Genomic DNA, 57,671 nt, shown 5'->3' with positions numbered 1-57,671 from the left:
GTCTTCCATTTAATTTGCCTAACGGAGCAATACCAGTTGTAATCCTTTGTCTCTGGATACACACGGGTAATGAATCCTCTATCAAAGGAGGCATTGTGCGCAACAATCGCATCTGCCTGATCAAATATTGTTAACAAACGGTCATGATCTAAATATTTTCCACTCACCATGTCGTTTGTAATGCCTGTTAGCTCTGTAATCATAGGGGGGATTTGATACATCGGATCCTGAAATTCACAGTATTCATCTATATAAGATGTCAGATGACCATCCTTAAATTCTGCCAACACAATTCCGAGCTCTAAAATCTCCGCTACGCCAGGACTCATCCCCGTCGTCTCTACATCCACAAACGCTATTTTCACATCTTCACCCCTCTATGCTGTCTGAAACTCTTATCTCTATTTACTTTCCTTTATACCCGCTATCATTCTAGTAAGATTTCGAATAGACATACCCAAAACAATAAGTAACAATAGTATTGCTACGAAAAATGCATCGTACGTTTCGCGATTAACGATAAAATAAATCATCCCTGCAAGCAGTAACGCAATTATAATAAGCTGCACGCTTACAAACATGCGCATTTTTGCTTTGTAGTTCACAACACGTCCCCCTTGATTGAGCAATTTTACTATTCATCTATTATAACGTTATCTAAAGTACATGCATATAGATGTGAGCCGCTTCTGGATAGGTAAAAGGCTGGTAAATTCGTCAATTAATTGTTTGCGACAAATTAGGCACCGTTTACGTCAGTTAACTCAACCTTTAGTAAAACGCTAATTCAACCAACTTCCATTAAAAAAACCGCGAAGAGAGAGTTACCTCCTTCGCGGTGATCATTATTAATTGCTGATTGTTACCTTTCTAGTTTGCGCGTCCCAGTCAACCGATGCACCGAATGCTTCCGCTACGACGCGGAGTGGTACAAGTGTATGCCCATTTACTAATTGAGCTGGTTCGTTTAGCTGGATGGATGACGCAGACGTATATGCCACCTCGTTACCGATAGTGAGACTAATTGTCATCTCACCTTGAGAACCTTTTACTGTTTTAGAAGCATTGTCGAAGTCTACATCTGCACCTAGTTCTTCAAAGATCGCTCGCATTGGTACTAACGTGCTACCGTTGTTTGTTAAAACCGCACTTTGATCGGTATTTAATGCTGATCCATTAATCGTAACGTCTACTTCTTCATAAGAAGCTGCTGCTACTTCCACCTCTTCTTGGATCACTCGCTTTGCACCAACATAGCGTGGAGCCCAATACGAGTTTCCTAGACTAGCGATTGAAACGCCTTGTGAAGATGAAGAGTGAATGAACTGATTGTTCCCAATGTAAATTCCGTTATGAGAAATGCCGCCAACTGTATTGAAGAATACGAGATCTCCTCGCTGGAGATTTGAGCGTGATACAGGTGTACCAACCTCGTATTGCTGCGCTGCTGTGCGCGGTAATGAAATACCTGCTTGATCAAACGCATAACGCGTAAATCCGGAGCAATCAAATCCGCTAGTTGTTGTCCCGCCGTAGCGATATGGTGTACCTAACTGTGCATTACCTGCACTGATAACTTGATCTGCGATTGACGAAGCGCGTACTTCATTATTTTCAAAAAATGGTACAAATGCAAATACAAAAGCGACTGCTGCGATTAACCACCGTTTCATAAATTAAATTCCCCCATGTAAATGATAGTTTTTCTTATGAATCGTCTTGTCCTGTCCACGAAATACATCGTATCATTCTTAAGAGGTTAATAGATTACAGTCGTATAACAAAACGATGATAAGTCATTAACATTCCGTTACAAGGGGTTTATCATTTCTAACATCGGGTAACATCTTTTCGGACTTTCATAATTAATGATCTATACGATGTACATAACGACAAAACCGAGCTCCTTCATATCAGAAGAGCTCGGGTCCTAGTTATGTCGAATGTTGGTTTACAGGGTAATTCATAGACTGGATCATTCTTTAACGTTTAACCGTTGCGTGCTATCTTGTAAATGTACATCGTAATCAATTTTAATTTGCTCTATCGTCTTATTTCCAGAACCAATTTGCTTCACTAGTAGCTTAGCTGCTTGAATGCCTAGATCCTGATACGAATAACTTACAGCAGAAAGTTGCACACGTGATGCATCAGCTACTACTGTTTTATCAAGCGCAATGATAGAAACATCTTCAGGAATGCGCATCCCATGGTCCAACAAACAATTTATCGCACCAATTGCTACTGCATCATTTATTGTAACAAGCGCGGTAAAAGGTTTTTTGAGTGCTAACAGCTTGTTCATTTGAATATAGCCTGATTCGATGGAAAAATCCCCGTGCTTCACCATCTTATCGTCAGGTGTCATACCCGCTTCCATGAATGCTTGAATGAATCCATCTTTTCGATGAGAGGAGTTTACTGAAGCGGATGGTCCACCAAAGAAGGCAAGCTGCCTATGATTCATGCCGAGTAATGCTTTCGTTGCATCATAGGCAAACTGCTTGTTCTGAAAGAAGACGCTTGAAATACCATTTTCCGTTGTATCCTGAAGCATCACAACAACAGGAATTGGAAGCTTCTCAATGATTTCTTGATGCTCCTTCTTAAAGGACCTTGTTGCAAAAATAATCCCCTCGACGCGTTTTGAACGCAATATCTCAAAATTACGTAGCTCACTGTCCAAATTTCCTCGCGTACTAGTCATAAGAACGTGGTAGCCTTGATCCTCTACGATTTGATTAACTCCATTAATTGCTCTCGGTAAGCCTTCACCAGTGAAATCATGCACAATTAAGCCAATGAGCTGCGTCTTTTTATTCGCAAGCTCACGAGCTAATTGATTTGGCGTGTATCCAGTCTCTTCGATAATCGATTCAATCTTACGTCTCGTCGACTCCTTTACAGGTCCACGATTATGGAAAACGCGTGAGACCGTCGCAATAGACACGCCGGCACGCTTTGCTACTTCTGTAATACTAATATCTTTAGTCATCTGTCGATCTCCTCTATTCATGACGAATGCTAAGAGTGATAACGATAAAAAGAGGCTTCGAGTTTAGCTTCGCCGCCCTCTGTAAAAAACACAATGCCATCACTTTTTTGATCAGGAAATATTCGTGCTGTAAAAACTTCTTCTCCGCCATTTAAAAACACTTCGATGGAAGATGTATCTACGAAGACACGTAAATCAATACTACTCCCTTTGAGAGAGCAAGATCGCGTCGTTCCGTAGTCTATTGCGAACGGTTTGCCAGCTGAAGAACGATCTAATGTAAATAAGTTGGTCTCAAGATCAAAGATTAGCTTGGTTTGTTCTCCGACACCCGTTCGCACTAGGATTCCCATTCTCTTAGCTGTTGTAGCTCGGAGATTGCAGTCTAACTCATAGCTTACTCCAGAAAACCCATCGTATGATTGTTGCTCATTCAATAGATCATCGGTCACATGCCGACTCGTCTGTCTTCGCTTTGTTATAGCCGTTACTGGCATTTGTTTTAGTTTACCACATTCTATACGAAGCTCTCGAGGGATCGTCATACAGTGCGCCCATCCACCTTGATCAGATGGATACTCTATTTCCGGTAGTCCCATCCAGCCGATTAAGACTTTATTTCCAAACTCATCTGTCGTTGTCTGAGGTGCGTAAAAATCAAACCCACGATCAAATTCATAAAACGTAGAAGAGTAAAGCGCAGGTTGATCGACATCTATTTGATCAATTAGCATATACCCTGATTGATAAAGGTTTTGGTAGTGCATACCATCGGCTTCAAGCCCTTGAGGACAAAACATAAACACATGCTCCCCATCAACCTTTAAATAATCCGGGCACTCCCACATAAAGCCAAACGACTTAAGCTCTTCTTGAACATTCACTTCACCAACGAAATCCCATGTTTGTAAATCAGAAGATTGATATAATAGCACACAGCCAGTCTGATTCGTTCGCTGCGCACCAATCAATGCATAAAACATGCCGCCTTCCTTCCACAGCTTGGGATCTCTAAAATGAGACGTGTAGCCTGGCGGAAGCTCCGAGATCACCGGGTGATCCGATTTTGTAATTTCTCCTGCCTCCATAACAGCGACCGCCTGATATGAGGTACGATTCCACTCCTGATCTCGCGTATTTCCGGTATACATCAAATAAAGTTTATTATCATGCTCCATCGCCGTTCCAGAAAATGCCCCATGGCTGTCGTAGTAATGAGTTGGAGCAATTCCTACTCCATTTTCTTCCCATTGCACTAGATCTGTAGAGGTAAGGTGATACCAGTGCTTGAGCCCATGCACGGGTCCTAGCGGGAACCACTGATAAAATAAATGATACTCGCCGTTATAATACGCAAAGCCATTTGGGTCGTTTAACAGGCCAATTGGCGGCTGGATATGATAGTGAAGTCTGTACGGACTATCGTCAACGCGCCGCTTTAATTCGATAAGCTCCTGCTCGTCGACATCATCTAATAATCGATATCTTTCTTCTCTCGTCCATTCCATCTTTACCTGTCCCCTTTGTTATCTAAGCTGCCTGTTGCTCCTCTTGATTCGCGATTTGATTCTTTTTTCGTTTAGAAAATAAATACGTCAGTATGACCGTGACAGTAAATGATATCGCCATTCCGATAATAAAATGGACAATGGACTCTGCTCGAATGGAGATGATCCCAGGTAATCCGGCAGCTCCAAGTGCAACGGACAGTGTCTGATTAAATGTAATATATGCAGACGCCACAGCTGAACCGATGATGGCAGCAACGAATGGATATTTCAGCTTTAAATTGACTCCAAACATTGCCGGTTCTGTAATGCCGAGTAAAGAAGATATCCCAGCAGCCGATGCGACGCTTTTCATTTTCTTATTACGAGTAATGAAGATGACCGCAATTGCTGCCGCTCCCTGTGCGATATTCGACATCGCCGCTATAGGGAATATAAAGGAACCTCCTGTTACCATCACGTTTGCTAAAAGCTGTGTTTCAACTGCAATAAAGCTATGGTGCATACCAGTAATAACAAATGGTGCGTATAAGACTCCCATTAATGCCCCACCGACAAATCCAGCTGTTTCATACAGCCACACGATTCCATTAGTTAGGACATCCCCCGCAGAGCGAGTGAACGGTCCAACCGCTACGAAGGTAATAAAGCTAGTCAGAATAATAGTTAACAAAGGTGTTAATAAGTTATCAAGCGCAGCCGGCATGATTTTTCTAATCCCAATTTCGATTTTTGCAAGTACAAATGATGCAACTAACACAGGTAGAACGGTTCCTTGATAGCCAACACGCTCAATTTCGAGCCCGAGAATATTCCATACAGGCACTTCGTTATTTACGATCGCTTCGCCGTATCCGTATCCGTTAAGTAAATCCGGGTGCACCATGATCATTCCGAGGGCAGCCCCTAAATACGCATTGCCTCCAAACCTCTTTGCTGCCGAAAATCCAATCAGGATAGGCAAAAACACGAATGCTGCGTTTGAAAAGGTGTTGATCATCGCTGCCGTGTCTTCGAGATGTGGATACACATCTATTAAGCTTGCATCATCGATGAATAATCCTGTAGCAGTAAAGACATTATGGATACCCATTAGTAACCCAGCCGCTACGATTGCTGGAATAATCGGTACAAAGATATCTGAGAGCATTTTTACAAATCTCTGTAGAGGATTCCCCTTTTTTGATCCAGCTTGCTTGACGTCATCCTTAGACATTTCCTCTATTCCTGTAATAGCTACAAGCTCTCTGTATACGTTGTTTACAATGCCCGTCCCCAAAATAATTTGGTACTGACCAGCAGTAGAAAACGTTCCCTTTACAATGTCCATGTCATCAAGGCGCTTTTGGTCAATGAGCTCCTCATCCTGTAAAACTAATCGTAATCTTGTTGCGCAATGTGTCATCGCTTGGATATTCTCTTGACCACCAATCGCTTCAAGTATGTTCTCTGCTTCGTTCCTGTAGTTCATCCTCGTCATCCTCCTTTTATGTAAAGCTTTACATTTTGATTTAAATAAAAAATTATTGCTAATTATGATTGCTGAATGCTTTTGTGTAAACCTTTACATTTATAATAGAGTTTCTCCCCTAAGTTGTCAACAACGGATTTTAGTAAACGTTGGAAGTGGGGATAACTACTTGCCATGTGAGGGTTATTTTATCGTATTTCTGAATTACTTTGCTTCTTTTCTGGATAACTTCTCTACATTTCCGGATAACCTTGCCTTGATACCGGATAATCTCGTCGCTTTTTCGGATAACCCCACTTAAAATGTGGATAACCCACTACCTTTCCGGATTATCATGTGTTAATTACGGATAACCTCCCTAAACAACATAAAAACATAGGTTAATAAAGTGCCAGTCAGCTTAAAATCTTTCATTCTCACAGAGTTATGTTCCGCATTTTTGAGTTATGTGCCTAATACACATGGTTGTGTTCCGTGTTTTGACTTTATGGTCTTTGTAGCATGCTTAAGGACATTTATGTTCCCGATTGAGGAGTTATGTTCCTAATCCAATGTTTATGTTCCCCATTTTGGATTTATGGACTTTGTAGCATGCTTTAAGGCATTTATGTTCCTGATTGAGGAGTTATGTTCCTAATCCAAGTTTTATGTTCCGCATTTTGGATTTATGGACTTGCGCGTACACAAAATCAAAGTAACGACATAATAAATGGCCCATGCACACGCATGGACCACTCGACATTCAATCTCCTATAACGCTCTTTTCCACAAGCATTAGCAACTCCCCTAATTCCTCTATCACGACGTCCGCCTGCGCGAGCTCGTCCTCTTGTGCAAAATCGAAGCGGCAGCCGATTGCAACAAGCCCATTATCCTTTGCAGCATTAATGTCTGAGAGGCGATCTCCTATCACAGCGCCACTTTTGATATCGTGGTCTTTGATAATTGTCGCAACTAAATCCGATTTGGACATGGAGTCAATTTGATCGATGCTATATACCCCTTGCACAAATTCGTCCAATCCATAGTAGTCGACAATCGCTTTTAAATACGGGATTAGTCCATTGCTAGCTATGTAGATTCGGTGAGTTTTTTGGAGCTCAGCCATCGTCTCTAATGTGCTTGGATATAGTGCGCCGTTACCCGCTTCTATATGCGCCACTAATCGCTCCAGAAAATACGCGTCGACCTGCTCTTTTACTTGCTGTGAATGGGCTGGTAATAAGGTAGCCCACACCTTTGGAAGGGGGACTCCCATAATGTTGCGGTATGTCTCAATAGGTGTTGCGCCCTCCCATTCACCCGTCTCTCGTAGTTGATTAAAGGTGTCTTCTAAGGTCATTTCTAAAATGAGATTCGTTTGAAATAACGTGCCGTCCATATCAAAAATAAGCGCGTTCATGTATCGTTCCTCCATAGTCATTTGTTTACTTGATCTAGTAGCCAATCCTGATTTTAATCTCAACTATAGTTTGGCAGGAGTGACAAGTGAGTAAAGGTCATATACTTTCTCATCATTTTGTCTGCCCCTCTCTTCTATTAGCTACGCGCTGTGTTGGCATTCGTTTCAAGAAAGAAGCGCTTTAAAATCTTACTCGCTAATAGTACGATAGCATGAGAACAATCGATATGGTAAAGGAGGGCTTGGTCATGAGTGCGACTATATTTTCTAAAGAAAGTAAAGAAGAGCTGTTAGGTACGCTCAAAAAACGCTTTGATAAGCATATGGGAAGGCATGAGGGCATTGCGTGGGAGGAAGTTGAGGCGAGACTTTTGGCGAATGAGGACAAGCTCCGTGTTGTTGCGGAGATGGAGCGGACCGAGGGAGAGCCGGACGTTGTTGGGACGACGGATAATGGCGAATTTGTTGTTGTCGACTGCTCGAAGGAAAGTCCAAAAGGACGTCGCAGCGTGTGCTATGATCAGGCAGCGCTTGAGGCTCGCAAAAAATTCCCACCTGAGACTAGTGCTGTTCAATTAGCAAAAGAGATCGGATTCGAGCTTTTGACAGAGGCTCAGTATAAAGAGCTTCAAACGCTAGGTGCATTTGATCTCAAGACATCAAGCTGGGTGCAAACCCCTGATGCGATTCGCGCAAAGGGTGGCGCACTATTTTGCGATAGACGCTATGATCACGTGTTTACGTATCATAACGGTGCAGATTCATACTATGCCGCGCGCGGGTTTCGAGGTCGGGTTGTTATATAAGTGTGGTGATGCGAGGACGGTTTACCAGGTGGTTGGTGAACCGTCTCTTATTATTTACTATTGCTTTGATTACTTTACGATTTCACTTCGTACTTGCTCGTCACTACTTGGTTCGTTCTCTTCACAACGTCAACCTTTCTCTTCACTTCTTCCACCCTTCACAGTTGTGATTGCCTCGCATTTACGTTAGTATATAATCAAATGATTATATAAGGAGCGATCACGATGCCTAAAATAGAAATTTTTGACCCTGCACTTTGCTGCTCGACTGGAGTATGTGGACCAGACGTAGACCCAGAATTAACGCGATTTGCTAAGCTTCACGTGGAGTTACAGCGCGCTGGCGTAGATGCTTCCAGATACAACTTATCTCAAGAGCCAGGTCCTTTTGTCGAAAATCCAGAGGTTGGTGCAATTATTAACGAAGACTTATCCCTTCTACCACTCACTGCTATTGATGGGAAGGTTGTAAAAAAAGGAGCGTATCCAACAGAAGCAGAGCTTATGGATTGGCTTCAGTTAGATGAAGGAGCACTTCGACCGAAGCAGCCTAAAAACGCGATTAACTTACTTTAAAGGAGTCCTTACGTTATGAAGAGATTTACACCTACACAGCTTGGACACACCCCATACCTATTTTTCACAGGGAAAGGTGGAGTCGGTAAAACGTCAACTGCCGCTGCAACCGCGATTGCACTAGCTGATGCTGGCAAGCGCGTGTTAATTGTGAGTACCGATCCTGCGTCTAACCTCCAGGATGTGTTTGGAGTGGAGCTATCGAACGCACCGGCACCTGTGCCAAACGTAGCGAATCTTGATGCTGCTAATCTTGATCCTGAAGAAGCGGCGCAAGCATATCGAGACCGCGTTATCGGTCCTTATCGCGATAAGCTCCCGAAGCCCGCTGTCGATCAGATGGAAGAGCAAATGTCTGGAGCATGTACGGTGGAGGTTGCGGCGTTTGATGAATTTACGCAACTGTTAACAGACAACACCCATACCGATCGCTATGATCATATCGTGTTTGACACCGCACCGACTGGTCACACTCTTCGCCTCCTCCAGCTACCTTCTGCGTGGAGTGATTTTTTAGATGAAAATGAGCATGGTGCCTCCTGTCTTGGCCCTGTTTCTGGCCTGAAGGCGAAAAAGGAAAGCTATGAGCAGGCGGTTAAAGCATTGGCGGACTCCTCGCAAACGACGCTCGTGCTCGTTGCGCGTCCAGATGAAGCAACAATTCAAGAAGCGAATCGTGCGAGTAAGGAGCTCGGTGATCTTGGGATTCTTAATCAACAGCTGATTATAAACGGGGTTTTTGAGCGTAATTCCGATGATCCAACAGCTATTGCTCTTGAGAATAAACAGCGCAAGGTACTAGACACGATTGATGACCAGGCTAGCTACATCCCACTAGTCGGCTATACGATCACAGGACTTGATGCCCTTCGTGCATTTGGCGAAAATACAGACGTGCCTCGTGCATTAGAAGCCGTTGATCTTCCTGCCATTCCTGGCGTGCAAGAGCTCGTTCATCACGTATCTCAAAAATCCGAAGGCGTTATTATGACAATGGGCAAGGGTGGCGTTGGTAAAACGACGATGGCCTGTGCAATTGCCGTCGGACTTGCGGAAAAAGGTCATCGCGTTCATTTAACGACGACGGACCCAACTGCACATGTTGGTAATCTCGTTCAAGATCACGAGTTCTTGCAAGTTAGTCGCATCGATCCAAAGGAAGAGGTCGAGGCCTATAAAGCGCGCGTGCTACAAACAGCAGGGGAATCTCTATCAGAGGATGAGCTCGCATTTATGAAAGAAGACCTCGATTCCCCTTGCACAGAGGAAATCGCCGTCTTCCAAGCCTTTGCTAAGGTTGTTGATGACGTACAGGATTCGTTTGTTGTCATTGACACAGCTCCAACAGGACACACGCTCCTATTATTAGATGCCGCTCAGTCCTACCATCGCGAAGTAGAGCGAGCAGCTGGCAACTTGGATCGCTCTGTAAAAGAGCTATTACCAAAACTCCGTGACCCAGCGTTTACAACGGTCGCACTTGTTACCTTACCGGAAGCTACACCAGTATTTGAAGCAAGCCGTCTTCAAGAGGATTTAAAACGAGCTTCCATCGTGCCATCTTGGTGGATCATTAACCAAAGCTTCGGCGCGACAGAAACGAGAGATCCACTCCTGCAAAATCGTGCTTTAGCAGAACAACAGTGGATAAAGCGCGTAGTGGAAAAGGAAGCAACGAACGCTGCAATCGTTCCATGGCAGGCTGATGCGATTGTTGGGATTGATCAGTTAAAGGTATTGCTGGAAGTGTAGGTTAGGTTAGTTTAATTAATGGGATTGCGCGATTCGGTGTTCGAGTCGCGCGATTTTTTTATGCTTACGCGATTGTGGCTTCAACCTACGCGGTTCTGCCCTCGAGTCGCGCGGTTAACGCTCTTTTTCGCGCAGTTTGCTATTCAACTTGCGCGGTTTTTTTACGCTTACGCATTTATGGCTCTAACTCACGCGGTTCATCCCTCGATTCGCGCGGTTACTGCCTTTTTTCGCGCAGTTCACCTTTCAACTTGCGCGATTTTTTTACGCTTACGCATTTATGGCTCTAACTCACGCGGTTCATCCCTCGATTCGCGCGGTTACTGCCTTTTTTCGCGCAATTCTCTATTCAACTTGCGCGATTTTTTTACGCTTACGCATTTGTGGCTTCAACTCACGCGGTTCACCCCTCGATTCGCGCGGTTACTGCCTTTTTTCGCGCAGTTCGCCTTTCAACTCACGCAATCACTCACCATAAAACACTCACACTCCCTAAACAAACTAAAAGGACTAGGCTATCCTCTGCCAAGTCCTTCTCCATGTTTCAAAAATGCCTTAAACTCTCATTTTCACCGCTCGCGTCGCCATAAACGTTTTAATATATGTATCAATCATTCGACTGCCACCGAAGTCATCCTCATAAAACCCTGTCATCACTAGCCCAGCTTGCAACTGACCTTTGATTTGTTGCTCCAATGTATGGGCATATTCGATCGTTTGCTTCGATTCCAAAAATTCGACGTGCTTTTCTGCAGGTAAATGGTCAAGCGTTGATGATGGAATAGGATGCTTTACATCTAACATTCCGCGCCTCTCACTCTCGTCATCAAATATCCATAGCAATGGGTTGGTGAATCCCGCAATTAATACGCCGTTACGCTTCAACACGCGAGCAATCCCATCCCACACTGCTTGCACATTTGCAACAAACAGATTCGATACTGGGTGGACAACCATATCAAAGCTCTCCGATTCCAAAAAGTCTAACTTTGTCATATCGGCTAAATAAGTCGTAAGCTCGAGTCCGTTCTCTCTTGCGACATACTCATCCTTCGCAATCTGAGCGGATGAGATATCAACTACGGTCACGCTCGCTCCCGCCGCCGCTAATACCGGAGCCTGTTGCCCACCTCCAGATCCAACGCAAAGCACATTCACCCCATCCATATTTAAAGGGAACCAGTTCCGAGGTACCGATTTTGTCGTTGTTACACCAATCTCCCAGTCGCCCCGCTTCCCTCTCTCAATCACTTCTCGAGACACAGCCTGCGTATACGTCGACCGCTCGGCAACCTTCTTATCCCACGCCACACTATTATGCTTACTCACATCCATGTCTTTCGCCAACCCCTCTTCGTTACAGAAAATACAGTAAAGCTGCTAATAAAATAAACAGAATACCTACCCCACCTGACACTGCTGCAACCTTTACTCGAACATCTCGTTTAGCAGGAGCCTCCGTTTTAAATGTTGCACGCTGTTGCGCTTGATACATAAAGCTATAGACAACAAACGAACAAATACCTAGACCGATTAAACCTATGATCAAAAATACTGTAACCACAAACATACCTCCTCTTTACGAACCCATACCCTATTTAGTTCCAAAAAAACGTTATCGATCCATTCTATTCAATGGACTTTAAGAGTTCTTCAACACACAACCATAAATGACCATTTAGAAAAAAATATCTTTACACCTTCAAAATAATGGATTATCCTCTTCTTACTGACATACAACTAACAAATCCTTACAAAAATAATATGTAAAAGGAGCCCCTCATGAGATCTATTATTTATGTCTTGCTTAGTTTAACTATCTGCTTATTAATAGGTTGTCAAGATACCGCTAATCAGCCTGCTCCCACCGAACCTAATGATAATAATCAGACTGCGGATGAGTTCTTATCTATTAGAGATTTTCAAGATTCGTTTCATGGAGACAATGTAAAAAATGATTTATTGGAGATTACGGAAGGAGAAGAGGAGCTTACTCTATCTATTGAAGTAGCAATAACGCAAGAACTCTTACACAAGCTCCAAAACACGACGAATGAATTTTATTATACGTTTGCCGATCTCGAGGGATCCAATGAAGTAAGTGAAGCTTTAGAAGAGCTACCTAGACCAATTGAAGGGCAGGCGTTAATTGATTCATTAAATGAAGAGAGCTCTCATTTTATCGTTCAGCAAGAGCTGCATATAAAAAATAATGTCACACAGGATCAACTAGACTACCTCACAAATCCCGCTAACTATGAATTACAAACACTAGATGAAGAAAGGCTTCCTGTGCATGCCATCATTGGATTAGATATAAGTACGTTTGATACTCTCTAATACTAAAAGTACCTCTATTATTGGGGTACTTCTTTTCGATAAGAAACACGAGCAACCATTGGTCGCCCGTGCTTCATCCTTCTCTATTCTTCCTTAAAGGTCTAGCTGCTTTTTTACATGCTGATAGTTTTTGTGCCCGCCAGAAATGTTGTACACTTTATCAAATCCAAGATTCTGTAAGATGTTTTGAGCTGCGTTCCCTGTTGTACCTTTATTGCAATAAACAACGGTCACAATAGAGGGATCCAATGTCGATGCCTTCTCTCGTAGTGCTCCTAAAGGAATGTTTACAGCGTGGTCAACGTGCGCCTTCTCATACTGTGAAGTAGCGCGTGTATCAATAACCTGTAACGCTTTTCCTTCTTTCATCCAAGCTAAAAGCTGCTGTGGTGTTAAGAGCGGCGATTTCTCTGTTAATGCATTATGGAGCGCCATACCTGTGTACATTACAGGGTCCTTCGTTGTCGCAAATGGTGGTGCATAAGCAAGGTCTAAGTGGAAAAGATCCTCCGCTTTTGCTCCAAAGGAGATAGCTGTAGCAAATACATCAATACGCTTATCTACACCTTGTGGTCCGACTATCTGCGCTCCTAATAAGCGACCGCTTTCCTTATCTGCTAAAGCTTTAATCACCATTTCCTTACCACCTAAATACTCCGGACGGTCAGGCTTAATGTTGTGTAACACAGCCGTTTCGTATCCGTGCTCTTCGGCTTCTTTTTCTGTCAAGCCAGTTTGAGCGACTGCTAGGTCAAAGATTTTAAAAATGCCTGTCCCTAAAATCCCACGATGCTCCGTCTGTTCACCTGTAATGACTTGGCCGGCAATGCGCCCCATTTTGTTCGCGGTGGATCCAAGAGGACGGTAGATCGGCTTGCCTGTGATCAATGAAAAGCTCTCTGCAACGTCTCCCACGGCATACACGTCCTGGACGTTCGTTTGCATCTGCTTATTGACCTTAACAGCGCCTGTTGCGCCAAGCTCGACGCCAATTTGCTTCGCAAGAGTCGTATTTGGACGTACTCCTACCGACATAATGACAAAGTCTGTGTCCACAACCTCGCCGCTCTCAAGCTCCACCTTCGTGCCTGCTTCCGCGTGGTGTAACTCTTTCACTGTCTCGCCTAGCTTCAGCTCTACCCCTTTATCCGCTAAATGAGCACTCACACGCGCTGCCATATCAGCGTCTAATGGAGGCATCACTTGATTCAATCGCTCGATCAACGTTACTTTAATCCCGCGCTCCGTAAGCTGCTCGGCCATTTCTAAACCAATAAATCCACCACCGACGACAACTGCCTGCTTCGGATCTTCGCGGTCGACGAACGAGCGAATGGCATCTGCATGACGAATATTTCGGACAGAAAATACGTTTGACGCATCAACGCCATTGATAGGAGGAATAAAGCTCGTTGCACCCGTCGCAAGCACAAGCGTGTCGTACGTGTCTGTTAATGTTTCACCTGTCGCAAGGTTTTTAATCGTGAGTGTTTTACTCTCGTGATCAACGTTCATGACCTCATGAGCTGTATGAATATCCATGCTATATCGCTTCTTAAACCATGCCGCATTCCGTGGAGTGAGATCATCTAGCGCCTCAACCGTACCACCTACATAGTAAGGAATTCCACAGCCTGAATAAGAAATATCTACATCTTTATCATAAACAGTGATCTCAAGCTCCTCACTGTTACGTCTCGCTTTAGCGCCGACAGAAGTCCCTGCCGCAACTGATCCAATAATGACTAATTTCATCGTTAAATCGCCCTCTCACACAAAATATAGTGGGGTCCTCTCAACTCGTATAACCCCTGACGACTTAACTATATAATAATATGCTTATATACTCCAGTATTCTCGTATATTTTTTCTGTAACAAATATGTGTAGGTTGTAAAGGGAGCTACTTACACCGCTTCCTTCTCACGTAGCTTTGTCTTCGCACGAAGCTCAGGGTGAACTCGTTTGATAACGCTCGCTCGACCTAAATACAAAACAGCTCCGACGAGCATACAAACAGATATTAGTAAAATTTGCTCGCTTGGGAAACGATCATATAAGTATCCATAAATGATCATACTTAGTGGAACTAATGCCATCGCGCACGTCTCCAGTACGGAAAAGACACGACCTTTAAACTCATCTTGAATAGTTTTTTGTAGCATAACTTGAAGAGGAGTATTAATAATCATAATCGTCGCACCCATGGCTAATTGAATGAGAATAAAGTAGACAATCATGAAGGTGTAGCTCATGGAGATAAATAATGGGAGTGATATACCCGCGATGATGAATCCAAGGGCAACGATTCCCCACTTAACAAAAAGGAGCGGAAACTGCACTTCCTGCCGTTTCACAAAATATATGGATAATACAAGCATGCCGAGTGAAAATGCTCCTTGCGTCACGCCAAAGTGGGTTGATTCAACTTGGAGTGTATCAATTAAAATATACGAATAGCCAATTTCAAACGCTCCGATGAAAAAATTAACGATTAGTGAAATAGAAATCATCGTCATCATGACAGATCGTTGTCCCACATAACGAATACCTGATTTAAAGCTTTCCCAAGCAGATTCTTTAGAAGGTGTTTCGTCAGTATTTTCTTTTGTAAAAAGAGTAAATTGCATCGTTGACTCTAAGAGTACAGCTATAGAGGACGCGACAATATACAAGAGAAGGATCGTTGGAATGGATACGGTACCGTAGAGTAGTCCGCCGACTGCGGGACTAGCAATAGCGGCGAATGAGATCGAGATTTGATTTAAAGAGGTTGCTTTTTGAATACGCTCCTGATCAATTAATCCTGTTATGGATGAAGTAAATGCGATTGAAGAAAAGGAGGAAGCAGTTGCTAAAATAGCTGTTGTCATATAGATTGCTGTTAATGAGAGTCCTTGTGTCAAGACAATAAGTAATAGGACTGCGATCGTTACCGTCATTAAAATTTGTGCCGTAATGACGATGCGTTTCTTTGGATATCGATCTGCGACGACTCCTGCAATCGGCCCTGCGATTGTTCGAGGGACAATGCTACAAACGAGATTCATCGCAAAGCTTGTGGCAGATCCTGTGACCTGCAAAATGTAAAAGCTCATTGCAAAAGCATACACTTGTGCTCCGAAGGATGAAATCATTTTACTGATCATAAACGTGTAAAGATGGTATGTAGCTTGTTTGAGTTTTTGAGCGTGGTCCATGTGAAACCTCCTTGATTTTGTAAAATTTAATTTAATTAAACAAATCATAGCATAGGTTTTTCTTTCCATCAAGACAAAAGTTTAATATAATTAAACTAATGAAACAAAAAAGGAGTCGACATCTATGCTAGGACAACGAATTCGCACATTACGCAAACAAAAAAAGCTAACGCTCGAGGCGCTTGCCGGCGATCAATTAACAAAAGGCATGCTGTCTTTAATAGAGAATGAAAAATCGAAGCCATCGATGGAGAGCCTAACGTATTTAGCGGAGCGGTTGGACGTGACGGTGTCCGAGCTTTTGGATACAGAGGATAAACAAAAATTGCAGGCTGTACTTGATGAAGTAGAAGGATATATACCTGGAGGAAGGTATCTTCACATCACTCATCCCGAAAAAATAAAAAAAGCTATAGAAGAAGTTTTACCTTCTATAGGTACTAGCTATGAATCAGCACGTTTACTTCACCTATATGCATTTGCTTTAGAATCCGTTAACGATCAAACATGGCAAAGCTACATCAAACGAGCAGCAACACTTTACGAGAATATGAATATGGTTCACCCACGCGTGAAAATAGCTCTTTTTAAAAGCGGAATACTATTTGAAAAACAAAGCTATAGAGATTCTTTAGAGTTATTTCTCGAGGAACGTCGTATCATTGAGGATTTCTTCCCACGAATCGATACGTTATCTTTAATAGATTTACACTATCATGAAGCACTTCTTTACTATGCTGTTGGAGAATATGATAAAGCAATTGATATTACCGAGAGCGCACTTCATCTCTCTCAAGAATCGCACATTTTTTATAGAACGGATGATTTTTATCGTTTAGCCGCTACTCACACGCTCTTTATGAAAGGAAATACATTAACCAACAAGTATATTTTCAAATTAAAGAAATATGGAGAGCTAACAGATTATAAATTTGCAGTAGAGTTTTATGAGTTTCTAAATGTTGCTAGTTTGATAAAGCGCGAACAGTTTGAAGAAGCACGGAACTTCATTTCCGAGTATGAGTCGAACAAAGATCCATTATTATTACCATGGTTTTTAAAAGAGAAAGGGCGACTATATTATCTAAACAGTGATTTTGAACAAGCAAGCAAAATATTAAGTGAGGTAAATTTTCCTGAGTATCTTACTCATCCAATGGACCTTGCGCTCATTTATGAAGTGGACGTCATCTTGGCACGCTGCCACCTCCACCTAGGAAACGTAGAAAAAGCACGTGAATATGCCAAAAAAGCAGAAGAGATTTATGCGCCTCTTCCTGAATCTGTTTTTAAAGACTTTATGAGGGATACGCTTCGCTTAGTCGAAGAACAAACGTAAGGAGGTCTAACGATGTACGGAATTCCTGAGCTCCAACAACTAAAAACCACCACTCTTATTACAAAGGGTTGGTCAGACGAAGAGAAGTACTTGATTGAGATGGAGAGCGGTGAGAAGCGATTGCTTCGAGTAAGCGACATCGCTAGTTACGAAAAGAAGCAACATGATTTTCTGCAAATGAAAGAGATCGCAAAGAGCGGTATAGCTATGCCCATGCCTCTTGCATTTGGGACATGTGATCAGGGGACGCGCGTCTATGCCCTCTTCTCTTGGTGTGAGGGGGAGGATGCGGCAGACGTCCTCCCTCAGTCGCCAGCTGACGTGCAGTATAAGCTCGGGGTCGAATCTGGGCAGATGCTGAAAGACATCCATGCAATTGCAGCCCCCGCAACAATAGAGCCGTGGGAGTCCATGTTTAATCGCAAGATCGATAAGAAGCTTGCTTTGTATGCGGAATGCGGTGTGGTGGTGGATGGCGTTCAGCCGATCATTGACTATTTGGAGGCCAATCGGGATCTATTAGCTAATCGACCGCAAAGCTTTCATCACGGTGACTATCATATTCATAACATGGTCGTGTCAGACAACCGAACACTATCTATTATTGACTTCAATCGCGCGGACTACGGGGATCCGTGGGAGGAGTTTAATCGTATCGTTTGGTGTGCGAGCGTGAGTTCACCCTTTGCGACTGGCAGACTTCACGGCTACTTTGGCGGCGAGCCTCCTGAGCTGTTCTTTCGTCTTATGGCACTTTACATAAGCTCCAACGCACTATCCTCTATCGCCTGGGCTATTCCTTTCGGCGATGCTCAACTCGAGGTCATGACCCGCCAGTTAAATGAGATTTTAACGTGGTACGACGATATGAATCTTATCATTCCTTCTTGGTACCATGCCAACTACGTTTCCAAATAAGAGGGATGACTAGTCCATACACCTAAACGGCGGACCGTGCATATCCTGCCTTCACAAGCACCTTTAGCTGAGAAAGGAAGGAAAGCATGGTCTCCAATATGGATTACATCTCACCAAACGCACAGTTTACGTTCGACATGAATCAAAGTCCTTTGTTTGTAAAGGATAGTCAGAATTACATCAACGTTTTAGGTGTCAAACAGCTCAACACACTTCAAGGTAGCTCGTTATTAGACATTTTTCTCAGCACGAATAACGTCGTAGAGCCACACTATCATCAGAATGCGGCAGAGCTTGTCTACTGTATTTCTGGATCTGCCACCGTCAACATACTCAACCCTTTTACGAAGCAACTTCAGTCGTACACCATCACACCGGGGCAAGTCGCAAACGTTCCTCAGGGATGGTGGCATTACGAGGTCGCCTTAGTCGACCGTACGCACCTGCTCGCAATTTTTGACGCACCGACGCCAGAGGTCGTGTTAGGCTCAGACATTCTGAGGTTCACGCCGTCCTCCGTCATGGCACACACATACTGCATGGATGAGCAGACATGGAAGGACGCCATCGCACCTGTCAAACCATCCACTTACATCGGCCCTTACACAGACTGCGATCAGCCACCTAGCCCACCTGCTCAGGCGCACACATACTATCCCATGCCCCACCAGCATTACCCCACTTATTGACAGAAAATAGAGTGGAGCTGTTAGAATAAAGCTGCGTGAGGAGGCTCGGTAATATGACTGCTGTTCATTGGTTAGCCCTTGCATTTGTCATCGTCGGATTTACATCACTTCTGTCGACTAAAAAAGAAATGGAACGAAGGCTTCGAGAGGTCCAGTCACAGCCTGATAATGTTGAACACTCCCGCTTACTTTCCTCCCTTGTATGGTGGATTGTCAGCACCGTTTTGTGGGGGATTGTAAGTGTACTTCTTGTTGTATGGCTGTTTATACCTTCCTGAGAATCGTGCCGTGGGTGCGGTTCTTTTTGTTGGTTTGATCTTTGTATGCACCTCCTGGGACTCCGTTTACGTGTCCGCGGACCTCGTTTGCTCCTTCGGCTTTTGTTTGCTCGTCCGTCGACCTGGCTTGCACGTTCTACATGGTGCTTTGCACCTGCTTGCACTTCGTTTGCTTGTCTTCGTATCTTGTTTGCTCTTCCCACTTCCGTTTGCGCGTACGTCGATCTGATTTGTACGTCCCCCCCTCAAACGAACACTAAAAAAGCACACGGTGCTGTTCACCATGTGCTCCAAATTTACTGTTATTTAATTTTCTGTCAAGACGTAAAGGATGCTGTTGATTTGGCTGACTGGCGCTCTGAGCGCTGTTCCCACTGGCGCAGTGCAAGATCGAGAATGAACACAATTGCCACAAATATGGACCCTAAAAACCAATCCAATGCAGGCATTAGCAACACTACTGGAATAACGAGTATTACGTGCATAAGGAAAGCAGCGGGCATTCGCATGACGTTTATCTTGTTTGTCATCCACTCAATGAGTAGAAGTCCTGGCAACACATATAGCAGGCTAATCGAGAACAGCACAACTCCACCAATCAGAATTAACCCAAATACGCCTTCTTCGGAGAATACCGACATATCCAAACTTATAAGCATGACAACAGTTGCAGCTACTAGCAATGATACTAGCTTCCGATGAATCATGGTAGGCCTCCTCTTTCGATTCGTTCCTACTACAATTGTACCATATTTGGGCAACACATCCAAAGGCTACACACACACTAACCACCTTCATCCGATTTTCTTAAATAGGTTAAAGAGAGCTCTGGATGGACCTCTACAGTCCTCTCAACTTGAAATCCATTGCGCACATAAAAACGAATTGCCGGCATGTTTTTAGCTCCTGTCGCGACCACAAAATCTGTAACGTCGATATTTGCACGCACATGATCAAACAATGCTTGAGCGATCCCTTTACGAAAGTAGTCCGGGTGCACCATGAGGCGGCAAACATCGCAGGTATCACCATCTTCTGTGTAAGCAATCGCTCCGCAAAGCTTCTCATCTGAAAAGTAGCCCCAAAACGTCTCTCCGCTATGTTGAATGCTTAAGACGGTATCCGATAGTGGCGGCAGTGCCTCAAATCCTATTAATTCGGCCTCCACACGATAGGAAAGTTGCTGAAGCTCCTTCACTTGTTCAGCGACGTGCACCTCTCTCACATCTATCTTTTTTATCATGTAAACATCACATCCTCCTAGACATTACTACTCACACAAACGCCAGCAAAAAAAAGGCCATGTCCAAAAGGTTTCCCTTTAGACACGGACCGGCCTTCGTTTTCTATCTCGTCTCTTCAAATACCTTACCCGCAAGCTGCATCGCCTGCGTGGCTTTTGGGAAGCCAACGTATGCTGCACATTGGATAATGATCTCAATTATTTGTGCTTCAGTGAGACCTACTTTACGCGCTGCTCGCAGATGAAATTCGAGCTGACCGAATGCTCCTTGCGTAATAAGCGTCGTTAATGTCACGATCTCGCGCTCTGCTAAAGACATCCCTTCACGCGAATACACTTCTCCATATCCGAAGCCAACGATCATCTCCCAAAAATCAGGTGAAATGTCCTTCATCCCTGAGATGGCCTGTAGCGTATCCTCTGAGATCATTTCTTTTAATGTATCCATCCCTTTTTTGTAACGTCCCTCTTTTGCCATGTTACTGCCTCCCCATTGTTGGTGGTGTTTCATTCTCATCAACTAATACTTCTACGACTGCTGGTTTGTTTGTTGCTGCTATATGAGCGAGCGCTTCTGATATCGCATGAGACAGTTCATCTTTTGACCGCGTCTTATAAGAAGTCAGTCCCATCGATTTCGCAAATAGACTGGCATCAAGTGGTGCATCATAAACAGCCCCGATCGACTTTCCAATCATTTTACGCATTCCTTTTTCAACCATATCAAGACGTCCATTGTTGAGCACAATAAATAGAACAGCAGAGTCATAGTTTTGTGCTGTGGAGATCTCTGCTCCGTGCATAAACATACACCCATCTCCAACTAAGCAAACAATCGTTTCATTTGGTGAAGCGAGCTTTGCCCCGATGGAGTACCCGATTGCGTGACCCATTGCCCCAAATACATCATCAAAAAAGAAGCTCCCGCGTCTTTTAATATCATAGTAGCGAATGCCATAAAACGAGTGACTTCCGTCATCACCATATACGATCGCATCGTCCGGTAACGACTGCCTTACTACTTGAAGAGTTGTAACAGCCGACATGCGGTCTCCTTCATGGGTGTCTTCAATCTCTTGCTCTAGCGGCTCTTCCACCGTTTCGCCTACAGGATCTGCATCGACCTGATCAAGGATAAAACGTAGATTTGCACGAATATCCCCGAGCACAGGTGTCGTCGGTACGCCGATCGTCTTACCGATAAAGGTTGGCTCATGATCGAAGTGAATCAAGTGGTCCGGATAAAGCTCTTGCGTCAGGCCGACGATCGACATGTCACTGAGCTTACTGCCAATGACCACGAGCGTGTCGACCCCTTCTGCTATGTATGCTTTTGACTCGTCGGTGCCCCCGAGGCCCAATCCGCCTAAGGATAACTCATGAGAGGAGAGGAATGTTCCTTTTCCACCAGGCGTTGTCATCACAGGGATGCGCCAGTGCTCGGATAATCGCTGTAGCTCTTCATAAGCATTGCTTGAATGCACACCTTTACCGACAAGGATGAGCGGTCTTGTGGCGTCATTGAGCTTATCCCGAACGTCTAATAAATTGGGCGAAACAAGGGTAGGGAGCTCTGGCAAGTCAATGTCAAATGGCTCAATCTCTTCGATTAAAATATCAAATGGAATGTTTAAGTGAACAGGTCCTTTCACACCTGAGTAGGCGTGTTCTAGCGCGTGTCTTAAATAAATTTCGAGTAGATCAGATCGCTCTACGCGAGCACTAAATTTCGTTACAGGCTTAAACATTTCCTGGAGATCAGTTCCAAACATAGAGGAGTCCTGCCCCATCGCTTTGCCCGTATCTCGCATGCTAGGATGGCCTGTAATGATGAGGACAGGAGCATTAGAAGCTTTCGCCTGTCCTGCTGCAGTAAGTAGATTGGTCCCACCGGGTCCTGACGTTCCTAAAGCCACGCCTAGCTTTCGATTTTGCATCGCGTAACCTGCTGCATTATAGCCAGCTCCTGACTCGTGCTTACTTAATACAAACTCCACATCATGCTTATCTGTAGCAAAAATCAATGGGGCGATCGCTTTTCCTGGAATCCCAAAAATATGATCGATCCCCCACTTTTTAAAATGCCTTGCAAGTAGCGATGCACAACTCTCCATACCTGTTACCACCCTCTCATTCATATAAGTTCTTCATCGAATTTACTAAGGATTCATAGGAATCCTCGAATTGCTTAGCGGTTATCGGTTTACTTAATAGGTATCCCTGCACCTCATCGCACTCGTAGCTTTTTAAGAGGTCAAGCTGCTCCTTCGTTTCGACACCCTCCGCGATTACCTGTAGCCCTAAGTTATGCGCGAGCATAATAATCGCCTTTACGATATTGACGTCATCATCGTCATTCGTAATATCCTTCACAAAGGATTTGTCAATTTTAAGGCTGTCGATCGGGAACGTCTTTAGGTAAACGAGCGAGCTATAACCCTTCCCAAAATCATCAATGCTAATACATACACCAAGCTCTTTTAGGTGTTTTAGCACGTGGCGTGCATAGTCCGCGTCCATTGCCATCGACTCCGTGATCTCAAGCACTAGATAGCAAGATGGCATCTCCGTCTCGTCTAATACATCTTTAACAAAGTCTACTAAATCTGAACGGAAGAATTGCTTTGATGATAGATTCACAGACATTTGAATTGGACGACACCCGTGATCCTGCCATTCTTTATTTTGCCTACATGCTTCCGTAATGACCCACTTCCCAATTTCAAAAATGAGTCCACTTTCCTCCGCTAGCCAAATGAATTGATCTGGATAAATGAGCCCTCTCGACGGATGTTGCCATCTTATCAATGCCTCGACCCCCATGATCTCTCCCGTTATGTTCGAAAATTGGGGCTGATAGTGTAGCACAAGTTCGTTATGCGTGACCGCATGACGTAGATCTGATTCCAACTTAAGCTTATCCATTGAGCTTTCGTACATATCCGATGTATAGATAATATAACGGTTTTTACCTCGTGATTTGGCTTCGTACATCGCTGTATCAGCCGTTACCATAAACGCCTCATAGGAGACAGGCGTCTCTGGATAAAAGGAGATACCAATACTTGTTGTAATATGAATCTCATTCGAGCTTACCATGAATGGTTCAGAAAATTGAGAAATAATTTGATCTGCTAGTCGTACAACATCTTCTTCGTTTGTAAAATCCTGTACGACGAAAATAAATTCATCTCCGCCCATTCTGCCAAGCTTAGTATTTGGACCGATACAATCTTGCAGTCTTTGGGCAACATCCTGGAGTAAAAGGTCCCCTTTTGAATGACCAAATGTATCATTAATCACTTTAAAACGATCAATGTCCATAAATAACACAGCTAAGCGAAGTCGCTCATCCGGTTGGTGTCCATCAATGATTTGCTCCATATCCTGTTGGATATATCGTCTGTTCGGTAAACTTGTCAGATCATCATGGAAGGCAAGATAATTATATTTTTCCTGCATTAAATAACGTTCGGTGATATCTCGAAATTGGCCAAATGCGCCAATCATTTTGTTGCCGTTATAGATTGGCTGTGCATCGAATAGACACACGACTCGCTCCCCATGATCATTGAGGAAACTGAGTTCCACATTCTCAAATTTTTTCTCCTCTTGAATGACTAGTTTGAAGTAGCTACCAGTAAGTTCGGACTCTAAAATACTTCTGCCCAAAACTGAATCACGGCTCTTGTTTGAAATCTTTTCAGCGAATTCATTAAACTCTGTTGTGACACCTACTTCATCAGTAATAACCACACCATTCCGCGTTCGGCTAAGCATGATTTGATTCATAATATTTAGCTTATGATTTTGCTTGCGTAAAAGGAGCTCACGCTCAATCGAATCAACGACCTGCGTCAGCATCGTTAAATATAGTGGATTACGAAGATCGTAAGGCATCATAATGCACACGCTACCAAGTAAATGGTCCTCGTCCGTATACGTAAAGACAGCCCCGTAGCAAGCAACACCATGAAGGAACGTGTGATAGTGGTTGTCTCCAATGAGACTGATTGGACGTTGCTCTTGAAGCGTTAGACTAATGACATTGGTCCCCGTATCTTCCTGCCTAAACAGGCTTCCGTTTTTGATGCCTAGACTTTCGACCATCTGCTGAATCGTGCTATCTCCCGCCATCTCAAGTAGATACCCTTCTGCATCAGAAATAACGATAAACAGCGGAGTCCCTTCAAGCGATTTAAGTAACTTGTCGATGAAAAAGCGTACGACTTGAAGTATTTCATTATAAGAATCTCGCTTCGAAGCTAATGCAGACTCCGACAAGAAATGCTTTGGTGAAGAAACGACATCAGGATCCATCCCACTTTCCTTACATAGCTGCTTTGATTTTGTGATGAAGTAAGGTTCATCGATCTTCATATTCCGCCCCCTTTGTGCGTGAATCGACCAATTATGATAGTACTTATATTTTATAGCTTCCTTTTGATTATGGCAAATGTTTCCGTGTAAATGATAAAAAAGGGGGAGATTTATTGACTATATTATTTTGATTACAGGGCGTAGAGGATAGAAAGTGAGGATTACTGTGGGTTGCGTTGAAGCTGGAGGGGATGTTGGGTGTGAATTAATAGGGGGTTACTTTTGTTAGTCGAAGGTGGTTTTTGTCGAATGAAGATTTATTTGCTTCATATCAGGTGGGAATTGCTTGAAATCAGGTGGCGCTTGCTTCAAATTGAGGTTTGTTTGCGTTACATCAACTTAAGGTTCTTATAAGTCAATTTAGATTACGTTTGCATCAAATCAAAAGGAGAATGCGTCACTTTGGACTTCGTTTGAGTCGGTTCAAATCGCTTTAAGTCAAAGTGCCATTGGTATGCATCATATGCTTGTTTGATTGCATCAACTAAGGGGTCTGTTGCATCACTTAGGCCTCCGTTTGCGTCAGGCAATTTGGTTTACACCAACCAACTCCCTTTACTCCAAACCACAAGCACCCCACCATCTGTATGGCGAGGTGCCTAGCATCAAATCACTTTTACCAACTAAAAGGGCCTCCACCAGTAGCTTTCTATTCGATCATCTACCTCTGCGTATTCATCGAGAGATCGATCATGAATGGCTTTTAGTTGGTTCGTTAGCTCCCACAGTCGGTCAACACTTCCACCTTCAAAATTTGCAATTTCTGAATTATATGCACCCATTACTTGCGTGCTATCCTCAAAAACATGTCTGTAATTTAGCTCATTCGAAAACATCTCTGTCAAAAAAGCATTATAAGCAAAATTTACATAGAAAGAATAAGGGGCTGTTCTGCCGTCTCGCGTTACCATACTTTCTGCCTCAAGCTGCTTGTTTGTATACGTCATTAAATCGTAAAGTGTTCGCGTCTCGCGCCTTTCAATAGCTAACCTATCTAATTCACGATTATCCAACCACTCCACCACATACAAACAGCCAATTAAAATAGCAAACGCACTTAACCCTACTATAATTGCCTTTTTCACAGCTTCTCCCCCTAGTCGCACGTCATGAACCTACTTTTTTAGAAAATGATGTACAAGTTACTCTTGATTGTTTTTTATCTATATTATCTAATCGAATCGATGTACTCTTTCACGTCCTTTTCTATCAGGCGAATCGTTATAGCTAATAAAGTGGTTAGTACAAGTAAAAGAAAAGGAAAGCTGGTATAAAAATTATCGAACTGTATATGAGGCAAACGAAAAACTAGAATGAACAGACACAGCCCACTTACCATAAACAAAATTGTGGATAAACGTCTCATTCGAGAAAACATGTTTACTAGCCCTCCTGTTTAAGGATGATTGCACGTTTAATTGTGTTCGATTTCTGTGAGTGTTCTTATCATTTTTAATCAAGCACTTATACAATGCGATAGCTAAGAAGTCATTTTTTAAGCTCACTCATCGTGGAAAATGTTAATAGATACACTCTAATTTTACCATTAGTGATACGATGTACATAGGTATAAATTTTGATGACAGCATTTTTCTAGAGTATTGAAAAGTATATATGTTTGCTTTGCGTCAAGCGAAGTTCCGTTTGCTTCACTTGAAGCGATGTATGCATCAGATCGAAGTGAAAGTGCGTCAGTTGAAAAGTCGTTCGAGTATCCCCATTTTGGCATGCGTCTAATGACCGCTCGTTTGCTTAACTTGGCTTAGCGTTTGCACCAAATTTAAAAGTGAGCGCGTCACTTAGGCTTTCGTTTGCATCAGTTCAAATCACCTTGCGTCAAAGTGGCATTGGTATGCATCATATTGGGTTTCATTTGCATCAAACAAGGGGCTTGTTGCATCACCTAGCTCTACGTTTGCGTCAGTTGCCTTTTTTTTGCATCAAATGGACGTCCATATGCGCCAAGCAGAATAACTCACCGCTTATATTTAGAAAAAAACTACTTTTCCTCACAAAAAAAGAAGAGCAGTCAGCTCTCCTCCCATTATTCTCTCACGCCACCGCTCTGCAACCCCCTAAACACCACTTCAAAATCATTCTTCGAAAAGATCACAGGCACCGGATAGAAAGGATTTGCCTCCTTATAAGCTCGCTCCACCATTTCAGGAATGTCGCTCTTTTTGATGTCCGCTATAAACGAAGGGATACCCATCCGTTCGTTTAATTCTTTGATCACCGCTATGAATAAAAGCGCCTTGTCCTTATCTGTATGAGTAGAATCACCAATTCCTACATGGTCCGCTAGTTCTGCAAGTGATGGATAAATAACAGGACCATAATAGTCTAGCACGTGCGGCAAAATCACAGCGTTCGCTAATCCGTGCGGAGTGCCATAACGCCCTCCTAGCGCATGCGCAATAGCATGCACATTTCCAACGTAAGCTTTCGTAAAGGCCGCGCCAGCATAGTAGGAAGCCTTTAACATCTTTTCTCGAGCAGAAAGATTCGAGCCGTTTGTATAGACCTCTTGGATATTCTCAAAAATGAGCTTCGTTGCTTTTTTACTCAACTCTCGCGTCTCCTGCGTGCTACTCTGACCAATATAGGCCTCCACCGCGTGAGTCAAGGCGTCCATCCCAGTCGCAGCCGTAATAGCCGGCGGGAGCGTCTTTGTTAGTAGCGGATCCAACACAGCGTAGTGAGGGATGAGCGAGATGTCTGTGATCACATACTTCTCATGGTTAGCAGGATCGGTCACAACAGCTGCGATCGTCGCTTCGCTACCAGTCCCTGCTGTTGTCGGAATCGCGACAAGCGGCGGGAGGGTCTTCATGATTTTAAGAAGCCCCTTCATCTCTCGCACAGATTTCTTCGGCTTCACAATTCTTGCGCCAACCGTCTTCGCGCAATCGATAGCGGAGCCACCGCCAAAGGCGATAATTGCGTTACAGGCGTTTGCTTGATACATCGCCACGGCCTCTTCAATATTCGCAATCGTCGGATTCGGAACGGTCCGATCATAAATGGTAACGACGATTCCCTCTCTTTCAAGCTCACGCAAAAATGCGTCCATCAACCCTAGCTTTACGATATCTTTATCCGTCACAACGAGAACGCGATCCAACCCCTCCTTGCTCAGCACCCTCGGTAGCTTTAAAACGCTCCCCTCCCCTTCAATAATCAGTGGGCTTCTCCAAGGTAATACGGCCGAGACGAGCCTCATGACGCCCTGATACACGCGACAGTACAGTCGGAATAACACAGTAAATCCTCCCCCTTCTCTCTACACAGAAACTACTGTTGATCTTTCTTTAGTAAGCAGCTAATTCACAGCTCAAGCTCCTTCACGCTCCGCTAAATACTTGATTCGCTCCAGCGCCTTCGGTAGCCGAACTTCAAACGTCTCTTCCTTCTCCTCCGGAATATCTGTTTGAATCTCGAGATGCGTCATCCCATCCTGCTCTTTTAATGAATAACTCTCCTGTCCACCAGTCCACTCATCCTCCCGCGTTAACTGCCCACTTTCCTGCGTATCCGCAGCATGGCTAAACAACACGTAATCGTTTGGACGAAGCGTCTTTACTAGACTCGTGACCCCATATCCATTGACCGACGACATGAATTCCACCGTGCTTCCCTCCACCAAAGCACCTCTCATATACATCCCCTCATCAATCAGGTCTCCCCAATCGCGGAATGACTCGTCGTCCCACAACACTCGCCAAACCCTTTCTTTACTAGCACTTATATGGATAGAAAATACGATCGTTTTCATGTATTCATTCTTCCTTTCTATTAGTAATCTACATCGTCATAATTATTGCTTCAGTCTTTATCCAGCTTCGAGAAGTGATAATCAAAAAGCATTTTTCCAGGATATTTTTTGAGGTCTTTATACTTCCAACGATGATATTCATTCCAATAGCTCACCATACGATCATAGCTAGTTCGGAGCTGTTCCTTATTTTCGGACCAAAAATGAGCGAATTCCTTTGAATTGGTGTCCTCTAAACTTGCATACATATCTTGGATAATCGCAAGCACATATTCGTCTGAGAGTTTTGCAAGGTATGGGATTACCCAGTAGTTTTCTGAAGCAATGAGGGCACGCGCATGCCAATGTCTCTCATGTCCGTCATGATGACGAGTATACATACAGTGCAGAATTACTTGTTGGCGAGGGTTACATTCGTTCAAGAAGTCCAAATCAAGTTTATTCCAGTAAATTCTGTATGGAAATTTAATATCAACTCCGCGTTGCTTATAATGACACATGTCGCTGTGATCAAGTAATCTATTAATAATGACTTTTTTATGATAAAGGCGCTGTCGTATATATTCGACATCTGCCTGAAATTCTCTCGGGAACGCTTTTTCGAAGCCGAACACACTCATTTGATCTATTCCTCTCTATCTCGAATTTTTTTGTCATGTTCCATTCTACAACCTGCATGTAAAACCCTGCATTAATGTCTTCCCACACTAAAAAGCCAGAGTATCCCTACCCTGACTTAGCATCTCGTACCTTCTCCACGTTATCTATATTCATTAACCAAAGCACACTCACACCTATGTAGTAGATCGCTAAAATAGAGAGATTGTCCGTGACATTTTCCCAAAGAGGCTTGGAAAGGACGAACTGCCCCCAGAGAAAATAGCTACTGAAAAGGATGAGTGGCATGACGAGGTGCAGCATGCTGTATAAGACTTTATGTGCGTTCAATTATATTCACCTTCCTCAACCTTTTACAAAATCTCGCTTACCCATACTACTAAAAGAAAAACTCCCACAAGTAAGCTCGCAACACCAATGATGGATCGTCTGTTTTTTAGTAGACTCTCAACCCCTAAACTTAAGATTGCCATACTCATGAAAAAAAGCATGTAGCTCGTATACGTGTCTGTTGATTGGATCAAGCCAAGGACTGCCGATATGATTGTGAGCACAGCGAATATCGTGCCGACTACTTTTATTATCATCATGATCCCTCTCCAGCCTCACTCCTATATGCCCTTCAAGAATATCGCTTTTTTCGTTTATTCGCCTCTAAGGACTTTTCTGTATTTAAGAAAATATCGATTCTTTTCGACAACATATTCTGTCAATGAAGATAAGGAAGACCTAGAGTGACGTATTTGCATGGATAATATTGGATATATGATGAGATCATGGTTATATTTTGGCAAGAAAAAAACACCTACTCTGATTAGGAAGTGTTTCAATCCATGCATGACCTATCCTATTTCTTTTCTGTCAAAATGAAGTCCCATAAAAGAATCGTAGATGTAGCATCATTTCGATGGACCGTGATAGTGAGTGTGTCGGCCTCTCGCAGTGGCATTTCAAAGGAATTTGGTCCTGGAGTCATGTTGCTTAACAAGTAGAGATCCGCTCCAGCTTCTCCATCATTCAAGCTAATCTCGACTTCCACTTCTGATATAGGAAAATCATCGGGAACGCCGATAAATCCAGTAAGAGAGTAGTAGTTCCTATTCAACTGATACGTTACACGGTCTGGTTGCTCACTATCAACTAGTACATAGTTAGTGGTCACGTCCACTTCGCCACCTCTGATGGTAAAAGGTGCTTCCCCCGTTTCCCAAGCAAACGATTCGGTCATTGGCGTTCGTTCATGAAGACCGAACGCCTCTCCAGGCTCAACTTGTGTCACCTTCGCATAGGCAACATGGAAAAGATGCACGATCGTGATCGTTGTTACGGCTAAGGCAACGCTAATCACGATTATTCTTGAGAAAGTGACGAGCCTTAACGGCAATTTCCCTCGACCAATAACTTGAGCAACGTAACCGATTGTAACACCAAGCCCATTTGTCAAAATATCCTCCGCGTCAAAGCTACCTAAGCCAGTAGCCCATTGAATAAGCTCAAGTGTCGTAATGACCAGTAAAAAGACACCGATAATCTTAGGAAAACGGACTTTAACAAGTAGCGGAATAATGAATCCATAAGGTATAAAGGCTAAAAAATTGGCAGTATTATAAAACCAATACCACGTAACTCCATTTATCGGTAGAGACAATGGTATCGTCGAAGGTATAAGATTAAAGCCGCCTGCCCCAAGTGACATGCTCCGTCCAAAGCCAATATACAAAAAATACAGCATTACAATTGTGTAAACAGCCAATGCAAGTAGTGCGATGAGCCTTGCTCGTCCCAATAACATCATTCGTTCCTTCTCTCCTATAATGAAGTAGTTAAAAAAGGTATCCAGTTTGTCTCGTTTATTTGTGAATCCCTTCTCTCATGAGCGCCGCAATCTGTTGCTCATTCGTCTGCGAAATCTTCTCGAGTTCGTTTATGACAAGCCCTCTCCGCTCCTCAGAGTGATTCTGGCTAAGCTTTGCCTTCGCCTCGATCTTCGTAATCGCTATCCGAAAGCCTTGCACGCCTTTGCTCAACCCAGCCACATATGTTTCATCCACATCATCGAGCTTATATCCGCTATCCTGTGCCTCGTAGTAATCAACCAGCTGACGTAACGACTCACGCAGCTCCTGCTCATCATGGACGAGCTCCACTGTGCCATACACGTGCGCCGTCACATAATTCCATGTCGGCACCGTCTGATGCGTCTCATACCACGAAGGCGAGATGTAGCAGTGCGGACCGTGGAACACCGCAAGCACCGTCTGCCTCTCGATATCACGCCACTGCGGATTCGGGCGCGCAAAGTGGCCACAGAGATGCGTCTTCTCTTCATTAAAAAGGAGCGGTAAATGCGTCGCGTGAGGCATCCCTTGATTTTGAGAAAAGAGTGTTGCAAAGCTATTATCTTGTATAATCTCATGCATGGTTTGTTCGTCGGTAATCTTGTAGTAAGGGGGAATGTACATGGGAATGCTCCTTTCGTTGGTAATAGGGGTAGCCTATCATTTGGTTTGTTTATTTTTCAGACCGTTGATTTATTTTTAAAATGACCTCCTTTTCAGTAATCATCGCTACTTTCAGTTTAGTTAATCTAATGATTATATACAAATACAAAAAATCCGAACCGCCTGCTCAAGAGATATGAAAAGCAAATTCGAATAAACAATTTCCCTCTGAGCAGAGCCGATAGGAGGCACAGATTTAATAAACTCATTTAAACTAGCTCGCATCCACCTAAAAGGTAATCCTATTAAGACAACCTAAATCAAGCTGTCAAGAGTCTCCACCCCAACAGCTTATTTTCTAAAGTTTTATATACTAATCTTTTTTCCTTACAATAATCTTAGGCTCATATTCACTCAGTACTTCAAACGTATCTGTTGTCGTCATAAACAAATGGTGTTCAGCAGCGAATACGTCACTTCCTGGTCCTGAGAGTTGATCGTGCCAACGCATAAAATCAGAGTTGATCATTTTGTAAAAACACCATTCTGTCGTTTCCGATCCAAAAAATTCTTTTCTCGCATCTGCAGCTATCTGCACGAGATCTCCACGTTTAAACTCCTCCGTAAACCTCACAGACCAAACGTACATGCCATCCTTATTTTGATCGTACACGATGTGGAATTCATTTTCTAAGTCGTCCGTAAAAATGAACGTTAAACCATCCTCATACGTCATAGATGTAAAGTGTAAGGAGTCTTTAAAGCCTTCAATAGGTTCCCATACTTCTAACTTTTTATTACTCATACTTATTGCCTCCAATCTTCCTTTTCATCTCGAATGATAATTAGTAGATAGTGGGCTTTTTGACTGATTGGCGAGAGCGATATAACGTGATTATTTAAGTACACTGCTCTTGATGCTATCGTAACTCTTGCAATACCACACACTCCACATGACTGGACGATGTAATATTGACAATCCAAACATAGATGTTCAGTGTTCGCCTTATTATACTTTACATCATGCCGCCATACCGTCCAAAACTTTAATATCTTTAATATTTATTTACTAAACCGTGGTATAAACTCCGACTTGTTTTAACGTTAATTCACAACCTTATCCAATTTGAACCTTCTAGTTCGAACTTGATTAATTATAGTTTTCAAAGTTTTTCAAATAGTGTCAAATACACCGCTATATAAACTTTTGGCGAAATATCACTTTCAAAGTTTATGCTATGTTATCAAAGAAGTCGGCACATAATCGGCACGCTGTCAGTGCCGATAATCTTATTAAAATTTCCAAACACTATTTTCACAAGTTTATACAAATCTAACTTATAAATAAAGGTAATGCGGTTTTAATATCTCTTTAAAGTCTTCTTTACTAATAATATTACTTGTGTAAAATTCATATGTTTTCACTAGTGTTGCATTAAAATCTTCGATTTGATTTAATCTTCTAAAGATTCGTGAATCTTATTTATTGTAAACAAAAAGTCCTTTATAATGGATAAGCCAGGTGGGAACCCGTCTAAATCCACATATAAAGGACCAACTCATGGTTAATTGTCACGGAAAACATCATTTGAGCAATGGGCTTCTTCCATTGACTTTGCTTTATTAGATGGACTCGTCGAGTCCATGAATACCGACTACTACACAAAGAAATTAACGACAGAATCCCTTCTGAAACTCTTGCTTTATTCGCAGCTCGAAGAGCTTGAAAGTCTTCATGAGGTCAGTGATCATCTTTTTAATGATGATCTCCAGCGAGAAATCGACCTCGATTCGATTAGTGTTTCGCAATTATCACGGCGTCTGAACAACTTGAATCCAGATCTTTTTCAACGGCTTTTTCTTGATCTCGTCGCTCAAATAAATGCGAAAACCCACTATACAAAGCTCATCATGCCCGTTAAGATCATTGATTCTAGTACCTTACCGTTAAATCTAACCAATCATAAATGGGCATCGTTCCGGAAAACAAAAGCCGGCGTGAAACTCCACTTGCGTCTCGTTTTTATGGAAAAAGGCATGTCTTATCCAGAAAAAGCGGTCCTTACACCAGCGAAAGAACATGACCTTGGTCAGCTAGAAGTCATGGTCGATGATAAAGAATGCATTTACGTGTTTGATCGTGGCTACCTCGACTACGAGCGCTTTGATCGGATGACTGATGATGGTTACTTCTTTCTTACTCGATTGCGCAAGAACGCAGTTGTACGCAGGATTTATTCCTTTCGAGTGCCTGAGAATGAGGCGATCTTATCGGATGACATGGTCGTGATCGGAACATCTCATAATCGAGCTGAAAACTATTTTCGCGTTATCAAAATTGTTGATTCGAAAGGGAATGAGCTCTCTTTACTGACAAACCGCTTTGATTTAGATGCAGAAGAGATCTCGGAGATGTATAAGTCCCGTTGGGCCATTGAGTTATTTTCAAATGGATCAAGCAACATCTCAACATTAAAAAGTTCTATGGTCAGAGTGATAAGGCTATTTATAATCAGGTATTTATCGCGTTGATGGTCTATTGCCTTCATGTGCTTGTTCAACTTGAAACAGGTAGTAAACGAAAAACGCTACAAATTAGCCGCTATCTACGAGCTGGATTATGGAAGTCCGCACACTACTGGATACGCAAGATAAAAGGAAAAACAGTCCCCTAAGGGACTTGTCGTCGTTGTTGCACAGGCATAGATGTATATTTTTTTACAAATAGACGGACTCACCTTTAAAGAGTTATTGTCTTTTTTTACTTTTTTGAACAAGGATTATTAATCTGAATTTTCAGAACTGAAGTAAGGCGTTTTATGCAACACTAGTGACCCCAGTTATTTTTCAGAAAATAGATAGGTTGTGCTCCGCCATATTATTTACTCTTTGCAGACATAGAAGCTACCTTACAGATTCTACGTACTCTTTTACATCATTTACTATCACTTGAAGTGTTAACGTTAAAAGTAAGCTAATCATTAGCAGTAGTAAAGGCAAAGAAGTGAAAAGAGCGTTCCAATTATCATTAGGTAGTCGCAATATGATCACGAATAAGCTAATACCACTTACCACAAAAAATAGTGTTGATAACCGCCTCATCCTAAAAAACATTTTTCTTCCTCCTTCATTTTTAACCGACTCCTTTATAAGTTAGTTAAGCACCCTCCCATGTCAATTTTTATTAGATACACACTAATTTTGGTTCTTCACCACGAGGTGTAGTTGACACGTAAGCAGATAAAATGAAAACAAGCGACAGATCCTTTATCGTGGAAGTTGTCTAGACAAACACGAGGAGGTTTGCCGCTTGCTACATCAGTTTATCAAAGAATTCATTGATTTGCCACATTACGAGCTAGTAGATGCTAATAAAGAAGATGGAAGCTGGGTGCTTTCTTTATCTGATGTTCCCGTGTGCCATCTGTGCCCAATTTGTTTCGGGAAAACGAATCGTATGACAACGAAAACTCGAACACTCATGCACAGCTTTACGCCACAAACAGGTATCATCTGGGTACGCGTCCCATCGGAACGACGATATTGTCGTCCATGTGGTGCCACTTATACCGTGTGTTTGCCAGGGATTCCTGAACGAGGAAGAGCTACGGATTCTTTTCGCACCTTTCTCTTTGAAGAGTGTCGTGGCCGAGCCATTGCCGATATCTCTCGTCATTTTGATATTCCTTATTCGACGTTGGAAAGATGGTTCTATGAAGAAGCTCCAAAACATGCCCAACATAAGCAAGCAACCCATGTTAGTGTATACGATTTTGCTATGCGAAAAGGTCACACCTACGGTGTGGCGATCGCTGATCTGGAGACCGGACAAGTCTTAGATATTGCAGAAGGGCGAAGTACAGAGTCCGTAAAGCGTGTATTAACTTCATCGGCACCGTATGCTGAGGTCGTAGTTAGCGACGCTGCTTCAGCGATGGCAAAAGCAATTGAGGAGGTTTGCACCTCCGCTGTGCATGTGCTAGACCGATTTCACATTTTTCAATTCTTTACCGATGCGTTAAATAGACGTAGAAAAACTCTCGTATCCGCAGATAAAAAACATGGTGACGTACGTAAAGCGATTCGTCTTTTGTACCAAGATCCAAATGAATTAAAGGATGAGGAAAAACATGAAGTCGAGAAAAGGTTGAAACAAGACGAGCCCCTAAGGGCTCTTTATCAAGCTTTACAGGATATTCGTGCTGTTTTTCAGAGCACCACGAAAAAAGAAGCCAACCAACAAGTAGACGCTTGGTTTAAACGCTGGTCCTTTCATTCTGTTAGCTCCGTTCAAAGTATTGCCAAAACTCTTTCTAAGCGAAAGGCTTCATTAGTGGCGGCTGCAATATTATGAAGCTTCTAATGGCATGATCGAAGGAATCAATAATAAGATCAAACTTATTAAGCGTCGCGCATATGGATATCGAAATAATGAGCACTTTAAAATGCGGATCTATTTAGAGACAGGTCAATCGAATTGACCTGTCAACTACACTTTATGGTTAAGAACCTTAATTTTACCATCAATGATATGATGTATATAGGCAATTATATTGAAGTCTGACCCAATTTTCATATGAAAAAAAGGAGATTGATCGATAATGAAAGCACAATTAATATCGTCCGAAATATATTATAGATTTACCCAAGTTTTACATGGGGGAGCGACAGTTATTTTAGATGCTGGATATGGAGATTCTTCTCAAACGTGGGATTCCATTGTTCATAGCGTACAGAAGCTAGCGTCCGTTTTTATATATGATCGAGCAGGAACAGGAAAAAGCAGCAAAAGTATCAATCCGAGAACTTCTTTATTCATCGTTAAAGAATTAAAAGAACTCATAGAGAAAGCATCTGTGCCTCCTCCATATATATTGGTCGGTCACTCTTTCGGAGGAATTAATATGAGGGTATTTGCATCGACTAACCCTGATACTGTTGTGGGTTTACTACTCCTTGATACTCCTCCCACAACATATAAGGAGAACTTTTTACCTACCATGCCATCCTCATTTCAAAAGGCTTATACTGAACAATTTACTAGCGAGGGGAATTACGAGGAATATCACTCAAGTTTACAGCTGGCGCATCACTCTCCCATAAGGGAATCAATTGAAACGTTCATACTTGCGGCAGGTAATAAAAATCTTTATACTACCGCTTCACAGCAATTGTGGAACAAGTTACAAATGGAGGAAGCCGATTTCTTTACTAATTGCACATTCTTCATCGTTGAAAACAGCTCACACTACGTTCACCATGATCAACCTGATCACGTTATTAATGCGATTAAAGGACTAATAGAAAAGAAGAGAGAAACGTAAATTTTCCTCTCTTCTTTGTATTAATTTGTATTTTAAAAAATATTTTTTTCGTTTATAGAAATGGAACGTACCGTTTGAGGGGCAAGCTATCTGCCATAAGTGTTAGATGTCCCCTTCGTGTTGATCGCTAATATATACTTACTTCATTGAAATAATTGTGCCGTCCTTCTTATTTATATGCAGGCTTAGCTTTTTTGGATCAGGGTTTTCCCCTTTCCGGTAAGACTTATACCCAATAAAGAAAGCGATACTTCAGAAATTTCCCAATCTCCAAACCTTCTTTCTATGCCCAAACTAACGTCTTCTACATTAGGTAAGTCAAACGTATTACTCCAATTACCATCTATATACGTTTCGTATGAAATAATTTCTCCTAATATATTCTTTAATATCGTTAAGGTCAAATATATAGTCTGTGTAGGAATTACTAGATGATTGACTCTCCTCCAACTCATCATATATGACTGTGGCGTCTATTCGCTTCCTCACTTCTAATTGACCTCATGAAACCCAGCGATTCCCATTAGATTATCTACAGTATAAAATAAAAACCGCTCAATCCCTTATAATGCGAGAATTGAACGGTCTATTTAATTATGTGTATCATTTTGGACTTTATCAGTAGCCTCCCGTCCGATAAAGGGGGATTGCCTAAGAGTTTGTCTTGGATTCAATGGTTATCAAAAAGCAACAATTATTTAGCTGTTACACGTGCAGTAATTCGATCTTTCTCGTAGGAAAGGCTAACTTCAAAGCCTTCAGCCATGACGTTATCAAATTGTCCGATTACTGTTCCAGCCGTCATTAGCGTCATAGTAGCAGAATCCTTGATGTCAACTTCCGAGAGGTCTAACGTTAGATCTCCTCCGTCAATATAGACTGTTTCATCTACATTCATTTGACTGCTACCATTATTCACTTTTAGAGATACGTCTCCATCTTCCATAGTAAAGTTGCCAGCAATACGTAAAGCTCCGTAAGTATTGACTAAGACTGTTCCATTTTCTAAATAAAAATCACCTTTACCAAAAGCAGTCTTAGATGTGGCCTCTAACACTCCTGCTTGAAGGACGGTTCCACCTTCGTAGGTGTTATCTCCAGTTAATGTAAGTGTACCTGTCCCTTTTTTCGTCAGCATTCCACTTCCACTGATATTATTTCTCCACCAGTCTTGGGAATTGAAACGTCCTTTAGAAGCATCCATATCAACCGTTACATTACTTAACAACGCTCCATAGCCATCAGCAGCTGTTACTAAATCTATTCTCCCCCAACCATTAGATTCGTCTATTACTGGATAACCAGAATCAATGGAAGTTGTATATAATACTTCTCTGCGTTGCTCGTCATTTAAATATGGTTGACGAGTTTCAAGTAAAACCTCTGCTCCTTCTGGCACTTCAGGGTCTAAACCTTTTTCTCCAGTTTGTGGAAGTCCATAGGTGAGTTTCTCTCTATAGAACGCTTTATTTTCATCGTGATCTTCCCATTTCGTCTCATCATACGCACTTTCGAACATATAATCCTCTGTTACTGTATGGGCAAAATCATATAAGCTCATGCCATTTTCTTCTGCTAGCGCTCCGAATACCTCACCAGCATTTTCATATGCTTTCTCAAACTTCTCTTTGTTCTCATCCTGATTTAACGCGTAAGCAATCATTGCCGTAGATTGAATTCTTCCTCCTACAATGTCAAGCGGAGAATGCATGCCGGTTACGACTCTATTCTCTCCCATTTGAGCAGCTCTTGTTAAAAATTCTGCATATCTTTCAGGAGTTGCCATTGCAAATCCGAACGCTGATAAATAAGATGCACTAGTGTGACCACTTGGGAAGGCACCATCTTTTCCTCGTCCATCTTCTGCTATTCTACCTACATACTTTAATGCAGGGATAACTTCTACATTTGTTTCATATTGTTGGAAGTGTCGCTCTCCTGATTGCTTTGAGCCACCGGATGCAAGCGGTTCGCGTGATGACTCCCCACTTCCGATTGTTTCCCACACAGCTAATCCATTCTCATCAACTACTTCTACTACTTCTCCATTCGAATTCATACGATATGGTCGTGGAGAGGAGAAGAAATATTTAGCTGGGTTGGAGGAAGCAGGTATTCTAAATCTAAATAAATCAACTAAACCTACCATATCTGCCAATTCCTTTTCGTCCCAGTTAGATCCAATTCCTTGACTTTGATCCTCTACAGTCGCCTCTTCTAACACATTATTCATTTCATCGACTGATCTCACTACACTTGTAGTTGGTTCAACAATATCTACATACGTATTCGCCAAAGGTCCAAAACCATCGATCATACTGTAAATTTTGTCTCGTTGATCATCATAATATGCCGCCAAAGCCTCTTCATCTGTGCGATTTTGAGTGACTTCCTCCACATATTTAATGTTCGCTTCCCACGTTGCTTTATTTCTAATTTCTTCACTAGCATACGTCTTTTTATCTGCAACTACTGCATTCTTATCATTTTTGTATCCGTCAAAATAAACAGTAGGTCCGTCTCCATAGTTCGCTACTTCTCCATTTGCACCCGGAACCGTTAATGCTGTAGCGTCTCTCCACTCTGGCTGGTTTAAAGACCAGACCTGCTCAAAACCATCTAAAATCTTAATAAACGGATTGGTTGCGGCAATATTTTTTAAGATACTATCCCCAGCATTCCCACCATTTTGCACGACAGGTAGCGGAGCTTCTACCGCCGGAGCATCAACATTTAAGTTGTATGTAGTTCCTGTTGGTTTTGATGGCTTTGAAGCATCAATGTCTAAAGCATTACTAAACGTAATAACGGCTTCTGCGCGCGTCATATTTCGTTGAGGTTTAAAGCTTCCATCTGGATATCCATTCATCATGTTACTTGCTGCAACTGCGCCTATAAAGCCTTTGCTCCAAGTAGGAATAGAGGATGAATCTTGAAAAGAGCTAGCAGACTGCTCCTTCTCTGGTAGATTCTTTATGACAGCTATCACCTTTGCTGCTTCCTGACGAGTAATAGCTTGTTGAGGCTTTATCGTATTATCCGTATACCCTTGCATATAACCCGCTGCGCTAGCTACTGCAACAGTATCGTAAAACCACATATTTTTTGAAACATCTTGATAGCTAATATCAGCTTTAGTCGTATAATTAAATGCTCTATTAGCAAGACTCATAAACTCTGCTCGCGTAATAGCTTGGTTAGGTTGGAATGTCCCATTTGGGAAACCTATGATTAATCCTTTTTTATTCCAATCTTCAATTTGCTTTTCAGCAAAATGTCCGTTAATATCTGAAAACTGAACTGCTTGAATGCTTACATTGTTTGCATACACCGACCCGTTAGCATACGCTGTGTTCATCGACGTGATTACAACAGCAAGTACAACTAATACTGTAACGATTTTTTTCCCTTGTCTTTTCCACCCGTTCATACTCTATTCCTCCTTTTATACTACTCTGACACTCGTTGTGCGGAAAGCCAGCAACTAATTGCGATCTCTATTCGCTAAGGCGGGGCTTTAATACTAACTGTTCCATAATCCCCCTTTAGTTATGTATCTAAGTAAGTCTCGCTCATTCCGAATTCATGGTTTTAAATCGGAACCGTTCTTACCACACCTTGTCTAGTATAAAAGGTAATTGTTGAGTGAAAGTTAAAGCTATGTGAATAAACTATCAAGAAGATGAATGAATTATTACTACTATGTAGGATTATAGTGCGAATAGGGCGTTTTTTTGGAGATGCCGTATGTTTACAACAATATAAAAGGGCCTCTTCCTCTAAAGGATAGCCCAGTAAAAGAGAATGCCCTACAGTCATAAAAGTTAAGATGATACTAACTATGCAAGAAGTCGTACTTACAAGTTTATACAATAACGGACACTCCTCTACTTCAATAAGAGAATTGCCCCTCTATCTATCGTGGCATTTTTTACTTCTTTTCTGTAACGATGAAATCCCAAAGAATTACGGATGAAAGTTCGTCTCCAACGTCAATTGTGATCGTCATCTCATCGACGCCTTGCACCATCATCTCGAAAGAGTTTGGACCTCGGTTACTAGAACCAAGTGTGTTTGCATCAGATACAGCCTCCCCATCATCCATGGTAATTGTGACCGTCACTTCTCCATCATCTATGTCGTCAGGTACACCAATCGACCCTGAAAGGGTTATATAGTTGCTACCTAACTCATAGGTTACACTCGCTTTGTTTTGGTTATCATAACGGAACATATTTAATAGAGGGGTCACATCTTCCCCGTTGATTTGAAACGGTTGCACATTTGTTTCCCAATTTAAGGAGCCAGAGAGGATAGGCAATTGATCCACTCAAATCTCATCTCCCAGCTCGACGCGCGTAACCGCATCGTATGCCCTATTCACCACGTGAAACAAAACAATTGTTGCGATAGTCAGCGCAGTCACAGTGCCTATTAGTCTTACAATAGTAGCTGTAGTGATAGGATGTTTGCCTCGACCTATAGCCTGTGCCACGTAACCAACTGATACTCCGAGGGCATTGGTCAAAATATCCGATGTATCAAAAATACCTAGTCCAGTAGCCCATTGCCCAAGCTCAAGTATGGTAATTGTGACTAAAAAAACACCGATCAGTATAGGAAAACGAACGTTAACAAGCAATGGAAGTACTAATCCAAACGGTATAAACGTCGCAAAGTTTGCCGTGTTATAAAACCAATACCACGTTACTCCATTTGTCGGCAAGGATAACGGGATACCGTCGGGTATAAGACTAAATCCGCCTGTCCCTAAGCCTGTAGAAATGGTGCGCCCAAATCCAATATATAAAAAGTACAGCATGACACCTGTCTAAATAAAAAGTGCGAATGCAGTTACAGTTCTCGTTCGTCCCATAAGCATTGTATGTACCCTTTTCTCTTGTTTATATGATTATATAAGGGTGTTGGTGTGACCAAAATCTAATTACTTAGGATCCATTTCTTTGTTAAGATACTTTTTCATCAGTGATGCAATTTGCTGCTCATTCGTATGTGGAACCTTCTCTAATTCCTTCACAACTAACTCTCGCCGCTCCTCGGAATGATTTTGACTCAGCTTCGCCTTTGCCTCGATCTTCGTAATAGTCATCCGAAAGCCCTGCACGCCTTTACTCAACCCAGCCACAAATTTCTCCTCCATATCATTTAACGTATAGCCACTGTCCGGTGACTCATAGTACTCCACCAGCTGACTTAGCGAATCACGTAGCTCCTGCTCATCATGGACGAGTTTAACCTTGCCATACACGTGCGCCGTCACGTAATTCCACGTCGGCACCGTCTGATTCGTCTCATACCAAGATGGTGAGATGTAGCAGGGCGGTCCATGAAACACCGCGAGCACCGTCTGATCCATGATTTCTTGCCACTGCGGATTCGGACGCGCAAAATGCCCGTATAAATGCGTCTTTTCGTAGTTTAGTAGCAGTGGCAAATGCGTGGCGTGAGGTATCTTATCGCTTTGAGAAAACAGAGTCGCGAAGCTATTTTCTTGTATAATTTCATACATTGTTTTTTCGTCGGTAACCTTGTAATAAGTGGGAATGTACATGGAGGTGCTCCTTTCATTAGTTTATTTGTGTGTGTAGGATGTATTTCTTTGCTTACAATACCTGAATCTTGTTTAAGGTATCTACTTTATCTATTCGGTACATAACTTCTATTGTACTATAATCCTTATACTCAGATTATTAAAAATAGTTTCCCTCATTTAAGAAAGCCCCATCATCACCGTTATACGTTGTCCTCATAAACATCAACAACGCCACCCGCTTCACATACGTTTTGATAGATTGATGATATTGAATTGTATTAATAATATGTTGACTAAACATGTCCCCCATAAATGGTCCATTATGATTCGTATCAGACAAAAACTGGCTAGCTTAAGTCCAGTAGAAAACCGAACTTAAACCAGCCAAACCGCTTCATAATAAAAAACCTGTATTGTTTTGTGGAAGGCACCCTGTTTGTTTTTTTATCCATTTAGAATTATACTTATGAATGAAAAGCGCTTCCATAATAATTAACTTAAATAGGAGGTTCGTTTCGTAATAGATTACCTTTCTTACATACTCACGATTACCCGAATAAAAAATCGAATTAGAGAGGAAGTACCTACATGCCAATAAACCCTTACATTGCAAACGATCAGCGCTACGATAATATGATGTACAACCGCACCGGTAAGTCAGGCCTTAAGCTACCAGCTATTTCTTTAGGTCTATGGCATAATTTTGGTGGAGTAGATTCTTATGAGAATGGACGGGCAATGCTACGAAAAGCCTTTGACCTTGGAATTACTCATTTTGATCTTGCTAATAACTATGGCCCACCTCCAGGATCTTCAGAAGAAATGTTTGGACGTATTCTTCAAACAGATTTTAAGCCTTATAGGGATGAAATGATCATCTCATCTAAAGCAGGCTATAAGATGTGGGATGGCCCATACGGTGAATGGGGTTCTAAGAAAAACTTAACAGCTAGTCTTGATCAAAGTTTGAAAAGAATGAATCTTGACTATGTTGATATATTTTATTCTCACCGTTTTGACCCTGACACACCTTTAGAAGAAACGATGGGTGCACTTGATCAAATGGTTAAACAAGGAAAAGCACTTTACGTTGGAGTCTCCAGCTATGATGCAGAACAAACGAAAAGAGCTGTGGAAATTTTACATGACCTGGGTACACCAATGCTAATTCATCAGCCAAATTATTCAATGTTTAATCGTTGGATCGAAAATGGGTTACAAGATGTTCTTGAGGATAAAGGGGTAGGATCTATTGCTTTTTGCCCACTTGCCCAAGGCTTACTTACGAATAAATATTTGAATGGAATTCCAAAGGATTCGCGTGTATCAACTTCAGGTGTTTTTCTAAAAGAAGATAATATTACGGATGAAGTCGTTGAAAAAATTCAGTTGTTGCATAAAATTGCTGAAAAGAGAGAGCAAACGCTAGCACAAATGTCTTTAGCATGGGTATTAAGAGACAATAAAGTCACCTCTGCATTAATTGGGGCAAGTCGTGTGAGCCAAATTGAGGAAAATGTTAAAGCTCTCAATAACCTGACATTTACAGGTGATGAAATTGCAGCGATTGAAGACATTCTTAAAGACCAGTGATTGAAGAAAACAAGTAGAGTGTCCATTTAATATAAAAATTCTCATCTTCACTGTGGTAGTACTTCCCCCCGTAAGTTAGAGTCACCTTCTAACTTACGGGGGGAGTATTTTGTATAGTAACACACATGGAGGAATGAAAGTTGAAATTTGTAATGAAATATAAAATGGAAGGATTAGGATCCAGCTTGACTGCAAAGCAACAAGGCATACGAAGTCACTAATTCCTCATTCTTAACTTCGATTTTATTTGATACACCAATAAACTATTCTACCACTTAACACATAGTCGCTCCTTTTGCGTAGAAGGTAAACCCCCGGGGCAGTAAAAAATCCCCCAAACAATCAGTTCGAGGGAACATAAATCAGCCTTCCATTTTCAGGTAAAAACTGTTAAACCTATTAACACCAAGCTATTTTAACTTTACCAACGCTACACACTCCACATGCCCGGTATGCGGGAACATGTCGACTGGCTGCACTTGCTTTAGCTCGTAGCCGTTTGCCACTAAATGCTTCACATCACGCGCGAGCGTAGCTGGGTTGCAGCTGACGTAGATGATGCGTTCTGGCTTCATCGTCACCATCGTGTCGAGGAGGCTTTCTTCGCAGCCTTTACGCGGTGGATCGACCACGATGACGTCTGGCTGAATGCCCTGTGCCTGCCACCATGGCATGACTTTTTCCGCTTCGCCGACAAAGAAGTCGGCGTTCTCGATATGATTTAGCTTCGCGTTGCGCTTGGCATCCTCAATCGCCTCTGGCACAATCTCCACGCCATATACCTGCTTTGCTTGCTGTGCGAGGAAAAGACTGATCGTACCGATGCCACAGTATGCGTCAATAACCGTTTCTTTCCCTGTCAGATTTGCATATTCTAACGCTTTATCATATAACACCTTCGTCTGCACTGGGTTGACCTGATAAAACGAACGTGCGGAAATCGCAAATTTGACGTCTCCAATATAGTCCGTTATCTCATTTTCGCCCCAAAGAGTCGTGAAAGTATCGCCAAAGATAACGTTTGTGCGTTTTGGATTAACGTTGTGTACAACAGATTTTACATTCGGGAATGCTTCTACAAGCGCGTTCACGAGATTCTTTTTATTCGGTAGCGCCTTGTCCTTCGTGATCAGCACAATCATGAGCTCATCCGTCTCGCGCGCGTGACGGATCACGACGTGGCGCAGCGTGCCTTTGTGAGATTTATCGTCATAGGCGCGGATGCCATACGTCTCGCAAAGCTCCTTCACGAGCCGCACCGCTTTATCACTATCCTCGTGCTGAATCAGGCACTCCTCCATGTCCACGATCTCGTGACTGCGTTCAGCATAAAAGCCTGCAACAATCTGACGGTTTTGCTCGCCGAATGGTACCTGTGATTTATTGCGGTAGCGCCAAGGATCGTCCATGCCGATCGTCTCATACACCGGCACATCCGAGATCCCACCGATGCGCTCAAGCACGTCTCTCACCTGCTTTTGCTTTAACTCAAGCTGTCCCGTGTAGCTAATGTGCTGTAATTGACAGCCTCCACAGCGAGAAAATATAGGGCAAGGTGGCTCCACTCTGGATGGACTTTCCTTCGTTAGCTTTATAATACGACCGAAGCCGTAATTTTTTTTCGTAAGGACTACTTTCACTTCTGCCTCTTCACCTGGCAGGCCGTTTTTAACAAATAGCGGGTAGCCATTAATCTTTGCAACGCCCGCGCCATCGTGGGTAACGTCGTTAAATGTGACGCTTACGGTATCATTTTTTGTTACTGGTGGTTTGCTCATGTTTAGTTCGATCCCTTCCGTTCCATATCATCACGTAATTGTACCACACTCTTTCTATTTAAAAAATCGTCAATCACTGGTATGATAAAGAGCGGAGTGCGTATTTTTAATGAGGTGAATAGAAGTGGCAACGTTAAAACGAAACGACCCGTGCCCATGTGGTAGCGGAAAGAAATATAAGAAGTGTTGTTTAAAGAAATTAGAAGTAAAATCAAAGTTTGATTTAAAGGATACTCGAGACTTTAATGAGCTCATTCCTAAAATATTTGATTTTAGTAAGCAGTATGATGAAACGATTAAACCTGCCTATGAGGAGAAAACAGATGTCTTTGAACGGTTACCTGTCGCAGATGCGAGGGCGTTCTCTCAGCTGTACTTCCACTGGATTTTATTTAATCGCCCCGTTGAGCAAAATGGGGAGACAGTTCTAGCGAGGTTTCTCCAAGAAAATCGTAAGGAATATTCGGCGCCATTCCAAGAATTTTTGGCGGCGTGGGATGATCTTGCGCCACGTATTTTTTACGTGCCGCATTCGGATGCGGAGTATTTAGCGCTTCGCGATGAGTTGTCAGGTAAGGCGCAGACGATCGAGAAGACGCCTGTGTCGCAGGCGATTGAGTCTGGGCAGTATTTGGTGGGTTATTTGTATGCTACGCCAGCTGGTCCTGCGCTTGGTAATGATGCGATTTCGCTTCCTCCTAAGCTTGCGGAGGCGTTTATTGCGGAGTGGCATGCGTTGACGGCGGAGTCCGATGATACGCAGTCGTTCTTGACGGACTATTTTGGTCACGCGCTTCATTTACTGAGTCTATTAGTGATGAATGGCACGGAGCTTGAGCGTGCGGAGCATGACGAGGCAATTTTGGCGCTTGTGCGTGAGAAGCAGGAGCAGGCATTCTTGCCGCTTGCGTTGCAGTGGCGCTCGTTTGTCGCTAAGAAGCGTCCGCGTGTGCAAAAGCCGGAGGCCTATGCCGCAGCTCTTGAGTATTGGGCTGGCAAGCACTTAGATGATAGTCTAGCGCAGTCTCAAAAAGCGTTGGCTGAAAAGTACGCAGTATCGTCGAGCACGATTTCAGCGAAGTACAAGCAGTTGGTTGAGGTTTGAGTTTAATAGGATCTGAGTTTGGGAGAGTCGCGCCGCTTGTGGGTGCGGCTCTTTTTTTGTGGGGTTGGGGTGGATTGGTGGTGCTTGCGGTGATTATCCGGAAATGTTGCTCGATTATCCGTTTTTAGTGTTCCATTATCCGGATAGGGCGCTTCATTATCCGTTTTCGGTGTTCCATTATCCGGATACGCTGCTTCATTATCCGTTTTTCGTGTCCCATTATCCAGATATGCCGCTTCATTATCCGTTTTTCGTGTCCCATTATCCGGATATGCCGCTTCATTATCCGTTTTTCGTGTCCCACTATCCGGATATGCCGCTTCATTATCCGTTTTCGGTATTCCATTATCCGGATATCGACTACTATTTTTCTGTTTTTGGCTTCTCTTACATTGGTTACTTTATATTTTCTGTTCCTTTTTATTAGATGGGTATTTTTGTATAATGAGGGTGGTTTTGAATAGTGGGGGGTTGATTTAATTTGTCTATGTTTATAGCTCTTTTATCTGGAATTAGTGCGATTATGTTGTTCGGAGCCTTCGGCGTTCGCTTTGCTGTTACTCGTCGTTTTCCTAGGCGCATTCTTATTGCGACGCTTAGCTCTTTGTTAATCATGATTTGTTCTTATTGGTATTTTGAGTACATGTTTACCTTTGATTCTATCAGCCGTGGAAATATGGAGGAGGTTACTTGGCCGATTGTTTCTCCAGATGAAACGTATGTAGCCATTGCATACACGGAATCCCTAGGCGGAGCAGCTGGTGCAGTCAGCGTTGTTGTTGAAGTGACAAATTCGTCCGCGGAGGAGACGTCTGTGATATACTACGCGCTCGCTAACTCTCGTGTATCGTTAGATTGGGTCGGTGACCACGTACTTCAAGTGACGAATGAGGATTATTATGACAAAGGCGTCAATAGGAGTGTCACGCTTGATGTTCGGGGTGATATTTACGACGAGCGCGGGCGAGCATGCAAAAGCTATGTAATGAAAGGTAGCTTTGACATGTGCTATCAACACAAAAGAGACGCCAATTAGCGTCTCTCTTAGAGTTTATCTACGTATTGTTTGGCCTCAATCAACGAAAGACCTGTTTCTTCTCGTAATGCCTTAACGGCTTTTACGGAGCTTTGATTTTCTTTAAGCTCCTTAAGCTTTACGTTCAAATCGTGGTCAACCTCTTCTACATGTTGCTCTCTCATCAGTCTGTCGAGTTTGTAGTGTAGATTGCGCACGTCCTCATGTAACGAAGATACCTTCAACGCGATATAAAAGATGGCAAGTAATGCAGCAGTCGATAAAATTGTCGCCATGGTGCATGCCTCCCTCAATCTATAGGTTATTTTTGGTAAATTGTATCATCTTATTTTATGAAGTTCAAATTTAACTTAAAGCCATATAAACAAAAAACGAACGCCTACATAGACGTCCGTTCTCCCTATTTTCTCCCCAGGAAGGGCTAATTAGCTCCCATATCTGCTAGTGCTTGGGCGGCGTATTGGTCGATGATGAGCACGTTGGCATAGCCTCCGTGCAGGGCGCCTAGAATGCCCTCGACTTTGGTTAAGCCGCCGACAACGAGGATGCTGTGATCGATATCGCGCAGGGACTCGAGCTCGATTCCGATCGTGCGGTCGTTAATATCGGCATCGCAAATGTCTCCGTCGATTGTGATCATGCGCGAGCAAATGTCTCCGACTGCCTGACGACTTTTGAGCACATGTTTATCTTCTTCGGTATAATAATTTGCCTTAACCAGTGCAGAATCCTCGTGGCGTTCGCCTACGGTTAGGAGCGCGATTGTTGCCTTTTTGCCTAGCTCGAGCACGTGCCGGATGTGTCGGTCAGAAACGATTGCCTGCTTCACGACGAGATGATCGACTACGGCTGGTAGTGGTAAAAAGTATGGCGATGTATGAAAGGCATTGCCGAGAAAATGAAGAATTTCGGCTGCGTACGTGTTTGTCTCCGAGTAGCTGACGCCTCCATTGAGCTGCGTTACCGTGACGTTGTGGATGCTTTTCGGTTGCATGTGTCGAGCCACTTCGTAAAGCGTTGTCCCCCACGTCGTCCCGATGATATCGCCATCCTTCACGATTCCATGTAAGTACTCCGCAGCTTTGCGGCCTAGCTCTTCCTTAATCACCTGGTTCTCGTTGACCGGCGCATCTGCGATAATGCATTCCTTCAGTCCGAATCGAGCTTTGATGACATCGGCGAGCTCCGCCACTCCTTCATCTGGATCAACGATCGTTATCTTTACGATCCCCTTCTCCTTTGCCGCATGTAACAGCCGCGACACTGATGGTCGTGATATGCCTAGTTCCTTGGCGATCGTTTGCTGGCTATAATCTAACTGGTAGTACATTTTTGCGACTTTAACAACGCGCGAGAGCTTGTCCTTTGTCATGGTGAATCGCCCCTACTAATAAACTTATGTAAACTCTTTAATGAACTATTTTTCATAATTACACCCATTATTTCACATTATTTGAGGAAAATCAAGTGAATGTGAGGAGCTTGAGTGCGTTATTCTAGTATGGTTAACGCTTACACTCAGTTTAATGAAAAAAACGCTTATGAGCAATATAATTGAACGAATCAATTACATTCTCATAAACGTTTTTTCACGCGCGAATTTTCCGACATAGGAAGAAACCGCTTACAGATGCAACGACAGCAAATAATGTTAAATAGGCAACATAAAATCCTGCTGTATGTGCAGCATTTCCAACAACCATCTGATCCATTAAGATGAGTGCCACCAGAGCTAAAACTGGTACAGCAATCACCCAATAAAGTAGCGCTTGTCTATTTGTCATGGTATAGGCACCTCCTTTGATGCTAGTGTACCATAACAGATTGGGATGGTTGAATAGGAAAAAAGGTGGGTAAATGAGAGCGGTTACGTGTATGCACCAATTCACCCATCCAATGCATCAAACATAAAAGCCGTGGCATCACTTATCTCCGACGTTTAAATCACCTTCAGAAATCACCGTTCTCTCCTCCGTTTGCACAACAGGTACTATTTGTTTTTATTTCAACTTCCACAAAAAAAACAGAGACCAACTATAAAAGTCAGTCCCTGCTCCGTAATGATCTATCCCTATTAATAGCTGTCTGTTGATGTTTCGCCTTGGACGATTTGTACGCCTGCGCTTGCGCCGATACGTGTTGCGCCTGCTTCGATCATTGCTTGTGCGTCAGCTAGGCTACGTACGCCGCCTGATGCTTTCACGCCAGCTTGGTCGCCAACTGTTTCGCGCATGAGCTTGACATCTTCAACCGTTGCTGCGCCGAACGAAAATCCTGTAGAAGTCTTTACGAAGTCTAGACCTACTTTTACAGCAATTTCACAAGCCGTTACTTTTTCCTGATCTGTTAATAGACAAGTTTCTAAAATAACCTTTGTTAACGCTTTGCCTTGAGCAGCTTCTTGAACAGCGCGCATATCGCGCTCGACTAGCTCTAGGTTACCGTCCTTTAGTGCACCAATATTTAAAACCATATCTACTTCTGTAGCACCGTTTTCGATCGCATTTGTTGTTTCGAATGCTTTCACTTCTGGAGTGTTAGCTCCGAGTGGGAAGCCGATTACCGTACAAACGTCTACGCCACTTCCTTGAAGGCGTTCAGCTGCAAGCTTCACATGTGTTGGATTTACACATACCGATGCAAACTGGAATTCTTTCGCTTCGTTACAAAGCTTTTCGATTTGTTCTACCGATGTTTCTGCTTTTAACTGTGTGTGGTCGATCATTTGTGCAATTGCCATACAATCATCTCCTTAAAGTTGGGTGTTAAATAAAGAACATTCCTGCGATCGCTGCGTTTAAGAGCGAAGCGAGCATCCCCGCTGCAACAGCTCGAATACCTAGCTGTGCAATATCCTGACGGCGATTTGGTGCAAGCTTTCCTAGTCCTCCTAAAAGTATACCTAGAGAGGATACGTTTGCGAAGCCACAAAGTGCAAATGTAATAATTAATGCCGTTTTCTCACTTAGATCTCCAATGACTGGAGCGAAGTTAGAGTACGCAACAAACTCGTTTAAAATAAGCTTTTGTCCGATAAAGGAACCAGCTTGAACAGCTTCTCCCCACGGTACACCAATTGCAAAGGCAAGTGGCGCAAAGATAAAGCCAAATATATTTTCTAACGTAAAGCCAGAAAGCGTGAAATCAATGCCAGGAATAAAATCAACTAAACCATTTACTCCAGATTGAACGGCACCGAGAATTCCATTAAGTAACGCAATAATTGCAATAAACGCAAGGAGCATTGCTGCGATATTTAGTGCGAGCGTCATACCAGTTGAGGCACCACGTGCAGCTGCGTCGATCACGTTAAACGACTCTTTGTCGTCCTCCATCTCAATATCGAGCTTATCAGACGTTTTATCATGCTCTGTTTCAGGTAGCATCAGCTTGGCCATGACAAGTCCTGACGGAGCGGCCATAAAGCTTGCTGCGAGTAAGTATTCAAGCGGAACGCCAAGTAGCGAGTAGCCGATCAAAACGGAACCTGCTACGGATGCCAGACCACCAGTCATAACGGCAAACAACTCGGAGCGCGTCATGTGATTTAAGAACGGTTTAACGACAAGCGGTGCTTCCGTTTGTCCGACAAAAATGTTAGCGGCAGCTGACAACGACTCTGTGCGGCTTGTGCCTAAAAGTTTTGCTAAAGCTCCACCAATTAATCGAACAATCCACTGCATAATTCCTAAGTAGTATAAAACTGAAATTAAAGAAGAGAAGAAAATAACAACGGTTAATACTTGAAAGGCGAAGACCATACCAATGCCTTCTGCTTCAAAAAGTCCGCCGAAGAGGAAGTTGATCCCTTCGTCTGTAAATCCAACAATGCTATTTACAACATTCGTAAGCCCTTGCAAAGCTGCTCGTCCGACATCAGATACTAGTACTAAAAAGGCAAACGTGATTTGTAATGCTAAACCTGCTAAAATAGTTCGTGGCTTAATTGCCTTCCGATCTGTAGATAACAGGATACCGATACCAACTACAATCGCGATCCCCATTAATCCCCACAAAATATTCATGATTAACACTCCTTGCGTTAATATAACGCTTTCTTTTTTACTTTCATGCGTGTTCCCACGACTTACTATAGCAACAACTTAAACATTTGTAAACTTTTTAATTAGCATAATTTCATATTTGAGAAACCTCCTTTGAGCCTCTGCATCGGGACTGATTTCGTAGCTTTTATCTAATTATTTCCTTCCCTTTTTTAGCCAGGATAGTCACAGTAAGCAAAAGTTTCGACACTATTTTCTGAAAAAAGAGGTGGTGGGTCGAATGATGCATTTTAGTAGTTGATTGTTGTTGGGATTGGTTTACAATGAAAGATAGAAGGGTAAACGAATGGCAAACCAGTTATTACGGAGGGAGTGCAAGTGAATGCCGCTAACAAAGGACCAGGAAAAACGAAAAATTCCCTCAAAAACGCGAGGCGACGAAAAACGTCACGATGAAAATGAACGTTTTGAGCAGCTTTTGGACAAGCTAGAGGAGATCACCACAAAAGGTCGATTGAAGGACATGGCCTTCAACTTTACCGATACGAAGCAGATCATTAAGTCCAACTTCATCGCTGGTATGGCGCGAGGTGTAGGACTAACATTAGGGACTGCTGTGTTTTTGGCGATTTTCGCACTTATCATAGCGCAAGTTGTTAATCTCCCGATGATCGGAGAATGGATTGCAGGCCTTGTGGATGAGGTCAACCGTTACCAACAATAATTAGACGAGGTGATACATATGGATTGGTTAGGAATTGGAGTTTTAGTCATCGCAATCGCACTACTTTTAGCTGTCATCTTTTTACGCCCGGTGTTTGTTAACTTAGCAAAAACGCTGGATAACACGGCCGAGACCGTGAGCACATTAAATAAGAGCTTAGGCGAAATTACAAGTGAGACAACGGTTATTTTGTATAACACAAACGAAACACTTGTGGATGTTAATGATAAAATCGCAAAGCTCAATCCACTATTTACGATCATTCATGATACTGGTCAAGCCGCTCATAGTTTAACTTCTTCATTAGCGCACTACACAGCGAATCGCGCTAGCAAAGCTGACGCTGGTACAGATTACGTAGACGCGAAAAACTTCGAAGGCATCATGCGCGGAGCAGCCTTCGTTTACTATTTACGTAATGCGAAAAAAGAATACGATGCAAAGAAAAATCTTGGTTCAGGCATTTAATCATGTAAAAAGGATTCCGACTCTGTTCGGAATCCTTTTTTATGTGGTTTAAGTTTTTTACGTTGTTTCTGTCTAATTAGTGTGCTGTATTTGTGTGAAATCTCTTTTGAATCCAGTCGCGCCCAAGCACATGCACGCGTAGGTAAGGGATGATATAGCGGTCCCCGCCGAATCGCCCTGCGTTCGCACCCGCCGCTAGGATGAAAATGGTGAGTAGCACTAACAGTGGATTCGTGCTTATTGTTCCTGCAAACAGGAATGCGAAGTTCATCGTAATTCCAAAGAATGCAGCTGCCGTTGTGAATATCCCTAAAATCAAGCCAAGCCCTACTAGTAACTCTCCCCAAGCAACCATGAAGCTGAATATACCAGCGTTCGGTAACGCGATGCTCTCAATAAATGCGTGATACGTCGGATACTGTGTCATCACCGCTTCGTTTGCGACCGTTCCTGCCAAGTACCCACTTGCATCAAATCCACCCGTTACTTTTCCAAAACCAGCTGTGAGCCACGCCCACCCTACATACAATCGGATAAATAATAATACCCCTGCGACAATACGGTTGTTGCGTAAAATGTTCATAAACATGATCCATTCCTCCTTATTATTTTTAGATTGTTTTTATGTAGAAAAGCCGTTCATGTGCTTGGGAATCGTGACCAGCTCTTCTATAGTTCTAGTATAGTATAGTTTGTGAAGTAGTGAACAAAGTAGCTGTGTCTATTTTGTGAAACATTGAGCAAATAGGTAAATGCGTATAAGAAATGGTTTTTGATTGGTGGTTGCTTAGGTTAAATGGTAGGTGTTTGAGGGGGAACGGTCGTTAGTGGAGAGGAATATTTTGGGGCGTTGTGATTACTGTAGGCGGTTTTGTGATAACTGAAGTGGATTTTGTGATAACTGCTCCTCATTTCCGGATAACTGAGCTTGGTTCTGTGATAACTGCTCCACGTTTCCGGATAACTGAACCTGATTTTGTGATAACTGCTCCTCATTTCCGGATAACTGAGCTTGGTTCTGTGATAACTGGACCTCTTTTCCAGATAACTGAACCTGGTTCTGTGATAACTGCTCCTCATTTCCGGATAACTGAACCTGGTTCTGTGATAACTGCTCCTCATTTCCGGATAACTGAACTTGGTTCTGTGATAACTGCTCCTCATTTCCGGATAACTGAGCTTGGTTCTGTGATAACTGGACCTCTTTTCCGGATAACTGAACCTGGTTCTGTGATAACTGCTCCACGTTTCCGGATAACTGAGCTTGGTTCTGTGATAACTGCTCCTCATTTCCGGATAACTGAGCTTATTCCACGTGTTTAACTCTATTAAAAAAGGCTAATCCCGTTACTTAGTCAGCTACTTATTATAAATTCAGTTAAACCAACCTTCAATTGCCCAACTGCCAGCCGTAAAAACCAGACAGTATAAAACTATTACAATTTGTCATAACTTCTTGCCACATTGTCATAACCGTCCCCCATTTTGTCATAACCTATCGCCACATTGTCATAACTGCCCTCCATTCTGTCATAACCTCCTGCCAAAATGTCATAACCTCTCACCATTTTTTCATTACCATCCCCACACCGCCATTACCACCCCACCAATCCTGATAACCGCACCCCACCTTCGTTTCCTCCACGCAAAAAAACAGCCCTCGCATCGACGAAGGCTGCGTAAAACATAATCAAACGAGATCCCGCTTTTGGAAGAGCGTAAACGCCGCTGCAAAAATAACGGCTGAATACACTCCGAGGATAGCAATGGAGAAAGCAAGCGTAGCTCCTGGTACAATCTCATCCATCGACACATAGCTGTGAAGACTCATGTGCGGGAATACGATGTAACGATACCACGCGTAATCGCCTAGTAACATCGAGAATGCTTGACTCATACTTGCACCGAATAATAAAAAGATACCGATTCCGACCGCTAATGTCTGACTCTTAAAGAGAATCGAAATCGAGAAAGAAAAGATGATAAATACAAGCAAATTTAACGAGTACAGCCCAAGCTGCATAAGAATCGATTCGCCGATTGTGCTACCATCCGCAAGACCACCGCCCATACCCATGCCAAAGAGATCATTTGCAGGAGCACTAGCATCACCTACACCATATAACAAAGCGCTCGTCACGAATATCGTCGCGACCATCGAGACAAGTAACACGATAGCAAACGCAACCGTCGTTACAAATTTAGAAGCAAGGATCTTCCACCTCGAGAATGGACGAATGAGTAAATGCTTCATCGTTCCCTGATCCATCTCAGAGGAGACAATCGAGCTTGCCACGACTACACTAAACAGCGTAATGACAGAGGCTATGACGAGCACAACATCATTTAAAACCGTAAACGCCGAAAGCTCCATCCCTAAGTCGATTTGCGCTACGACAAATTGATACCCAGGGACAACGGCAATACTTCCAACAATAATCAAGATAAAAAACACCCACGTTTGCTTCTTTGCCCAAAGCTTAATCCATTCGTTTTGTACTAAATTCATTGTGCTGACCCCCCTGCCGTTTTTTCAGCCGTCAAGGCAAGGAAGCGATCCTCAAGCGACTCCTTCTGAGACTGGAGCCCAAAAATCCGCACACCCTTACCAACTAAAAACTCATTCAGCTTTGGAATGCTGTCGTAAGGTAAACTCACCGTCAGCATCGCCTTCTCTGCACGCACCAGCTCCGCAACCTCAAGCTCCTCAATCGCCGCCACCGCAAGCTTCTGCTGCTCCTGACTGATCTGGATAGAAACATGGGTAGACACTTCCTCCACCGATTGATCGGACAAAACAGTGGAGTCAATAAGCTTACCGTGCTCGACGACAATAAATCGGTCACACATGAGTTGCATCTCTGACAGCAGGTGAGACGAGACAAGGACAGCCGTCCCTTCGTTTGCCATTTCTCGAAGATAATCACGAAGCTCACGAATACCTTTAGGATCAAGACCATTCGTCGGTTCATCTAATATTAATAGAGATGGCTTATGTAAAATGGCCTGTGCCACACCTAGTCGTTGCTTCATTCCGAGACTGTACTTTCTTACCTTATCCTTGATTGCATTTTCCAATTTTACGAGCGCCACCACTTCATCTATACGCTCCTTCGTGATCGTCTCACGCGAGAGTCTCGCATACTGCTGCAGATTTTTGTAGCCGCTCATAAAATCATAAAAGGATGGATTTTCGACGATCGCTCCGATCTCTTCGCGACACGCCTCTGGATCGCGGTCTGCATCCTGTCCATTTATAATGACCGAACCATTCGTTTTATTAATTAATCCACCAATCATACGGATAATCGTTGTCTTACCGGCACCGTTCGGTCCGAGTAGGCCAACGATTTCTCCCTTGTTCACTTCAAAAGAAACGTCATCCACAATTTTTTTCATTCCTGAAACTCGTTTTGTCAGTTCTTTTACTTGTAATACTGGTTTCTCCACGTTGCCTCGCCTCCCTTATACATATAGCTACGACTGAGTGATCCAATAGGATTCATTTTTCCAAAAAAAGGCGAAAGTTTGTATGAAAGATTAGCTAACACGAATTGCATATAATAGTAGGAGCTCCCTTATAATGGGGGAGCAATCTATTTATTTTAGTAAAGGAGTGAGCGATGTTGACTGATCATATCCGTACGGTCGAGCAGCTACGGTCCGTCATTAACGGGAAGGAAAGCTCTATGCTAAGGCTTGCATGCAAGACAGGCTACTCGTACAAAACGATCTTTAACGTTGTTTACGGACCAGAGGAATCCTACGATGCAGCAACCATTGAAGCACTGTCCACCGCCATGTCCGAACAAGCAGGCATGTTGATTAAAAAGTGACCGCATCTCGTTAGTCAGTCACAACAAGCACCTCCACCCTCTCTGAATATGAAAAGAGAGGGGAGGTGCTTTTTTGGTTTGCCGTGCGTAGCACATCCAAAACAAAAAGCCCCTACATCTGTCGAGGCTTCTACTCATTCCTAATATAGTTCTTGAAACAGATTTAGCTTTTTATCTGGTACGATCATATCAATATGATTGTGAAGACAGACAAACTCCTGGTCAAGTGCACCTCCATTTTCTCCATCAAGGTTAAGCATTAATTCGCTCTTCGCCTTAATTTTAATGCGATTTGCTTGTGCATAAATGACGTTATCGTCCTTTAAATGCTCACCGCGCATAGCTGCACCTGTTAGACGCACGACATCTGCTAAATTTGTTTTCTTCAAAATGATCAAATCAAAAAGACCATCGTTTAAATAGGCATCTGGAGCAAGCTTCTCGAAGCCACCCACCGAATTTGTATTGGATACTAAAAACAGCATCACTTCTCCCTCAAACCACTTACCATCATATTCG

Annotated in this window: 60 protein-coding genes and 2 pseudogenes (2 of these 62 cut by a window edge); 19 read left to right on the top strand and 43 right to left on the bottom strand. The window is 42.9% G+C overall.

Features of this window, described 5'->3' with window-relative positions; translation table 11 throughout:
- The 7 genes from FLK61_RS05710 to FLK61_RS05680 all read right to left on the bottom strand — a co-directional run.
- Positions 1-365, bottom strand: partial view of an exonuclease domain-containing protein gene (locus FLK61_RS05710; protein WP_176008548.1) — the 5' portion only. The gene continues 196 nt to the left of window position 1, outside the view; only the first 365 of its 561 coding nucleotides appear in the window; its start codon is at positions 363-365; its stop codon lies off the left edge, out of view.
- 36 nt (positions 366-401) lie between these two features.
- A complete protein-coding gene (locus tag FLK61_RS05705) occupies positions 402-605 on the bottom strand; it encodes a hypothetical protein (RefSeq protein WP_176008547.1) in 204 nt (67 codons plus the stop codon).
- A gap of 243 nt (positions 606-848) precedes the next feature.
- Complete coding sequence (locus FLK61_RS05700) at positions 849-1,673, bottom strand: NlpC/P60 family protein (RefSeq protein WP_176008546.1); 825 nt, start codon at positions 1,671-1,673, stop codon at positions 849-851.
- A gap of 302 nt (positions 1,674-1,975) precedes the next feature.
- Positions 1,976-2,995 carry a LacI family DNA-binding transcriptional regulator gene (locus FLK61_RS05695; RefSeq protein ID WP_176008545.1) on the bottom strand — a complete coding sequence of 340 codons (1,020 nt, stop codon included), beginning with the start codon at positions 2,993-2,995 and terminating at the stop codon, positions 1,976-1,978.
- 29 nt (positions 2,996-3,024) lie between these two features.
- Positions 3,025-4,503, bottom strand: coding sequence for a glycoside hydrolase family 32 protein (locus tag FLK61_RS05690; protein ID WP_176008544.1), 1,479 nt, complete (start codon positions 4,501-4,503; stop codon positions 3,025-3,027).
- A gap of 22 nt (positions 4,504-4,525) precedes the next feature.
- Positions 4,526-5,974 (bottom strand): sucrose-specific PTS transporter subunit IIBC, encoded by a 1,449-nt coding sequence (locus FLK61_RS05685; RefSeq protein ID WP_176008543.1) that lies wholly within the window; start codon positions 5,972-5,974, stop codon positions 4,526-4,528.
- 742 nt (positions 5,975-6,716) lie between these two features.
- Positions 6,717-7,376 carry an HAD family hydrolase gene (locus tag FLK61_RS05680; protein ID WP_249777685.1) on the bottom strand — a complete coding sequence of 220 codons (660 nt, stop codon included), beginning with the start codon at positions 7,374-7,376 and terminating at the stop codon, positions 6,717-6,719.
- Between the two features lie 248 nt (positions 7,377-7,624).
- Between FLK61_RS05680 and FLK61_RS05675 the strand changes: the two genes are divergently transcribed.
- The 3 genes from FLK61_RS05675 to arsA all read left to right on the top strand — a co-directional run bounded on the left by FLK61_RS05675 (position 7,625) and on the right by arsA (position 10,510).
- Positions 7,625-8,182 (top strand): DUF4256 domain-containing protein, encoded by a 558-nt coding sequence (locus FLK61_RS05675; RefSeq protein WP_176008542.1) that lies wholly within the window; start codon positions 7,625-7,627, stop codon positions 8,180-8,182.
- A 225-nt stretch (positions 8,183-8,407) separates the two neighbouring features.
- The gene (arsD, locus tag FLK61_RS05670) at positions 8,408-8,758 is read left to right on the top strand and encodes an arsenite efflux transporter metallochaperone ArsD (RefSeq protein ID WP_176008541.1); all 351 of its coding nucleotides are present in this window, start codon (positions 8,408-8,410) and stop codon (positions 8,756-8,758) included.
- 15 nt (positions 8,759-8,773) lie between these two features.
- A complete protein-coding gene (arsA, locus tag FLK61_RS05665; protein ID WP_176008540.1) occupies positions 8,774-10,510 on the top strand; it encodes an arsenical pump-driving ATPase in 1,737 nt (578 codons plus the stop codon).
- A gap of 555 nt (positions 10,511-11,065) precedes the next feature.
- On the opposite strand, the gene FLK61_RS05660 is transcribed toward arsA, so the two are convergent.
- Positions 11,066-11,845 (bottom strand): class I SAM-dependent methyltransferase, encoded by a 780-nt coding sequence (locus tag FLK61_RS05660; RefSeq protein WP_176008539.1) that lies wholly within the window; start codon positions 11,843-11,845, stop codon positions 11,066-11,068.
- Between the two features lie 22 nt (positions 11,846-11,867).
- A complete protein-coding gene (locus tag FLK61_RS05655) occupies positions 11,868-12,074 on the bottom strand; it encodes a hypothetical protein (protein ID WP_176008538.1) in 207 nt (68 codons plus the stop codon).
- Between the two features lie 218 nt (positions 12,075-12,292).
- On the opposite strand from FLK61_RS05655, the gene FLK61_RS05650 reads away from it, so the two are divergent.
- Positions 12,293-12,850 (top strand): hypothetical protein, encoded by a 558-nt coding sequence (locus FLK61_RS05650; protein WP_176008537.1) that lies wholly within the window; start codon positions 12,293-12,295, stop codon positions 12,848-12,850.
- A gap of 93 nt (positions 12,851-12,943) precedes the next feature.
- Here FLK61_RS05650 and FLK61_RS05645 read toward each other — a convergent pair whose 3' ends face one another.
- Positions 12,944-14,605: an FAD-dependent oxidoreductase gene (locus FLK61_RS05645; protein ID WP_176008536.1), complete on the bottom strand. Its 1,662-nt coding sequence runs from the start codon at positions 14,603-14,605 to the stop codon at positions 12,944-12,946.
- A gap of 151 nt (positions 14,606-14,756) precedes the next feature.
- A complete protein-coding gene (locus tag FLK61_RS05640) occupies positions 14,757-16,049 on the bottom strand; it encodes an MFS transporter (protein WP_176008535.1) in 1,293 nt (430 codons plus the stop codon).
- A gap of 124 nt (positions 16,050-16,173) precedes the next feature.
- Here FLK61_RS05640 and FLK61_RS05635 point away from each other — a divergent pair, with 124 nt between their 5' ends.
- From FLK61_RS05635 to FLK61_RS05620, 4 genes are all read left to right on the top strand, one after another.
- Complete coding sequence (locus FLK61_RS05635) at positions 16,174-17,388, top strand: helix-turn-helix domain-containing protein (RefSeq protein ID WP_176008534.1); 1,215 nt, start codon at positions 16,174-16,176, stop codon at positions 17,386-17,388.
- A 12-nt stretch (positions 17,389-17,400) separates the two neighbouring features.
- A complete protein-coding gene (locus FLK61_RS05630) occupies positions 17,401-18,306 on the top strand; it encodes an aminoglycoside phosphotransferase family protein (protein ID WP_176008533.1) in 906 nt (301 codons plus the stop codon).
- A gap of 86 nt (positions 18,307-18,392) precedes the next feature.
- On the top strand, positions 18,393-18,995 hold the full coding sequence (locus FLK61_RS05625; protein ID WP_176008532.1) for a cupin domain-containing protein: 603 nt from the start codon (positions 18,393-18,395) through the stop codon (positions 18,993-18,995).
- Between the two features lie 53 nt (positions 18,996-19,048).
- Complete coding sequence (locus FLK61_RS05620) at positions 19,049-19,273, top strand: hypothetical protein (protein ID WP_176008531.1); 225 nt, start codon at positions 19,049-19,051, stop codon at positions 19,271-19,273.
- Positions 19,274-19,590: 317 nt separating this feature from the next.
- Here FLK61_RS05620 and FLK61_RS05615 read toward each other — a convergent pair whose 3' ends face one another.
- From FLK61_RS05615 to FLK61_RS05545, 15 genes are all read right to left on the bottom strand, one after another.
- The gene (locus tag FLK61_RS05615; RefSeq protein WP_176008530.1) at positions 19,591-19,980 is read right to left on the bottom strand and encodes a hypothetical protein; all 390 of its coding nucleotides are present in this window, start codon (positions 19,978-19,980) and stop codon (positions 19,591-19,593) included.
- Between the two features lie 77 nt (positions 19,981-20,057).
- On the bottom strand, positions 20,058-20,516 hold the full coding sequence (locus FLK61_RS05610) for a GNAT family N-acetyltransferase (RefSeq protein ID WP_176008529.1): 459 nt from the start codon (positions 20,514-20,516) through the stop codon (positions 20,058-20,060).
- Between the two features lie 103 nt (positions 20,517-20,619).
- The gene (locus FLK61_RS05605) at positions 20,620-20,994 is read right to left on the bottom strand and encodes a carboxymuconolactone decarboxylase family protein (protein WP_176008528.1); all 375 of its coding nucleotides are present in this window, start codon (positions 20,992-20,994) and stop codon (positions 20,620-20,622) included.
- Position 20,995: 1 nt separating this feature from the next.
- Positions 20,996-22,630, bottom strand: a complete 1,635-nt coding sequence (locus tag FLK61_RS05600) for a thiamine pyrophosphate-binding protein (RefSeq protein ID WP_176008527.1) — start codon at positions 22,628-22,630, stop codon at positions 20,996-20,998.
- A 16-nt stretch (positions 22,631-22,646) separates the two neighbouring features.
- Positions 22,647-24,896, bottom strand: a complete 2,250-nt coding sequence (locus tag FLK61_RS05595; RefSeq protein ID WP_176008526.1) for an EAL domain-containing protein — start codon at positions 24,894-24,896, stop codon at positions 22,647-22,649.
- Between the two features lie 365 nt (positions 24,897-25,261).
- On the bottom strand, positions 25,262-25,426 hold the full coding sequence (locus FLK61_RS05590; protein ID WP_176008525.1) for a hypothetical protein: 165 nt from the start codon (positions 25,424-25,426) through the stop codon (positions 25,262-25,264).
- Between the two features lie 93 nt (positions 25,427-25,519).
- Positions 25,520-25,981: a hypothetical protein gene (locus FLK61_RS05585; RefSeq protein WP_176008524.1), complete on the bottom strand. Its 462-nt coding sequence runs from the start codon at positions 25,979-25,981 to the stop codon at positions 25,520-25,522.
- A 959-nt stretch (positions 25,982-26,940) separates the two neighbouring features.
- Positions 26,941-28,119 carry an iron-containing alcohol dehydrogenase gene (locus FLK61_RS05580; protein ID WP_176011145.1) on the bottom strand — a complete coding sequence of 393 codons (1,179 nt, stop codon included), beginning with the start codon at positions 28,117-28,119 and terminating at the stop codon, positions 26,941-26,943.
- A 111-nt stretch (positions 28,120-28,230) separates the two neighbouring features.
- Positions 28,231-28,671, bottom strand: a complete 441-nt coding sequence (locus FLK61_RS05575) for an SRPBCC domain-containing protein (protein ID WP_176008523.1) — start codon at positions 28,669-28,671, stop codon at positions 28,231-28,233.
- A 50-nt stretch (positions 28,672-28,721) separates the two neighbouring features.
- A complete protein-coding gene (locus FLK61_RS05570) occupies positions 28,722-29,291 on the bottom strand; it encodes a hypothetical protein (protein ID WP_176008522.1) in 570 nt (189 codons plus the stop codon).
- A gap of 106 nt (positions 29,292-29,397) precedes the next feature.
- Positions 29,398-29,619, bottom strand: a complete 222-nt coding sequence (locus tag FLK61_RS05565) for a hypothetical protein (protein WP_176008521.1) — start codon at positions 29,617-29,619, stop codon at positions 29,398-29,400.
- A 23-nt stretch (positions 29,620-29,642) separates the two neighbouring features.
- A complete protein-coding gene (locus FLK61_RS05560) occupies positions 29,643-29,879 on the bottom strand; it encodes a hypothetical protein (RefSeq protein WP_176008520.1) in 237 nt (78 codons plus the stop codon).
- 257 nt (positions 29,880-30,136) lie between these two features.
- Positions 30,137-31,084: a VanZ family protein gene (locus FLK61_RS05555; RefSeq protein WP_176008519.1), complete on the bottom strand. Its 948-nt coding sequence runs from the start codon at positions 31,082-31,084 to the stop codon at positions 30,137-30,139.
- A 55-nt stretch (positions 31,085-31,139) separates the two neighbouring features.
- On the bottom strand, positions 31,140-31,751 hold the full coding sequence (locus tag FLK61_RS05550) for an FMN-binding negative transcriptional regulator (RefSeq protein WP_176008518.1): 612 nt from the start codon (positions 31,749-31,751) through the stop codon (positions 31,140-31,142).
- 352 nt (positions 31,752-32,103) lie between these two features.
- Positions 32,104-32,535, bottom strand: a complete 432-nt coding sequence (locus FLK61_RS05545; protein WP_176008517.1) for a hypothetical protein — start codon at positions 32,533-32,535, stop codon at positions 32,104-32,106.
- Between the two features lie 764 nt (positions 32,536-33,299).
- Between FLK61_RS05545 and FLK61_RS05540 the strand changes: the two are divergent.
- Positions 33,300-34,405 (top strand): annotated as a pseudogene (locus tag FLK61_RS05540) (IS4 family transposase).
- 229 nt (positions 34,406-34,634) lie between these two features.
- On the opposite strand, the gene FLK61_RS05535 reads toward FLK61_RS05540, so the two are convergent.
- Positions 34,635-34,844, bottom strand: a complete 210-nt coding sequence (locus tag FLK61_RS05535) for a hypothetical protein (protein ID WP_176008516.1) — start codon at positions 34,842-34,844, stop codon at positions 34,635-34,637.
- Between the two features lie 196 nt (positions 34,845-35,040).
- Here FLK61_RS05535 and FLK61_RS20180 point away from each other — a divergent pair, with 196 nt between their 5' ends.
- The 3 genes and pseudogenes from FLK61_RS20180 (at position 35,041) to FLK61_RS05520 (ending at position 37,054) form a co-directional block, all read left to right on the top strand.
- Positions 35,041-36,084, top strand: a complete 1,044-nt coding sequence (locus tag FLK61_RS20180; protein WP_176008515.1) for a transposase — start codon at positions 35,041-35,043, stop codon at positions 36,082-36,084.
- A gap of 7 nt (positions 36,085-36,091) precedes the next feature.
- Positions 36,092-36,211, top strand: a pseudogene (locus tag FLK61_RS20175) (transposase); the annotation flags it as partial.
- A gap of 120 nt (positions 36,212-36,331) precedes the next feature.
- The gene (locus FLK61_RS05520; protein WP_176008513.1) at positions 36,332-37,054 is read left to right on the top strand and encodes an alpha/beta fold hydrolase; all 723 of its coding nucleotides are present in this window, start codon (positions 36,332-36,334) and stop codon (positions 37,052-37,054) included.
- A 694-nt stretch (positions 37,055-37,748) separates the two neighbouring features.
- Here the strand turns inward: FLK61_RS05520 and FLK61_RS20170 are convergent.
- From FLK61_RS20170 to FLK61_RS05495, 5 genes are all read right to left on the bottom strand, one after another.
- Positions 37,749-40,484, bottom strand: coding sequence for an S-layer homology domain-containing protein (locus FLK61_RS20170; RefSeq protein ID WP_176008512.1), 2,736 nt, complete (start codon positions 40,482-40,484; stop codon positions 37,749-37,751).
- A gap of 501 nt (positions 40,485-40,985) precedes the next feature.
- Positions 40,986-41,384 (bottom strand): NPCBM/NEW2 domain-containing protein, encoded by a 399-nt coding sequence (locus FLK61_RS05510; RefSeq protein ID WP_176008511.1) that lies wholly within the window; start codon positions 41,382-41,384, stop codon positions 40,986-40,988.
- Positions 41,385-41,876, bottom strand: coding sequence for a VanZ family protein (locus FLK61_RS05505; RefSeq protein ID WP_176008510.1), 492 nt, complete (start codon positions 41,874-41,876; stop codon positions 41,385-41,387).
- Between the two features lie 123 nt (positions 41,877-41,999).
- Positions 42,000-42,626, bottom strand: a complete 627-nt coding sequence (locus tag FLK61_RS05500) for an FMN-binding negative transcriptional regulator (RefSeq protein WP_176008509.1) — start codon at positions 42,624-42,626, stop codon at positions 42,000-42,002.
- 139 nt (positions 42,627-42,765) lie between these two features.
- On the bottom strand, positions 42,766-42,909 hold the full coding sequence (locus FLK61_RS05495) for a hypothetical protein (protein WP_176008508.1): 144 nt from the start codon (positions 42,907-42,909) through the stop codon (positions 42,766-42,768).
- A 287-nt stretch (positions 42,910-43,196) separates the two neighbouring features.
- Between FLK61_RS05495 and mgrA the strand changes: the two genes are divergently transcribed.
- Complete coding sequence (gene mgrA / locus FLK61_RS05490; protein ID WP_176008507.1) at positions 43,197-44,201, top strand: L-glyceraldehyde 3-phosphate reductase; 1,005 nt, start codon at positions 43,197-43,199, stop codon at positions 44,199-44,201.
- Between the two features lie 410 nt (positions 44,202-44,611).
- On the opposite strand, the gene rlmD is transcribed toward mgrA, so the two are convergent.
- Entirely contained in the window at positions 44,612-45,979 is a 1,368-nt protein-coding gene (rlmD, locus tag FLK61_RS05485) for a 23S rRNA (uracil(1939)-C(5))-methyltransferase RlmD (RefSeq protein ID WP_176008506.1), read from the bottom strand.
- 124 nt (positions 45,980-46,103) lie between these two features.
- Between rlmD and FLK61_RS05480 the strand changes: the two genes are divergently transcribed.
- The 3 genes from FLK61_RS05480 to FLK61_RS05470 all read left to right on the top strand — a co-directional run bounded on the left by FLK61_RS05480 (position 46,104) and on the right by FLK61_RS05470 (position 48,120).
- Entirely contained in the window at positions 46,104-47,084 is a 981-nt protein-coding gene (locus tag FLK61_RS05480) for an SEC-C domain-containing protein (protein WP_176008505.1), read from the top strand.
- Positions 47,085-47,148: 64 nt separating this feature from the next.
- Complete coding sequence (locus FLK61_RS05475) at positions 47,149-47,511, top strand: hypothetical protein (RefSeq protein WP_176008504.1); 363 nt, start codon at positions 47,149-47,151, stop codon at positions 47,509-47,511.
- A gap of 60 nt (positions 47,512-47,571) precedes the next feature.
- Positions 47,572-48,120, top strand: coding sequence for a DUF5412 family protein (locus tag FLK61_RS05470; RefSeq protein WP_249777725.1), 549 nt, complete (start codon positions 47,572-47,574; stop codon positions 48,118-48,120).
- An 8-nt stretch (positions 48,121-48,128) separates the two neighbouring features.
- On the opposite strand, the gene FLK61_RS05465 is transcribed toward FLK61_RS05470, so the two are convergent.
- The 5 genes from FLK61_RS05465 to FLK61_RS05445 all read right to left on the bottom strand — a co-directional run bounded on the left by FLK61_RS05465 (position 48,129) and on the right by FLK61_RS05445 (position 52,145).
- Positions 48,129-48,395, bottom strand: a complete 267-nt coding sequence (locus FLK61_RS05465) for a hypothetical protein (RefSeq protein WP_176008502.1) — start codon at positions 48,393-48,395, stop codon at positions 48,129-48,131.
- 146 nt (positions 48,396-48,541) lie between these two features.
- Positions 48,542-49,492 carry a DNA-binding transcriptional repressor DeoR gene (gene deoR, locus FLK61_RS05460; protein ID WP_176008501.1) on the bottom strand — a complete coding sequence of 317 codons (951 nt, stop codon included), beginning with the start codon at positions 49,490-49,492 and terminating at the stop codon, positions 48,542-48,544.
- A gap of 217 nt (positions 49,493-49,709) precedes the next feature.
- Positions 49,710-49,904 carry a hypothetical protein gene (locus tag FLK61_RS05455; protein ID WP_176008500.1) on the bottom strand — a complete coding sequence of 65 codons (195 nt, stop codon included), beginning with the start codon at positions 49,902-49,904 and terminating at the stop codon, positions 49,710-49,712.
- A gap of 290 nt (positions 49,905-50,194) precedes the next feature.
- Positions 50,195-50,860, bottom strand: a complete 666-nt coding sequence (gene deoC / locus FLK61_RS05450) for a deoxyribose-phosphate aldolase (RefSeq protein ID WP_176008499.1) — start codon at positions 50,858-50,860, stop codon at positions 50,195-50,197.
- Positions 50,861-50,885: 25 nt separating this feature from the next.
- Positions 50,886-52,145, bottom strand: a complete 1,260-nt coding sequence (locus FLK61_RS05445; RefSeq protein ID WP_176008498.1) for a NupC/NupG family nucleoside CNT transporter — start codon at positions 52,143-52,145, stop codon at positions 50,886-50,888.
- 361 nt (positions 52,146-52,506) lie between these two features.
- Here FLK61_RS05445 and FLK61_RS05440 point away from each other — a divergent pair, with 361 nt between their 5' ends.
- Together FLK61_RS05440 and FLK61_RS05435 are read left to right on the top strand one after the other, a co-directional pair.
- Positions 52,507-52,848, top strand: a complete 342-nt coding sequence (locus tag FLK61_RS05440) for a DUF5665 domain-containing protein (protein WP_176008497.1) — start codon at positions 52,507-52,509, stop codon at positions 52,846-52,848.
- Between the two features lie 18 nt (positions 52,849-52,866).
- Positions 52,867-53,316: a DUF948 domain-containing protein gene (locus tag FLK61_RS05435; RefSeq protein ID WP_176008496.1), complete on the top strand. Its 450-nt coding sequence runs from the start codon at positions 52,867-52,869 to the stop codon at positions 53,314-53,316.
- A 76-nt stretch (positions 53,317-53,392) separates the two neighbouring features.
- On the opposite strand, the gene FLK61_RS05430 is transcribed toward FLK61_RS05435, so the two are convergent.
- The 4 genes from FLK61_RS05430 to FLK61_RS05415 all read right to left on the bottom strand — a co-directional run bounded on the left by FLK61_RS05430 (position 53,393) and on the right by FLK61_RS05415 (position 56,766).
- Entirely contained in the window at positions 53,393-53,905 is a 513-nt protein-coding gene (locus tag FLK61_RS05430; protein ID WP_176008495.1) for a DoxX family membrane protein, read from the bottom strand.
- A gap of 267 nt (positions 53,906-54,172) precedes the next feature.
- The gene (locus FLK61_RS05425) at positions 54,173-54,562 is read right to left on the bottom strand and encodes a hypothetical protein (protein ID WP_176008494.1); all 390 of its coding nucleotides are present in this window, start codon (positions 54,560-54,562) and stop codon (positions 54,173-54,175) included.
- A gap of 444 nt (positions 54,563-55,006) precedes the next feature.
- On the bottom strand, positions 55,007-55,825 hold the full coding sequence (locus tag FLK61_RS05420; protein ID WP_176008493.1) for an ABC transporter permease: 819 nt from the start codon (positions 55,823-55,825) through the stop codon (positions 55,007-55,009).
- Positions 55,822-56,766: an ABC transporter ATP-binding protein gene (locus FLK61_RS05415; protein ID WP_176008492.1), complete on the bottom strand. Its 945-nt coding sequence runs from the start codon at positions 56,764-56,766 to the stop codon at positions 55,822-55,824. Before FLK61_RS05415 ends, FLK61_RS05420 begins: the two co-directional genes overlap by 4 nt.
- Positions 56,767-56,939: 173 nt before the next feature.
- Between FLK61_RS05415 and FLK61_RS05410 the strand changes: the two genes are divergently transcribed.
- On the top strand, positions 56,940-57,152 hold the full coding sequence (locus FLK61_RS05410; protein ID WP_176008491.1) for a hypothetical protein: 213 nt from the start codon (positions 56,940-56,942) through the stop codon (positions 57,150-57,152).
- Positions 57,153-57,292: 140 nt separating this feature from the next.
- Here the strand turns inward: FLK61_RS05410 and FLK61_RS05405 are convergent, their stop codons facing one another.
- Positions 57,293-57,671, bottom strand: partial view of a diacylglycerol kinase gene (locus tag FLK61_RS05405; protein ID WP_176008490.1) — the 3' portion only. The gene runs 536 nt beyond the window's last position; the window shows 379 of its 915 coding nt (coding positions 537-915); its start codon lies off the right edge, out of view — the gene reads right to left on this strand; the stop codon is at positions 57,293-57,295.

Origin of the sequence: Paenalkalicoccus suaedae, from assembly GCF_006965545.2 — a bacterium.
Lineage (GTDB): Bacteria > Bacillota > Bacilli > Bacillales > Salisediminibacteriaceae > Paenalkalicoccus > Paenalkalicoccus suaedae.
The sequence above is the reverse complement of the archived record's forward strand: the minus strand, read 5'-3'. Positions and strand labels throughout refer to the sequence as shown.

Excerpts from the sequence above, each read along its gene's own strand:
- FLK61_RS05700 (WP_176008546.1), bottom strand. The coding sequence starts at position 1,673 with ATGAAACGGTGGTTAATCGCAGCAGTCGCTTTTGTATTTGCATTTGTA.
- FLK61_RS05695 (WP_176008545.1), bottom strand. The coding sequence starts at position 2,995 with ATGACTAAAGATATTAGTATTACAGAAGTAGCAAAGCGTGCCGGCGTG.
- FLK61_RS05690 (WP_176008544.1), bottom strand. The coding sequence starts at position 4,503 with ATGGAATGGACGAGAGAAGAAAGATATCGATTATTAGATGATGTCGAC.
- FLK61_RS05685 (WP_176008543.1), bottom strand. The coding sequence starts at position 5,974 with ATGAACTACAGGAACGAAGCAGAGAACATACTTGAAGCGATTGGTGGT.
- FLK61_RS05680 (WP_249777685.1), bottom strand. The coding sequence starts at position 7,376 with ATGAACGCGCTTATTTTTGATATGGACGGCACGTTATTTCAAACGAAT.
- FLK61_RS05675 (WP_176008542.1), top strand. The coding sequence starts at position 7,625 with ATGAGTGCGACTATATTTTCTAAAGAAAGTAAAGAAGAGCTGTTAGGT.
- arsD (WP_176008541.1), top strand. The coding sequence starts at position 8,408 with ATGCCTAAAATAGAAATTTTTGACCCTGCACTTTGCTGCTCGACTGGA.
- arsA (WP_176008540.1), top strand. The coding sequence starts at position 8,774 with ATGAAGAGATTTACACCTACACAGCTTGGACACACCCCATACCTATTT.
- FLK61_RS05660 (WP_176008539.1), bottom strand. The coding sequence starts at position 11,845 with ATGGATGTGAGTAAGCATAATAGTGTGGCGTGGGATAAGAAGGTTGCC.
- FLK61_RS05650 (WP_176008537.1), top strand. The coding sequence starts at position 12,293 with ATGAGATCTATTATTTATGTCTTGCTTAGTTTAACTATCTGCTTATTA.
- FLK61_RS05645 (WP_176008536.1), bottom strand. The coding sequence starts at position 14,605 with ATGAAATTAGTCATTATTGGATCAGTTGCGGCAGGGACTTCTGTCGGC.
- FLK61_RS05640 (WP_176008535.1), bottom strand. The coding sequence starts at position 16,049 with ATGGACCACGCTCAAAAACTCAAACAAGCTACATACCATCTTTACACG.
- FLK61_RS05635 (WP_176008534.1), top strand. The coding sequence starts at position 16,174 with ATGCTAGGACAACGAATTCGCACATTACGCAAACAAAAAAAGCTAACG.
- FLK61_RS05630 (WP_176008533.1), top strand. The coding sequence starts at position 17,401 with ATGTACGGAATTCCTGAGCTCCAACAACTAAAAACCACCACTCTTATT.
- FLK61_RS05625 (WP_176008532.1), top strand. The coding sequence starts at position 18,393 with ATGGTCTCCAATATGGATTACATCTCACCAAACGCACAGTTTACGTTC.
- FLK61_RS05620 (WP_176008531.1), top strand. The coding sequence starts at position 19,049 with ATGACTGCTGTTCATTGGTTAGCCCTTGCATTTGTCATCGTCGGATTT.
- FLK61_RS05615 (WP_176008530.1), bottom strand. The coding sequence starts at position 19,980 with ATGATTCATCGGAAGCTAGTATCATTGCTAGTAGCTGCAACTGTTGTC.
- FLK61_RS05610 (WP_176008529.1), bottom strand. The coding sequence starts at position 20,516 with ATGATAAAAAAGATAGATGTGAGAGAGGTGCACGTCGCTGAACAAGTG.
- FLK61_RS05605 (WP_176008528.1), bottom strand. The coding sequence starts at position 20,994 with ATGGCAAAAGAGGGACGTTACAAAAAAGGGATGGATACATTAAAAGAA.
- FLK61_RS05600 (WP_176008527.1), bottom strand. The coding sequence starts at position 22,630 with ATGGAGAGTTGTGCATCGCTACTTGCAAGGCATTTTAAAAAGTGGGGG.
- FLK61_RS05595 (WP_176008526.1), bottom strand. The coding sequence starts at position 24,896 with ATGAAGATCGATGAACCTTACTTCATCACAAAATCAAAGCAGCTATGT.
- FLK61_RS05580 (WP_176011145.1), bottom strand. The coding sequence starts at position 28,119 with ATGAGGCTCGTCTCGGCCGTATTACCTTGGAGAAGCCCACTGATTATT.
- FLK61_RS05575 (WP_176008523.1), bottom strand. The coding sequence starts at position 28,671 with ATGAAAACGATCGTATTTTCTATCCATATAAGTGCTAGTAAAGAAAGG.
- FLK61_RS05570 (WP_176008522.1), bottom strand. The coding sequence starts at position 29,291 with ATGAGTGTGTTCGGCTTCGAAAAAGCGTTCCCGAGAGAATTTCAGGCA.
- FLK61_RS05560 (WP_176008520.1), bottom strand. The coding sequence starts at position 29,879 with ATGATGATAATAAAAGTAGTCGGCACGATATTCGCTGTGCTCACAATC.
- FLK61_RS05555 (WP_176008519.1), bottom strand. The coding sequence starts at position 31,084 with ATGATGTTATTGGGACGAGCAAGGCTCATCGCACTACTTGCATTGGCT.
- FLK61_RS05550 (WP_176008518.1), bottom strand. The coding sequence starts at position 31,751 with ATGTACATTCCCCCTTACTACAAGATTACCGACGAACAAACCATGCAT.
- FLK61_RS05545 (WP_176008517.1), bottom strand. The coding sequence starts at position 32,535 with ATGAGTAATAAAAAGTTAGAAGTATGGGAACCTATTGAAGGCTTTAAA.
- FLK61_RS05535 (WP_176008516.1), bottom strand. The coding sequence starts at position 34,844 with ATGTTTTTTAGGATGAGGCGGTTATCAACACTATTTTTTGTGGTAAGT.
- FLK61_RS05520 (WP_176008513.1), top strand. The coding sequence starts at position 36,332 with ATGAAAGCACAATTAATATCGTCCGAAATATATTATAGATTTACCCAA.
- FLK61_RS20170 (WP_176008512.1), bottom strand. The coding sequence starts at position 40,484 with ATGAACGGGTGGAAAAGACAAGGGAAAAAAATCGTTACAGTATTAGTT.
- FLK61_RS05505 (WP_176008510.1), bottom strand. The coding sequence starts at position 41,876 with ATGCTGTACTTTTTATATATTGGATTTGGGCGCACCATTTCTACAGGC.
- FLK61_RS05500 (WP_176008509.1), bottom strand. The coding sequence starts at position 42,626 with ATGTACATTCCCACTTATTACAAGGTTACCGACGAAAAAACAATGTAT.
- FLK61_RS05495 (WP_176008508.1), bottom strand. The coding sequence starts at position 42,909 with ATGTTTAGTCAACATATTATTAATACAATTCAATATCATCAATCTATC.
- mgrA (WP_176008507.1), top strand. The coding sequence starts at position 43,197 with ATGCCAATAAACCCTTACATTGCAAACGATCAGCGCTACGATAATATG.
- rlmD (WP_176008506.1), bottom strand. The coding sequence starts at position 45,979 with ATGAGCAAACCACCAGTAACAAAAAATGATACCGTAAGCGTCACATTT.
- FLK61_RS05470 (WP_249777725.1), top strand. The coding sequence starts at position 47,572 with ATGTTTATAGCTCTTTTATCTGGAATTAGTGCGATTATGTTGTTCGGA.
- FLK61_RS05465 (WP_176008502.1), bottom strand. The coding sequence starts at position 48,395 with ATGGCGACAATTTTATCGACTGCTGCATTACTTGCCATCTTTTATATC.
- deoR (WP_176008501.1), bottom strand. The coding sequence starts at position 49,492 with ATGACAAAGGACAAGCTCTCGCGCGTTGTTAAAGTCGCAAAAATGTAC.
- FLK61_RS05455 (WP_176008500.1), bottom strand. The coding sequence starts at position 49,904 with ATGACAAATAGACAAGCGCTACTTTATTGGGTGATTGCTGTACCAGTT.
- deoC (WP_176008499.1), bottom strand. The coding sequence starts at position 50,860 with ATGGCAATTGCACAAATGATCGACCACACACAGTTAAAAGCAGAAACA.
- FLK61_RS05445 (WP_176008498.1), bottom strand. The coding sequence starts at position 52,145 with ATGAATATTTTGTGGGGATTAATGGGGATCGCGATTGTAGTTGGTATC.
- FLK61_RS05440 (WP_176008497.1), top strand. The coding sequence starts at position 52,507 with ATGCCGCTAACAAAGGACCAGGAAAAACGAAAAATTCCCTCAAAAACG.
- FLK61_RS05435 (WP_176008496.1), top strand. The coding sequence starts at position 52,867 with ATGGATTGGTTAGGAATTGGAGTTTTAGTCATCGCAATCGCACTACTT.
- FLK61_RS05430 (WP_176008495.1), bottom strand. The coding sequence starts at position 53,905 with ATGTTTATGAACATTTTACGCAACAACCGTATTGTCGCAGGGGTATTA.
- FLK61_RS05420 (WP_176008493.1), bottom strand. The coding sequence starts at position 55,825 with ATGAATTTAGTACAAAACGAATGGATTAAGCTTTGGGCAAAGAAGCAA.
- FLK61_RS05410 (WP_176008491.1), top strand. The coding sequence starts at position 56,940 with ATGTTGACTGATCATATCCGTACGGTCGAGCAGCTACGGTCCGTCATT.